The sequence below is a fragment of the Acinetobacter sp. CY17 genome (assembly GCF_059515825.1).
Genome location: NZ_JCAKMX010000015.1, coordinates 57,672 through 99,915 on the forward strand (window position 1 = coordinate 57,672; position 42,244 = coordinate 99,915).

The window sequence follows — 42,244 nt, forward strand, 5'->3', positions numbered from 1 at the left end:
TGGATCTCTATGGATGATTTAGAACGTACAAAAAAAATCATTTCTCGCGCCCAATTACCGATTGTTTGTCCTAAAATTCCACTAGATGAATTCTTAGGATTTATGGCGCATGATAAAAAAGTGCTCAATGGTCAACTGCGTTTGGTGTTAATGCAGCAGCTGGGTCAAGCCATCATCACGAAAGAATTTGATGTAGAATTAATGCAACAGGCAATTTTAGCCAATCAAGAATAAGGTTATCCATGGCAGCAATCCGTACTTCTAAGCAAAACATGCACAATACTATATGGTTAGTATGCGGATTGCTGTGCTTACTCTTGGGCTTGGTGGCTTGGGCAATAACCGACAAAGATCAATTACAGGTGGTAGAAACCAAAGCCGAAACCGAAGTGGCTGTACAAATTCAACCTGAAAAAGTTGCAGCAACGACGCATTTAGGCGGGTTGTTAGAGGAAGTACGCCCTTTAGAAATGACTACACGAGTGGTGGCAACGGGCCAGCATGAAGCTGAATTCCGTGGTAATAAATTTATTGAAGACAATAAAAACAAATATGTTGTTGAGTTATTCCGGGTCTCGGAAGAACAGATCATTAATACTTTTTTAAAGAAGCAAGAGTCACGTAAAGATTATCGCTATATTCGTTTAAGCGGTGAGAATCAAGCCGAACAATATGTATTGTTATACGGTTTATATGACAATGAAACGGAAGCTAAAAATGCGTTGGCTACCTTAGCTATCAGTTTGCCTAAATCTGTAGCGCCACATGTTGCACAGGTCAACAGCTACAAAGATTTTGTCAATGATATGGGTTCAGATGAGCTTGGCTTAAATCAAAAACTGTATGCAGTCAAATTGCGTCCTGTTGCAGTGCCTATCGTTGATGAAACAGTATTGGCAGAAGCCAAGCGCAGAGCCTTACTCAATCAACAACGTCTAGCTGCGCAGGCAAAAAACAATATGAGCACCAATCCAAGAGCTCAAAGTAATACTCAAGCGCGTGAGCCGGCACGTCCACGTCCAGCACCAAATCCAGAAGCTCCTGCGATAAGTCCAGATAAAGCCACTACATCAACGACTGTGGTACGCCGAGATCAACATGGCAATGTAGTGGATGTCGAGCAAAGTCACAGTCAAAGCCAACAATAATGCATGAACTACGTCACAATAGAGTGCAAATTTGAGTTGAAAATTTGTTCTAAAATGGCGCAGAGTCAGTTATAACTAGAATTAAGTGCCCATCTATGGTGCAAAAAGAAGCATAAATCCAATCTTGCTAACGAAGTAAAAAACAAATATTTCGAGATATAAACGTATTAACAGCAAAATAAAAACATTGGCATTCTTTTTGCTTAATTGGTGCATGAATTGAGTAAATGTCCCCGTTTTGGCGCGACAGACTGCAAAAACTGTGCACTGCACTGCTTTAAAAAAGTGCTTTGATCCAATCCTCAGTTATGTCAGTCAAACAAGGACCACACCCAACAAAAAATGAACTGTTAATTGCCCATTTATGGGCCCTGCAAGAAGGGTACGCTATGCACATGCCATCGCCTCACAATGTAGCTCCCACTCAAGGTTTGTATCAACCCGATGAGTTTAAAGATAACTGTGGTTTCGGCTTAATCGCTCATATGCAGGGTGATGCTAGCCATGACTTAGTCAAAACCGCCATGCATAGTTTAAGTTGTATGACCCACCGTGGTGGTATTGCCGCAGATGGCAAAACAGGTGATGGTTGTGGCTTATTATTGGCTATGCCAAAAGCTTTCTTCCGTGAAGAAGCAAAAAAAATTAGTGATATCACCTTAAGCGAAGTCTTTGCTGTAGGTACAGTGTTCTTAAATTTAGATCCTGCACTGGCTGCACATGCCAAACAAATTCTAAGCAAAGAAATTGAAGCAGAAGGTTGTCGTGTGATTGGTTGGCGTGTTGTCCCAACCAACAACGATGCTTTAGGCTCAATTGCCATGCAGTCTTTACCTGCATTTGAACAAATCTTTGTTAACTGCCCAATGGGTGTCACTGAAGTTGAGTTTAACCGTAAGTTGGTTATGGCGCGTCGTCGTGCTGAACAGCAAATCAATGATCCATACTTCTATGTCACTACTTTATGCTCAACTGTAATTAGCTATAAAGGTTTGATGATGCCGGTGTATATTGCCGACTTCTATTTAGACCTTGCTGATCCACGTTTAGCTTCACATATTGTGGTCTTCCACCAACGTTTCTCAACCAACACTTTACCGCGTTGGCCATTGGCGCAGCCATTTCGTTATTTAGCACATAATGGTGAAATTAACACCATTACCGCCAACCGTAACTGGGCCGTGGCGCGTACCCCAAAATTTGAAAACTCACTATTACCGGGCATCACCGATTTAAATCCAATTGTAAACCGTACTGGTTCAGATTCTTCAAGCTTAGATAACATGCTTGAATTATTGGTGGGTGGTGGTATGGATTTATTCCGTGCCTTACGTATGCTAGTGCCACCAGCATGGCAAAACGTAGAAACCCTAGATGCCGACTTACGTGCCTTCTATGAGTTTAACTCGAAACACATGGAGGCATGGGATGGTCCTGCGGGTCTGGTGATTCAAGATGGCCGTCACGCGATTTGTATGCTGGATCGTAACGGTTTACGTCCTGCGCGTTGGGTGATTACTAAAAATGGCTATATCACACTTGCCTCAGAGATTGGCGTTTGGGGCTATGAACCTGAAGATGTGATCTCTAAAGGTCGTGTTGGGCCGGGTCAAATCCTCGTGATTGATACCTTAACCGGTAAAATGTTGGATACCCAAGACGTCAACAATCATCTGAAAAACATGCGTCCTTACCGTGAATGGTTACGCGAAAATTCAGTGCGTCTACAAGGTAGCCCAGAACTCGAAGAACACTTATGTGATCAAGGCTTAAAAGGCGAACAGCTCAAAGCTTCACAAAAAATGTTTATGGTAACCTTTGAAGAACGTGATCAATTGCTACGTCCAATCGCAGAAAGCGGTCAAGAAGCTGTAGGTTCAATGGGTGATGATACGCCAATGGCCGTGTTGTCGCGTCAAGTACGTCATGTGTCGGATTATTTCCGTCAACAGTTTGCTCAAGTCACCAATCCACCGATTGATCCACTTCGTGAATCGATTGTGATGTCGCTTGAAACCTGTTTTGGTCGTGAGCAAAATGTCTTTGAGCAAAGCCCTGAACATGCAGATCGTTTAATTGTCTCAAGTCCTGTACTTTCAAATTCAAAAATGCATCAGATTCGTACTATCGGTCGTAAAGGCTATGAGATTGCCGATATTGATCTGAACTATGCAGAAACTGAAGGTTTACAAGCAGCAATTGCGCGTATTTGTGAAGAGTCAGCACAAGCGATTCGTGACGGTAAAACTTTACTTGTACTATCAGACAAGAAAATCCGTGAGGGCTATTTACCTGCTAACGCGATGATGGTGACAGGTGCGGTGCATCACTACTTAATTAATAGCGGTTTACGTACCGATGCCAACTTGATTGTTGAAACTGGCTTTGCTCGTGATCCGCATCAATTTGCCGTGTTACTTGGTTTTGGTGCCACAGCGATTTATCCATATCTTGCTTATGATGTGATTAATGACTTGATTGCTAAAGGTGAGTTATTGGGCGATCCAGTCTATGCACAAAATAACTTCCGTAAAGGCATTGAAAAGGGCTTACTCAAAGTTCTCTCTAAAATGGGCATTTCAACAGTTGCCTCATATCGTGGCGGTCAGCTATTTGAAGCTGTGGGTTTATCGAATGAAGTTGTCGACACATGCTTTACAGGTGTGCCAAGCCGTATTCAAGGGGCGACTTTTGTTGATTTAGAAAATGATCAGAAAAAATTAGCAAGTTTGGCGTGGAAAGCACGTAAGCCGATTGAACAAGGTGGTTTACTCAAATTTGTGTTTGATAAGGAATATCATGCCTTTAACCCAGACGTGATTAATGCCTTACATAAAGCCGTGCGCTCAGGCAACTATGCAGATTTTAAAGAATATGCACAGTTGGTGAACACACGTCCTGTTGCCACCATTCGAGACTTATTAAAGCTTAAAACAGACAACTCGATTCCAGTAGAACAAGTGGAATCCGTAGAAGAAATTTTACCGCGCTTTGACTCAGCTGGGATGTCCTTAGGTGCATTGTCACCAGAGGCACATGAAGCGATTGCCATTGCCATGAATACCATTGGCGGTCGTTCCAACTCAGGTGAGGGCGGTGAAGATCCAGCGCGTTACGGCACGATTCGTAACTCGAAAATCAAACAAATTGCATCGGGTCGCTTTGGTGTAACACCTGCTTATTTAACCTCAGCAGAAGTATTACAGATTAAAGTGGCACAAGGTGCAAAACCAGGTGAAGGTGGTCAGCTGCCGGGCGGTAAGGTAAATGGCTTAATTGCACGTTTACGTTATTCTGTACCAGGCGTTACCCTCATTTCGCCACCACCGCATCACGACATCTACTCAATTGAAGATTTATCACAGTTGATCTTTGATTTAAAACAAGTTAACCCACAGGCGATGGTGTCGGTGAAACTTGTTTCTGAGCCAGGTGTCGGTACGATTGCGGCAGGTGTGGCGAAAGCCTATGCCGATTTCATTACCATTTCAGGTTATGACGGCGGTACAGCGGCATCTCCACTTTCCTCAATTCACCATGCCGGTTCGCCATGGGAATTAGGACTTTCTGAAGCGCATCAAGCGCTTCGTGTTAACGACCTACGTGGCAAAGTACGCGTACAAACTGACGGTGGTTTAAAAACTGGCCTTGATGTAGTGAAAGCTGCCATTTTGGGTGCAGAAAGCTTTGGTTTTGGCTCAACCCCAATGATTGCACTGGGTTGTAAATACCTACGTATTTGCCACTTAAACAACTGTGCAACTGGTGTGGCAACCCAACAAGACCATTTACGCCAAGAACATTATATTGGCGAGCCACAAATGCTGATTAATTTCTTCACCTTTATTGCGGAAGAAACCCGTGAATGGTTGGCGGCACTGGGTGTTGCAAGCTTAAAAGACTTAATTGGCCGTACCGATTTACTAGAAATGTTACCGGGTGAAACCGATAAACATGCCCATTTAGATTTAAGTGCTTTACTTGAATCGCATCCTGCGGCAGAAGGCAAAGCACAATACTGCCAAGTACAAGGCAACGAACCATTTGATAAAGGCGTGTTAGCTGAACAAATGATTGCTGAAATGCTGCCTGCGATTGAAGCAGGTACAGGCGGCCAATACAGTTTTACGATTGGTAACTGTGACCGTTCAATTGGCGCACGGATTTCAGGTGAAATCGCGCGTCGTTATGGCAACTTAAGTATGGAAGCGCATCCAGTCAAAGTGAACTTAACTGGTACTGCGGGTCAATCACTGGGTGTATGGAACGCAGGCGGCTTACATATTAGCTTAGAAGGCGATGCCAACGATTACGTAGGTAAAGGTATGGCCGGTGGTCGGATCTCAATCTTCCCACCAAAAGGTTCACCATTCCAAAGCCAAGAAACCGCGATTATTGGTAACACCTGTCTATATGGTGCAACAGGCGGTAAATTGTTTGCAGCAGGGACTGCGGGCGAGCGTTTTGCAGTACGTAACTCAGGTGCCTTTGCGGTGATTGAAGGTGCAGGCGACCACTGCTGTGAATATATGACCGGTGGTATTGTCACAGTGCTGGGTAAAGTGGGGCATAACTTTGGTGCGGGTATGACTGGTGGTTTTGCTTATGTACTTGATCTCGATAACGACTTTGTCGATCACTATAACCATGAGCTGATTGAACTTAACCGTATTTCTACAGAAGCGATGGAAGAACACAAAGCCTTCTTACTGCGCATCTTAGATGAACATATTCAAGAAACAGGTAGTGCTTGGGCGTACAAGATCCGCCATGAGTTTGATTACTATAGTCGTAAGTTCTGGTTGGTAAAACCAAAAGCTGCTAACTTACTGACTTTACTAAAAACAACTCAAGCAGATCCACAATAATTCCACGAGCAAGACAAAGGCAGATGTCAGCCTTAACCTAAAAAAAGCTGACATCCACCGACGGAGACAGATATGGCAAAGCGCCTAAATAATGACTTTCAGTTTTTGGATGTAGCACGCCAAGATCCTGAGAAAAAAGATATCGATGTCCGCAAAGCTGAGTTTGTGGAAATTTATAAACCCTTTACAGCAGAGGTGGCAAAAAACCAAACCCATCGCTGTTTAGGTTGTGGTAACCCATATTGCGAATGGAAATGCCCAGTGCATAACTACATTCCAAACTGGCTGAAACTGATTGCAGAAGGTCGTATTTTTCAAGCAGCTGAATTGTGTCATCAAACCAACACCTTACCTGAGGTGTGTGGTCGTGTGTGTCCACAAGACCGTTTATGTGAAGGTGCATGTACTTTAAATGATGGTTTTGGTGCGGTGACCATTGGTAATGCGGAAAAATATATCAACGACACCGCTTTTGCTTTGGGCTGGCGTCCAGATATGTCGCATGTGAAATGGACCGACAAAAAAGTGGCCATCATTGGTGCAGGGCCTGCGGGTCTGGGCTGCGCAGATATTTTAGTACGTGCTGGCGTACGCCCTGTAGTATTTGATAAACGTCCTGAAATTGGTGGTCTACTCACGTTTGGTATTCCAGAATTTAAAATGGAAAAAGACGTGATGAAACGTCGCCGTGAGATTTTCACTGGCATGGGCGTTGAATTCCGTCTAAATACTGAAATTGGCACCGATGTGACCATTGAGCAGTTGCTTGCCGATTACGATGCTGTCTTCATGGGCATGGGCACTTATACCTATATGAAAGGCGGTTTTGCTGGTGAAGATTTAGAAGGCGTACATGACGCTTTAGATTTCTTGATTGCCAATGTAAATCGTACTCAAGGTTGGGAAAAAGATCCTGCTGAATATATTTCAGTCGAAGGCAAAAAAGTTGTGGTACTTGGCGGTGGTGATACCGCGATGGATTGTAACCGTACTTCAATCCGTCAAGGTGCAGAGTCAGTGACTTGTGCTTATCGTCGTGATGAAGCCAACATGCCGGGTTCACGTCGTGAAGTGAAAAACGCGCGTGAAGAAGGTGTTAACTTTGCCTTTAACCGTCAGCCTATCGAAATTGTCGGTGAAAATGGCAAAGTCACTGGGGTAAAAGTGGTGACTACTCAGCTCGGCGAGCCAGATAGCCGTGGTCGTCGTAGTCCAGAGCCTGTACCGGGTTCAGAAGAAATTCTAGCTGCCGATGCTGTGCTTCTAGCTTTTGGTTTCCGTACCTCACCTGCTGATTGGTTTAATGATGTAGCTATTAATCTAGATGGTTCAGGTCGTGTGGTTGCACCAGAACAGCAAGAGTTTAAGTTCCAAACCTCAAATCCAAAAATCTTTGCTGGTGGTGATATGGTGCGTGGTTCGGATCTTGTGGTGACGGCCATTTGGGAAGGTCGTCAGGCAGCTGAAGGAATTTTAGATTATCTAGAAATCTAACAATTTAAATTCATTCAAGAAAAACCCGCGCTCAGCGGGTTTTTTGATGCCTTTCATTGCCTTGAAAAATTTAAATTCAAAGCGCTAATCGGTCAGCATTAGGCAATTCAAAAGGCCAATTAAATAAAAACAACAATTCCTAGAAATGTTTATGTCTACAATGCTTATAATTTCTACAACTACAAAAAAAGCATAGGATAAAGCAGCATGAACTTTATGAAAAAATCAGCTTTAGTCATTGCCTTAGCAAGTACTTTAACTTTATCGGGCTGTGGCTATAACACCTTACAAGTCAAAGATGAAGCAGTCACTGCATCTTGGGCAGAAGTACAAAACCAATATCAACGTCGTTCCGATTTAGTGCCTAACTTGGTCAATGTAGTGAAAGGTTATGCCAAACACGAACAGCAAGTTCTAACTGAAGTCACCCAAGCACGTGCCAATGTTGCGGGTTTAAAAGTCGATAAAGAAGTTTTAGAAGACCCAGCATTATTTGAAAAATATCAACAAGCCCAAGCACAAATGACCAGTGCTTTATCACGTTTATTGGCTGTGACTGAAAACTATCCTGATCTAAAAGCCAATGAGCAGTTCCGTGATTTACAAGTGCAATTAGAAGGAACCGAAAACCGCATTGCCGTGGCACGTAATCGTTATATTAGCAGCGTACAAGATTTTAACAGTTATTCACGCCAGTTCCCGCAAGTGATGACGGCAAAAGTGATTGGTATGAAAACCAAAGAAAACTTTAGCGCTGATGCTAATGCACAAAATGCACCACAGGTTTCATTTGACTAATACTTTCAACCTGTAGGAGACCAAGATGCTCATCAAAAGGTTGATTCATTTGATAGTACTGCTGCTGGTATTGTGCAGCGGTCAAGTTTATAGCAATGAAGCCACCGCAGTCGATTCAGGCGCAGATGCTGTGGTATTGGGTAAAATCATTCAGCCCCAAACAACAGCACCTGCCTCTGAACAAACTGCGACAGCAAGTCCAACTCGTACAGTTGAAAACGATTTAAAAGAGGGCGAAACCCGTGGTTTACCTACGTTAAATCAACCGATTATTGATCAGGCCAATCTATTAACTGCTGCAGAGAAGCAGCAGATTAGTCAAAGCATTATCCAGTTAAATAATGAGGGTAAGGCACAAATTGGCGTGATTATTGTACCAACGACAGGGCAAGAAGATATTTTTGGCTTTGCTATGCGGGTGGCTGAAGCATGGCAATTGGGTAGTGCTAAACGTGATAATGGTTTGTTGATGGCCATTGCCGTCAATGACCGTCGTATACAAATTTTAACCGGTTATGGTTTAGAGGGTGTTATGCCTGACATCATTACCAGTCGCATTATTAATCAACAGATTACGCCGTATTTTAAGCAGAATCGTTATGCCGAAGGGATTGCCTCAGGCATTGGACAAATTCAAGCGATTTTAAATCAAGACCCAGAAATTGCCGCCCAAGCGGCACAAGAGTTACAAGAGCGTCAGCAACAAGCTTTACATGAGCAACAAGCCCGTGAAAGCACTATGATGACTGCCTTATTTATTTTAGTGGCAGGTGTCATTGCTTCTTATATTGTGGGCCGACGTTTAAGTGCATCGACCGCAGCTGTGGCAGGATTAGTCGCAGGATTAGTCAATGGCGCAGGTTTAATCACCAGCTTATTGCTCGCAGGTGGTATTTTCGTATTGTTAATTAGTTCAATTGCCCAGTTGGTATTACAGATGTTTTTATCAGGGGGCGGCCGCGGTGGCGGCGGTGGATTTGGCGGCGGCGGTTATCGTGGCGGTGGCGGCGGCTTTGGTGGGGGAGGAGCTTCAGGATCATGGTAATCACAACAGAAACAACCAATATTATTACACAGCCTAAAACTGAACATTTAGCTCAGCCCAGCTTTAAACGTTGGCTTAAGCATTTTTTATTTATGCCAGCAACAAAGCGCTATTTTAATCAGCAAGACCAACAAGCGATTACCAATGCTGTCGAACAAGCTGAACACGGTCATGTGGGTGAAATTCAAGTGGTGATTGAAGGTCATATTCCATGTTCGCAAGCTTATCGCCAAGATGTGAAATTACGTGCCCGAGAATTGTTTGCTGAACTTGGCGTATGGGATACCGAGTTTAATAGTGGCGTTTTACTCTATATTAATTTATGTGAGAAAAGCGTGGAAATCGTGATTGATCGCGGTATTAAACACGGGACACAACAAGTGCTATGGGACAAAATTTGTCAGCAGTTATTAAATCAAATGCGCGAGCAGCAGTATAGAGAAGCTGTTGTTGAGGCGGTTTTAGCCATTGGTGAAGTATTAAACCAATTTTATGATCAAAAAGTTGTAGATTTGGATGATGAACTGGGCAATGCACCGATTTTGTTAGGTTAAAAATAAGTAAACAACTGACATTTTTTGTCAGTTGTTTACATAAAAGATACATGAATAAGGTTAATAAAATTTCAAAGAAATAAATAAAAATTATTTTTTATATAAAAATCAATGTTTTAATATTAATATAAACTAAATATTTAATTTTGGCACAATATTTGCTTAACATTACACAATATAAATAAACAAAAAACATTTGTGGAGAATGTTATGAACGCTCAAAAAGGTTTTACCCTGATTGAATTAATGATCGTTGTGGCGATTATCGGTATTTTGGCTGCAATTGCGATTCCTGCTTATCAAAATTATATCGCTCGTTCGCAAGTATCTGAAGCAATGACGCTAGCGACAGGTCTAAAAACAGCAATCCAAACTAATTTACAAAACAATTCATGTTTTGCAAATGGTGCAGAAACGGCTGGGGATACTGATGAGATCTCTGGTAAGTATGGTACAGCAACAATTGTTAAATCTACAGCAGCAGGTTCAGGATGTGGTATCAATTACGTATTTAAAGAGAAAGGTGTATCAAGCAAAATTGCTGGCGGTAAGATTGTACTTGATGTAGATGATAATGGTGTGATTTCAAAAGCTACTGGTACTGATGTGACAGACGAGTTCTTACCACAAACTCTAACTTCAGCTGCTAAAGTGGAAGAGAAGAAATAAAACTATTATTTCTTTGAGAGGCTGCAAATTTGCAGCCTTTTTTATTTGTCTAAAAACAATACATAAAAAAGTTAAAATTTCTTATCATAAGCCTAAATTTTCCTCATTCTTCGCTTATGAAATTCTATCTCCTTTTAATCGCAGCAGTGCTCATGGCATTGGCATGGCTACTACCTGTGCATTACCGGCCTTGGGTCACTTATACAGGCGAACTATATGCCTTCCTCGCTTTAATTACTGTAAGTGCCATTTATCTTAAGCAAAAGCTGATTATTCCTAAAATTAGCTTGCCTTTATTAGGTCTAAGCTTAGTGCCTTTAATTCAATATGGTTTTGGGCAAGTTTTTTTCTTTGATAAAGCCTTACTATGCAGCATTTTCGTATTTGGTTTTTGGCTGAGTATCACTTTGGGCTTTAATCTAGCTTCTGAATCTAAACAAGCCCGAGAAACACTATTCACCAATCTTTGTTATTTGCTCACCGCAGTCGGTGCGGCAACGGCATTTATTGCAGTATGCCAATGGGTCAATTTAGATGCCCATTTACCTGGTATGCACAATATTAAAAGCTTTGGTGGACGACCATACGCCAACTTTGCTCAGCCCAATAATATGGCGACTTTTTTACTAATGGCTTTATTGGCCTGTTGGTATTTATACGAAAAACAAAAACTCGATAGTAAAATTCTAAGTTTTATTGCCGCACTGATTGTCACAGGTGTTGTCCTTGGTCAATCACGTACTTCATGGGTGGCATGTCTATGTATCTTATTCTATGGTGCTTATCAATATTACAAAGGCGTACTCAGCCTAAAATGGTATTACGTCACGGCATGGAGCACTTTATTTGTGGTTATGCTGATTTGGGCATTACCGCTAAGCGTCACCATTTTATCGCCATTTGCAGATAGCGCAGTAGCCAGTAGTGCAGGGGCAGTCGAATTATCAAAACGTGCTACGGGCGATATGTCGCGACTTGCCATTTGGCAGCAAATGTTACATGCGATTATGGAGCAGCCGCTATGGGGATATGGCTGGCATCAAACCAGTGTAGCCTACACGTTAATTAGTGATTATTTTCAAGGTCCTGTTTGGATTCGTAGTGCGCATAACTTTGTCTTAGATTTTCTAATTTGGAATGGCTTAGTTATTGGCTTAGCGTATTTGGCTTATTTTGCCTATTGGGGTCTGCAACTACTGCGCCGCGTCAACTCAGTAGAGTCTGTCATTGCCTTGCTGATGGTTACAGTATTTGTTGTGCATGCTATGTTGGAATTTCCGCAAAACTATGCCTATTTCTTGCTACCGATTGGTTTTATTATTGGGATTTTACAAGCACAATCCACGCCACACATTTTCAGTCTTAGTCCGCGTTTTATGCAGGTGACTATTGTGCTTGGTGTGGCAATTACAGCCTTAATCTATCGAGATTATGCAACGGTGGTGCCTAAGCTTAATCAATCCATGCGTTATGAAAAGACGCCTGAAAAGATCACCAATGATGATCGGGTGTATATGTTGGAAGAGTTTAATCGCCGTATTGAGTGGATTCGAATGAATCCTTATACGGCCTTAAATCAGGATGAGATCACCAAGATCAGTGAAATTGTACTGAACTACCCAACCACCTATGACTTATTCAAATACGCTAAATTATTGGCATTTAATGGCTATGAAGAAGAAGCTAAGCATCAACTCTGGTTATTACGTGAATTACGTGATTTAGATATTAGTTATCAAGAATTGACTGAGATACAACCCCAGTCTTAATTAAAAAAGCCCGCAATTGCGGGCTTTTTATTTTTCTTAGAGCTGGCTTTGAATATAGTTTGGTGTACCTACTTGTTCAGCAATATCTAACTGTGTTGTGGTCCAATCTAAATATTCTTCTTCTTTCTCTAAAATTTCCTGGACTAAATCACGTGTGACATAATCCATTGAGGTCTCCGCTAAGGCCACAGCTTGTTGTAGCGCTTCAATATTTTCTTTCACTTTGCGTACATCACAATTGAGTACTTCTAGCGTATGTTGACCAATATAGAGTTTGCCTAAATGTTGTAAATTTGGCAGACCCTCTAAAAATAAAATGCGTTCAATAATCTTATCAGCATGTTTCATCTGACGAATCGATTCTTTATATTCTGCTGAACCGAGTTGCTCAATACCCCAATCATTAAACATACGTGAATGTAAGAAATATTGGTTAATTGCGGTAAGGTGATGATATAGAACCTGATTTAATTGATGAATAACGTCACGATTGCCTTTCATTGCACCCACTCCAATCTATATGCCCTAAGGCTTTAATTTTAAATTAGAATAATGTTAAACAACAAATGATCGAATGGCGAGTAATTTATAGAACAGCAAATGAAAATCGCAATCAAAAACAACTGCTCGGTACATTTAGGCAATAAAAACCCGCCTAGAGTCATAAGCGGGGGAGGAGTTAATTTGCCTATAGGCTTATTGTTCTAATTATAAACATTAAGCTGCGACAGAGATTCTGGCAGCAATTTGTGCAACTTCTTCACTAATAATTGAACGTGCTTCTGGTGCACAGCGTCCACAGCAAGTACCAAGGTCAAGCAAATCACGAACTTCACGGTAATTTCCTGCACCATTCGCAACAGCATCTTTAATATCCTGATCGGTAATACCGCGACATAAGCATACGTACATCAGTCATCACATACAATGAAATAAGATAACTAGTATTATTGATAATTATTATCAATTGTCAATTTATTTCATCTTATTATTGGATAATGTTTGATTGAGTTTTTGAATTAAAAAACGCCACTCAATCGGTGGCGTTTATGCAGATTTTTTAAGTTATTGATTGATAATAACAACACCATCCATTTCGACCAAAGCGCCTTTAGGTAAGCTTGCTACACCTAAAGCTGCACGGGCTGGATACGGTTGAGCAAAGTATTCACCCATAATTTGATTGACAAGTTGGAAGTGTGAAAGATCAGTTAAGAAAATATTCAGTTTTGCGATATCTGCCAACGAGCCGCCAGCTGCTTCACATACAGCTTTTAAGTTATCAAATACACGGCGAATTTGCGCTTCAATGCCTTCAACCAATTCCATACTGTATGGATCTAAGCCAATTTGACCTGAAAGATATAAAGTATCATTCACTAAAATAGCTTGTGAATAAGTACCAATCGCAGCAGGTGCATTTTCGGTATGGATTACTTGGCGGGACATCAATTTCTCCTTATATCGTATATATATACATCATAGTCGATCAGCTCAGCTTGCAGAAGCATTATCGTTTAATTTGATTAACTTGCAACTCTATTAGACTCATTAATCGTGACAGGTTGAAACAAACGCCCAATACGTGGGAAGCCAAATTGCATACGTAACTCACGGATAATTTTTGCGATATGTTGGCGATTATTTACAACAATATTCACGTAAGTTTTGCCTTCATGCGGACGTACCATTTCAACGCCTGTATGTTCTTTACGACATTGATAAATTAAGTCAGAAATTTGCTCATCATTTAAGCTTATATCAATAGCTAAATAGGCTGTAAAGCTGACATCTTCGACCACATCATGATTTTTATTCCACTGTAATGGCATGATGTTTTCAGGGTGTAAATGTTGCTCATGTAATAGATTACGGCAACGCGCACGATGCACAATTAAACCGCGACGTGATAAATGGCCTTGAATTGGATCACCAAGCACAGGATTACAGCAATGTGCATATTTGACATCAACGCCTTCGGTGCCTTGAATGAGACGCTGGGATTCTTCACTATGATGATCTTGTGAGAATAAATGGTTGGCCACCAATTGAGGTAATAAATCACCTACCGCAATTTGCTCAAATAAACGCTCTTTGGATTCTAAGTGACGCCATTCAAGTAAATCGGTCCAATCATCGAGTGTAAGATCTTTAGTCGAGCGGTTAAATAATTTTAAAGCACGATCGAGGGCTTGTTGACCGACCAAACGCTGCTCTTCAATATCTTGTTCACGCAAAATGTTTTGTAAAGCACGGCGCGCTTTTTGGGTATTAATAAAACTCAACCAATCTGGGTTAGGTGAGGCTAAAACATCAGTAATAATTTCAATTACTTGACCATTAGATAACGCAGTCGAAAGTGATTTGATCTCACCGTCAATTTTAGCACCTACCGCATGGTTACCTAAAAATAGGCTGGCTGAATAAGCAAAGTCGACCACCGTGGCACCTTGTGGTAACTCATGCAAGTGACCTTGCGGTGTATACACCCAAATTTTTTCTTGGTGTAAATAATCGAGCAATTCATTAAACGTGGTTTTAGCACAATCACCATCGACCAAAACATTTAAGTTTTGCATAGATGCTTGAATCGCAGAACGACAAGCTTGCGGTGCATTTTCACCAAGTACCACACCAAAACGTGCTGCTTTACGCATCAGCTCAGTTTGAATGGTGAGCGAAAGCGTAGTTTTTTCACCTTTTAAGGTCATTAATAAAGATTGGTTGCCACCGGGTAATGGACGACGAATATGATCGGAATATTTTAGAACTTTGAAGTTTTCACGTAGCACTTCAGCCAAACGGTCACAATCGGCAATACTTTGTAAAATAATTTCAAAAGCATGACTATGGGTCAGCTCTTGTAGATTAATATCGTTTTTAACAAAGTGGCGCAGTAACTCAATATTATTATTTTTCTTTTTAATTCGGCCAATTAAATTCTGTTGTTCAAGTAAACTGCTCAGCTTACTTTCCCAAATCGCTTGATATTCACAACGCTTAGGCTTGGTTTGTAACAACACTTCTTGGATGTTGTTATACATATCTAAATCAAGATTCTGATAACACAGATGTTCTAAGTTATCTGCCATCTCATTCATACCCACAATGCGTGCCATCGGCACAAATACATCAAAGGTTTCTTGAGCGATACGTGCGCGTTTATCTGGACGCAGCGCATCTAGGGTGGTCATATTATGGTAGCGGTCAGAGAGCTTAATAATAATGACACGTGGGTCTTGTAAGGTAGCTTGCAAGATTTTACGGAAAGAGGCAGCTTTATTAAATTCTTTGTCACTAGAATGACTGAGTTTGGTGACACCATCGACCAATTCAGCAACTTTTTTACCAAATTTTTCAGTGATATCTTCTTTACTAAATTCAGTATCTTCAATCACATCGTGCAGCAATGCTGCCATGAGGGTTTCTGGATCAAGACGCATATGCGCTAAGATGCAGCTCACCGCGATAGGGTGTAAAACATAGGGCTCGCCACTTTTACGGGTCACACCATCATGTGCCATATCGGCATAATCACAAGCGTCTAGCACGCGCTCGACATCACGTTCACTTAAATAAGCGTCGATAATAGTTTTGAGCTGTTGCTTTGCTTGATTGACATCTGCACCTGGCATAGAACACCTTTACGATACACGTTTTGCGATAAGTGAATGGGTTAATCCTCTAATGAAATGTATTCTGCGACTGTTGTCAATTTTTTCAGGCAAAAAATACAAAAAATCTTCATAAGAGAGAAAAGGGTATAACTGATGTTATAGCGTTTCTTGGACAAATAGAAAAGTAGGGAGAATAAAAAAGCCTAGTATAAAACTAGGCTTTAGTTAGAAAGTTAATCTTATTGGAAAGAAAAACCATCTAAATTTAAGTTATTTGCAGAAAGTGCAAGATCAAGGCTTGAGGTTTGGTAGTCTTGCTCACGTTGTTTCAAAATGTCTTTTGAAACGTGACCCGCTGCAATCTCACGTAATGCAACAACTGTAGGTTTATCGTTGTCCCATTCTACGGTAGGTTCAATACCTTGACGTGCCAATTGACGCGCGCGTTTGCTTGCCACTAGTACAAGCTCAAAGCGGTTGTCTACATGGTCTAAACAATCTTCAACGGTTACGCGTGCCATAAGAATTCTCGGTTGAATAGTAAATTTAAACAGACTAAGCAGTATAAAAGTCTTTACTTAAATACTCAAGTTTTAATCACTCGCTTGCAGGCGTAATCAGCTTTTGAATTAGCTCACGGTGGCGAGTGGCTTGTTGTTGTAACACCAAGCGATTTGCGGTAATCACTGATTCTAGATCATGTAAGGCTTTGTTAAAGTCATCGTTAATAATGACATAATCAAAGTTACTGTATTGCTGCATATCTTCAACCGCACAGCTTAAGCGATGTTCAATCACTTCAACTGAGTCTGTGCCACGGTTTGATAGACGTTGGCGTAGATCAAATTGGCTAGGCGGTAAAATAAAGATTTGTTTTGATTCAGGAAAAAGTTTGCGTACTTGTTGCGCACCTTGCCAATCAATCTCAAGCAATACGTCATGACCTTTGGCAAGTTGCTCTTTTACAGTCGCTTGCGCTGTACCATAATAGTTACCAAATACTTCGGCATACTCAATAAAACCGCCTTCTTCAACCAGTTTTAAAAAGTCTTCTTTTTTTGCAAAGTGGTAATGTACACCGTCAAGTTCGCCAACGCGTTGACCGCGTGTGGTGTGGGAGACAGAAACGTGTAAATTATTCACACGCTCAAGCAATGCTTTAACAAGGGACGTTTTGCCCGTTCCTGATGCAGCAGAAACGACAAACAAGAGACCCGACATGATATTTTTCCTGATATGATAAAATATCTTCTCTATTTTAAAGTAGACAGCCACTAAACTAAATAGTCCAAGTGACTTTGTTTACATTTATTTCAAATCATTCATCCGAAACTAAAATGGGTATTGAGGATTCTATGGAAATTGTCTTGGCCAATCCACGTGGTTTTTGTGCAGGTGTAGACCGTGCAATTGCAATTGTAAATCGTGCCTTGGAATGCTTTAACCCACCCATTTATGTGCGCCATGAAGTGGTACACAATAAATTTGTGGTGGATGATTTACGTCAGCGTGGTGCGATCTTTGTTGATGAACTCGACGAGGTGCCAGATGACAATATTGTGATTTTTAGCGCACATGGTGTTTCTAAAGCAGTACAGCAAGAAGCTGAACGCCGTGGTTTAAAAGTCTTTGATGCCACTTGTCCTTTGGTGACTAAAGTACATATTGAAGTGACCAAATATGCCCGTGAAGGTATTGAAGCGATTTTAATTGGTCATGAAGGTCATCCAGAAGTGGAAGGCACGATGGGTCAATATGACAAAAAAAATGGCGGTCATATTTATTTGGTCGAGGATGAAGAGGATGTCGCCAACTTGGTGGTGAATAATCCTGAGCAAGTGGCGTTTGTGACTCAAACCACTTTATCTATTGATGATACTGCTAAAGTGATTGATGCCTTACGTCAAAAATTCCCAAATATTCAAGGCCCACGTAAAGATGATATTTGCTATGCCACACAAAATCGTCAAGACGCAGTACGTGATCTAGCTGCACAATGTGATGTGGTTTTAGTGGTGGGTTCACCAAACTCATCTAACTCTAATCGTTTACGTGAATTGGCAGAGCGTATGGGTAAACATGCTTATTTGGTTGATAATGCCGATGAACTACAACAAGCATGGTTTGCGACAGGGGCTAAAGTCGGTGTAACTGCTGGGGCATCAGCACCTGAAATTTTAATTAAACAGGTAATTCAGCGTTTACGTGATTGGGGTGCAACTCTACCGCAAGAGCTTGCAGGACGTGAAGAGAATATTACCTTTAGTTTGCCTAAGGAATTACGTATTCCTGTTACTCAAGCTTAAATTACAGCAATAACACTAAGCCAATGTGACTCCATTGGCTTTTTGCAGTTCAAATTGAGTTTTTAAGTGAAAATTGCCTGAAATAGCTATTAGCTAAAACAATAAGTTAAGTTAGAATAAACTGAAAAAGTTGACCAAACTGATTGGTTTTTATTGATTATATAAGTTTCGCTAAATGACAGAAACGAATAGGGGTTGTTATTGCATGTTGCGCAATAATGAAATTGTAATTTTAGGGTAGTTCTGTTTGATTACCTTTTGAGCCTCATCTGCTTTTTTCTGCCATTTATCTGTGACAGGTTTGTATTTTTTGTACCTTATTTGATAATTATCACAACATAAGGTGCTGAATTTTGTGGGATGAGAGGATGCGTAAGTTACAAGGATTTACCTTAATCGAGTTGATGATCACCATAGGTATTTTAGCGATTCTGGCAACCCTTGCAGTGCCATCTTTTGCCAGTATGGTACGTAAATATAATTTAGAAAGTAGTGCCATGGAACTCAATATGTTGCTTAGTCAGGCACGTACTACCGCAGTCAGTACTCGTCAAGACATCACCGTTCATCTCAATCAAACTGCCTTAAACACTAAAAACACTAAACAAGAAAAATATTGGATGCCTAAAGGACAGGTTAGCTACCGTAGTATTAAGGTAACTGAGATTACTTTTAAAGCTTCTGGTCAAGTACACGCACAAGACCAAAATTTTGATTTGGCATTACAGCTATGTGATCGCTCCAATGCATCTGATCTGTCAATGACTTTGCACCTGTCACGTTTTGGTACCGTACAACACATTGAAAAGGGGACATGCGCATCATGAGTGCCCAATCACAACGCGGTGTTGGTTTAATGGAAGTGATGGTTGCAGCATTGATCTTAGCCGTAGCAGTACTTGGATTTATTAGCTTGCAATACCGTTCTTTAGAAGCAGCCAATGAGGCTTATTACCGTACGCAAGCCATGAGTGTGGCGCGGGATTTGGCAGAACGTATTCGTGCGAATCAATTGGAACAAGAGACCTATTTAAAACAATTAACCTACTCTCAACCCTCTGATACAGCGACTGAAAAAGCCTCAGAAGAAGGCGTGACAACACCCAGCACATGTATGAGCAATCAATGTACAGACGAGCAGTTTGCGATTGCTGATGTTGAAGAAATTAAAGCCAAAGCACAAGCAGTAGGGATGCAAGTGGCTATGCAAAAATGCAGTGGTGTAGAACAACGTAATTGTATTTATATTGCTTGGGATAAAACCTTGCCAAAGGATGGAACAGCAGCAGATGAAAGTTGCACCAGTGGTGGTACATATATTGATGGCTCGCGTTGCATTGTGATGGAGGCCTATTAATAATGAAAAAACGCTATCAACACGGGATTAGCTTACTTGAGCTTATGATTGCACTGGCACTAGGTTTGATTTTAGTGGCTGTGGCAGTACAAATGTTTATCTCCTCTCAAGCCAATTTAGCTCTGCAACGTGGTTTAGGTGACTTACAAGATAATGGCCTATTTGGTATTGATTTTATTGCCAAAGATTTACGTAAAACCAACTTGGGTGCTTCGCTGCCTATTTTAGATTCAAATATTGCACAAGGCGGTATCATTTTATCTCAATACAATATTATTGGCGGGGATGCTCAAGCAAATAATCAAATCAATGTGCTTGGATTGGGAGCCAATGAAATGTCTGGTACGGCTTTATTACCAGGCACATCTAATTTTACGGGTCAAAAAAGCGATCAGCTCACCATTCAATATAAAACAGTACAAAATATATATGACGATGCGACCTTTTTAAAAAAAATAAACAATGGTTTAACCGCTGACGAAAAAACACTGGTAGTGGGCTATGACTGTGAAGGGGGTAAAATTGTTTTAGAGGATGTAGCCAATCAAGTCTATATCGTACAGCGTTATTTGGTTAAACCCATTGGTGACGTTACGAGTAGCAGCAATAATCCGAACTTAGCTTTATATTGTGATGCAGGCCGTTATCAGTTAACAGATGTAGAAAGTGCCTATGCAGCCACAGACCCAGCAAAGCGTACTGTTAATATCACAGGTTTAAATCATAACAATCAAATCGTATTACGCCGTGTTGATCATTTTCGTGTGTTGTTGGGTGTGGCGACTGGAGATTATGGTAAAAGTGAAAATTTTCGCTACATGACTTTAAATGATTATAAAGCTTTGAGTAGTGATCCTTTACCAAAAATCCGTAGTGTTAAGTTAGGCTTAGTGATTCGTTCTCAAGATCGTATTCCAGCAGCAAGTGTGACAAAGCAAACTGCTTTTAATATTTTAGATCTCAGCTCAGCCCAATTGGTTGGCGGAAAAGACAACTATATGCGTCAAGTCCTGACACAAACCATTGCTTTACGTAATGCACTTGGGGAGGATTTACGATGATAGATTCTCACAATCAAAAAGGCTCTACCTTAATTGTTGTGTTGATCATGTTAGTGGTCATTACCATTATTGGTGTAGTGGGGGTAAGACACAGCATGACTTCACTCAATATTGCCACCAATAGCCAAATCAATGAGTTATTAAGACAAAGTTCAGATTCAGCTATGCTTGCTTTAGAAGAAGTCAATGATTTAGCTCAGCTTTCGACAGCTAACGGTATATTAGGTTTTATTAGTCGACCTGAAAACCTTAATAAAGAATTAGTTTTTTGTTTTAAAAAATCAGGTGGGATTGCTTTTGATATTAGTCAAGCGAGTATGCTAGAAATTGAAAATAATAAAGTAAAAAAGAGTGCTTTAGGTGATAGAGGCTTTTGTAAACCAGATGATGCGGATTTTTATACTAGTCAAAGAAATGTTGTTTTAACACAAGTCGCAGTTAAACGCTCAACTGCAGGGGTATTGGAACCTGCTTTTTCTAACTATACCATTGGTACTGATTTTGTTTCATCAAAAACGCAGAATAATGAAAGATTTACTGTTTATTCAACTTCACTTTTACCTTCTATAGGTGGTGCCAAAAAGGAAGAGGTTTTTGCATGTTTATCTGAACATATGAACAGTAACTTACAGATTTCAGGTGCTGGTACCTCTAATGCGACAGCAGTTACAGTATCTAAATGCTTAGAAAATTTAGGTGTGCCATATATTACACAAGTGGCCGATTATAGTTATATGGTGGGGTTTAACCAGATATCAGGAAAGAACTGATAGCATGGGGGTATTAGCGATGAAAAAGACAATAATCAGTAGTGCTATTGCTGCAATGTTAGCAGCCACTAGCTTGATAACACATTCAACATGGGCTAGTGACCGTGACATTTATCAACGTGGTGGTGAAGGGTCAACGGCTATTATGCTGACATTAGATATTACTGAAACGATGCGTGGTATTCGAGGCGAACTCAATGATGGTTTTAGTGATTACTATATGTGTAATCAAGCCACAAATAGAAGTAATCATGTTATTAGCGTTGGTAATGAATCTTTTAATGTTAGATTTTGTCGCTATAGAACCTCAGGCTATGGAATTTTAGAATTAGGTGATAAGTTAAAAGATTTTATTATCCCAGGTCGTTATAAAAGTTATACCGATTATATTAATCAGACCTGTACTTACCGTGAAGATTCTTCAATTGAGTATATTTGCTATGACCGTTTGTCTAAGGCAAAGATAGCATTACTTAGCTTGTTAGTTGGTAATCCAGATTTAGGGATTGCAAAATTAACAGATGATAAAGTGATGGGTTTAACGACTTTTTCTGCTTATCATCAAACTTCTGATAAATATGGATCTTTTGCAGGGAAGGTCAATATTAAACCGCGTCGTTTGGATGATATAGTGACCATGTCAGATGGAACTAAAGTTACACAGAGGAAATTGTTAATTGAAACAATAAAAATAATTGATGATATTAATGAAAGTTTATTGGATGAAATAGCCAGTGCTCTAGATAATAATCGTGACAGTAATTCACCTATTGCCTCTGCTTATGCTGAAGCTGCTGCAGCATTAATGGGTACAACAACAAAAGGTGCGGGTCTTAAGGTTATTGGTCGTAAAGACATGTTGGTACAGCATTATTATTATCAATGTAAAGGTTATGATAATAATACGGCAACATGGAACGAACAAGGTGAGTGTACATCAGGGTGGAAATTAAAAGAGTCAACCTGGGGTCTATCATTATCAACAAAAAACTTCCCTGATTGGATTAGAAAGAATTATCCTTATGATGGAAGTTATCTACGTAATGATTATCCTGTAGGGGATGGGTATCATAAAGATGAGAATAGTAGTAGTTTTTTAGGAGCGCGTTTCTATTATATTAATGATCCTGATAGAAGCGTTCCTTATAGTGGATTTAACTATGCTACTGAAGGCAGTTTTGCTGAAAGGAATAATACCCACTATAATCGTGCATCAATTATTCAAGCACAGTTAGATGACCCAGCTAAAAAATCTTGCCATGCACAAGGTATTTATATGCTGACAGGAGGGACACCGTATATCAAAAATAGTGACGGTAGCACCTATTCTCCAAGCATTGGTGTTGAAAGAGTTATGCAGAGGGCTTTAGCATCACCTACAACTACATTAAATAAAAATTTTAGTTGTGTGTCTAAAGAAGATACTGAGACAGAAAGTGATGTAGCTTCTACTTTAGTAGATTATAAAAATACAGGTGTTGGTTTGCTTAAAGACAATACCATGTGGGCATGTTTGTCAAACTTTACCCAAGCTTTAAAAGATCCGAATAAAAATCCTGTGAATTTAGAAGTTAAAACCGCTATTGCAGGTATGGGGCGCTATTTCTCTGATCTACCAGATACTAAAGGTATTGATCTAGATAATGAAAGCTCTATTAAGTCATATTTTACTCAAGTGAATAATGCAAACTTTTCTAAGCGTTTCTTAGAATTTAAAGATGAATCGGAAAAACATAATATTCGTAATACGGCAAAATTAGGAGCGCTTGGTGGTGGTGGTTTTTATTCAGCTTTATCTGTGGAAGAGATTGCAGAAAGTGTAAATCACTTTATTAACTACATGGCAAAAGACATCCCATCTGCTTCTGTCAATAAAGCTGTGATTCCTGTGGATATTCTTAATCCATATGAATTACAACCTTATGCATATTTAACGATGTATGAACCTACTGTGCAAAAAGGAACATCTGCATGGGCGGGTAATTTAAAACGCTATAACATTGGTAACCAAGGTTTAGTTGTAGATGGTAGTGGTAATAACGTCTTTGCTGCTAATGGTATTGTAAAAGACAATGTTAAGGACTTATGGGAAAATAGTAGCTTAGGCGATAGAGAAAAACTAAAAGCCCGCATTTTTCAAGGTGGTGCGTTAAATAAAATCCAATTAAGGCATCATGATGTAGGAGGGGAGCGCACTTATCAACGTACAGTTTATACGACACGTAAATGTATAACAAAAGAAAATAATGTTGCTTGTGAACAAGACCCTCATGTTAAATTAACTCAATTGAATAGAGATTATTTTACAGATAAGTTATCTGGTAAAGATAGCTTACGGGGCTACTTACTTGGCTTGCTGGGTTATGATGTCTTAAACCCAAAAAATATTAATGATGAAGAAATTTTAAAATTTTGGGAGGATCGTCCGGAACTACGTCAAATGGGTGCAGTGTTACACTCAGATCCAATTGTTCTAACGCAAGAAGCTACTTTTGATAATAACGATAATAAACAAGTAGTATCAAGAAAAGACTATGTCCTATTTGGTACCACCCAAGGTTTGTTACACGTTATAGACGCAGAAAAAGGCGATGAAAAATTTGCGTTTGTACCTAATGAAATGGTGGAGAATAATTATCACTCTTTCTTAGATCCAAATTTTTCTAGTACAGGTAATGATTTTAAGTACGGTATTGATGGTCCATGGACGGTTCATACTGAATATGTGACTAATCAAGATGAATCAGGTGAGTTAACTACCTTAACAGTAGGCAAGGTGGTGGGACAGGATAAAACAGCTGTTCAGGGAAAACAGTGGGTATATGGTGGTTTACGTATGGGTGGGCGTAGCTATTATGCGCTTGATCTTAGTGATTTAAAGATACCTAAAGTAAAATTCCATATTGATCCTGAAAACAAAAGAGTCGTTACTCCTGAAGGACCTTACCATTATCCTGAATTAGAGTATATGGGGCAAAGTTGGTCTAAACCTGTGATTACATATGTTGATTGGCAGGGTGAGCGCAAATTAGTAATGTTTGTTGGTGGTGGTTACGATTCTGACCCACAAGGTATGAACCAAGGTTATGAACATCTAACCTATCAGCAAGAAAATGGTCAGGGCGCGGGCGTTTATATGTTTGATGCTGACACTGGAAAGCTATTGTGGTGGGCAAGCAGTAATGTAGGTAAAGTTGATTACGAAGACCAAACTACTAGTGACACGAATTTAGTACCAGGACTCTACACTGAGAAAATGGCTTATAGTGTAGTAAGTGCGATTAAAACGGTTGACCGTGATGGTGATAGTCTAACCGATCATTTGTATTTTGGTGATTTAGGGGGACAAGTTTGGCGTATTGATATTGATAACTTTAGAAAATCGGGTGACGCCTTTGCTAAGCGGGCAGTACGCTTATTGAATCACGAAGAAGCACGCCAGCAAGGAAGGCAGCCACGTTTTTATGTAGAGCCAACTTTTGGTATTTATCGCTTACCAACTTCTGGTCGAGTGATTGCAAGTTTAAGTATTGGTTCTGGCAATGCAAGTAGTCCCCTGCATAATCCGGATAATGCAGTAAATTGGGTAAAAAATGCGATATTTACAATATATGATAAAGATGTAACACGTACTGGTCTATATAAACTACAAGACGAGGACTTGAATAAAGATTTATCGCTACCTTTGTTGACTAAAGAGGCACGTGATGCAGAGACCAAATTTACGCCTGAAAAATATGAAGAAGAATATCAAAAAAATAGTGGCTGGCAATATGTATTCTCTGACAATTCAGCAACAGTGGCGGGTCAAGATTTTTATACAACCCCGATGGGGCCAAAAGTAATTTCAGATCCAGTGCTGATGAATAATCAACTCTTCGTTAGTGTATTTGATAGTGAAAGAAAAGGTACAGTACAAGGCTGTGATGCAGGTATTCGCGGTGAAAGTGTAATTGAACGCTTCTGTATGCCATTTGGTTCTTGTGGTAGTAACAGTGGTATGCAAAATAGTTTATATGCAGGTGTAGGTATTGCACCAATCAATATTAGCTCGGCAGGGCAGGGGGCGAATAACTCACGTAAGATTATTAATAGTCAGTGCGAAGGAGATAGTTGTTCCATTACTGGTATTGCCAATAATGCTGTAGCTAGTGACAACAAACTTAATCGTAAATTGAGTCCAATGCGCTGGTTTGAACGCGAGTGAGGCCAGTTATGAAACAATCTCAAGGCTTTACTTTAATTGAGCTCATGGTGGTGGTGGTGATCATCACCATCCTCACCTTAATCGCAATTCCAAGCTATAAAAACTATATTCGCCGTGCTGATTTAAGTCAGGCACAGCAGGAGATGCAAAAGATTGCCGATCAGCTCGAGCGTTATAAAGGACGAAGTTTTACCTATAATGGTTTTAGTCTAGCTTCTGCCTTTGATGATGCAGCAAAAGTTTCAATAGATGAGAGTACTGGAACGCTATACTTACCAATTGGTAGCAACAGTAGTAATGGGAAATATATACTCACATTACTAGATGGAGACAAAGCAACAGCGTTAAATGCAGTTAAGACTTCAGCAGGCGATGATGGTTTTTTAGGTGATGGCCTTGGACATCGTTGGAAAATGAAAGCGATAAGTCATGATAAAGCCAACTATAGTCTTGTAATGACCAGTGACGGTTTACAATGTAAAACCATCAATCAAGTTGATGCCGCTGCATATCGCTGTGTAGCAGAAAATCAGACAGGGATGGGCGAGGCATGGTAAAACAAAATGGCTTTACCCTAATCGAGATTATGATTGCTGTGGCGATCGTTGCGATTTTAGCTGCAATTGCGATTCCAAGTTATGAACGATATAAGATTAAAGTCAACCGTGTTGCCGCACAAGCTGAAATGATTGAAATTGGCGCACAGTTACAGCAGTACTTAATTACCCATCGTAGTTTATTGGCAGATAGTAGTGCTGAGACTGGCCCATTAAAGTTTGTACCGCAAACTTTACCACGGCATGACACAGCGCTTTATGCGCTTGATCTAGAGATTGTGAGTTCATCTACTTGGTATTTGATCGCAAGGCCACAGGCTGGAACTCGCCAAGCCAATGATGGTATTTTAGTTTTAACATCTAAGGGATATCGTTGTTGGGATAAGGAAAATAAAGGCATTTGTAATAAAGATGAGTCGGGTGAGTATAAGATTACTGCGATAACGAACTGGGATGGCCGTTGATCGGATGAAATTCAAAGGTGTGGATAAATCATTTTTTAATCTTCCTTTCCTAAAAAAGATCGCGTAAAATACTGCCCTCTATGAAAGGGGTTTGAAATGTATCGATGGTCGGTACAGGGATAATCCGTAAAAACTATAAGGTTCTATCATGGTTGTTATTCGTCTTGCACGCGGTGGTGCTAAAAAACGTCCTTTCTATCAAGTTATCGTAACTGATAGCCGTAATGCACGTGACGGTCGTTTCATCGAACGTATTGGTTTCTTCAACCCTACAGCTCAAGGTAAAGCAGAAAAACTTCGTTTAGATACTGAACGTTTTGCTCACTGGATCGCTCAAGGTGCTCAACCTTCTGAACGTGTTGCTTCTTTAGCTGCTCAAGCTAAGAAAGCGGCTGCTACTGCTTAATGTCAGTAGGTAATCCCATGACACCAGCACAGAATGTTCCAGAAGATCGTATTCAGATTGGACAGCTACGTTCAGCATATGGGTTGAATGGGTGGCTCTGGGTCTATTCCAATACAGAACCCATGAGCAACATATTTGACTACCTGCCTTGGTACATTGAGACCAAAGCAGGTTGGCAAATGGTAGATGTAAAACGTTGGAAACCACATGGCAAAGGTCTAGTTGTCAGCTTAAAAGGTGTGAGTGATCGCACAGCAGCAGATGGCTTAGTTGGCGCTAATATTTGGATTTCAAAAGCGCAACTTCCTAAAGCAGGGATGGATGAGTTTTACTGGTCAGATTTAAAAGGCTTAACTGTGTTAGGTCTAGATGAAGATGAACAAGAAGTAAACCTTGGTAAAATCCATGAAATGTTTGAAACAGGTGCCAACGATGTTATGGTGGTACATGCCACACCAGACAGCGTTGATGCTGAAGAGCGTTTGATCCCATGGCATAAAGATGTGGTACAACGCGTTGATCTAGAAGCTGGTCGTATCTACGTAAATTGGGGCGTAGACTACTAAGTCTTATAGGAAATAGAGGAATCTGCGATGTTTTTTGCAGTGATTACGCTTTTTCCTGAGATGTTTGAAGCGATTACAGCCTACGGTATTAGCGGGCGTGCGGCAAAACGCGATTTAATGCAAATTCATTGTATTAATCCACGCGATTTTGCAACGGGTAACTATAAACGAGTGGATGAACGTCCATTTGGTGGTGGTCCGGGCATGGTCATGATGGCTGAGCCTTTGGCTCAAGCGATTCAACATGCCAAACAACTTGCACAACAAGCGGGAAAAACCAATGTCCCAGTGGTGTATATGTCACCACAAGGTCAAACTCTACATGAACATGCGGTACAGCAGTTTGTTGAATACGACGGCTTGATTGTACTTTGCGGGCGTTATGAAGGGGTCGATGAACGTTTAATCCAAAAATATGTTGATCAGGAATGGTCAATTGGTGATTACGTGTTATCGGGTGGTGAACTGCCTGCCATGGTGTTATTGGACAGCATTATTCGCAGACTTCCAGGTGCGATGTCCGATGAGCAATCGCATGTGCAAGATTCTTTTGTGGATGGCCTACTTGACTGCCCACAATATACAAAGCCTGACCATTTTGAAGGTTTGGATGTGCCTGAGGTACTTAAATCGGGTCATCATGCAAATATTGAAAAATGGCGCTTTTTGCAGCGTTATCAGCGTACACTTGAACGTCGACCAGAATTGGTTGAGCAAGTTGAGTTGACCAAGCAGCAAAAAAAATGGCTCAAAGATTCAGGTATCTAAAATTTTTTAGGTGCTTTTAATAGGTTCTTTATATCTTGAAGTGGTCAAGTGTAAAGAGAAATATAATCGGGTTTATGCGCTTTAGCCTCTAAACCCTGCGAAGATCAGACCGCTTCTGACTCGCACATATTGGAGATACCCCATGAGCGGTAAGCATCCTTTAGTTCAAGTTATTGAAAATGCACAGTTAAAAACTGATATCCCTGCTTTTGCACCAGGTGATACAGTTGTTGTTCAAGTTAAAGTAAAAGAAGGCGAGCGTGAACGTCTTCAGGCTTTCGAAGGCGTTGTAATCGCTAAGAAAAACCGTGGCTTAAACTCTGCTTTCACAGTACGTAAAATCTCTAGCGGTTTTGGTGTTGAGCGTGTTTTCCAAACTCACTCTCCAATCGTTGCTGGTATCGAAGTGAAACGTCGTGGTGATGTACGTCGCGCTAAACTTTACTACCTACGCGAATTGTCTGGTAAAGCTGCACGTATCCGTGAAAAATTACCAGCTCGTAAAGCAAAATAATCTGCTTTATACGCTTAAAAAAATGCGCCTTGTGGCGCATTTTTTTGTTTTATAAACCTTGTAGTTTTAAGCGGTTGGCATGTTGACGGTAAACAGAAACAGGATCGGGCGCAAAGACATGCGTTAAACCAAAAAATTGGTTAATAATGTCGAGATGATTCCAGTTGTAGTTATCACGAATAGTTTTACCAAATTTGGCACTACAGCGTGTCACTAAACCATCATTATCGCCTTGAGCATCGGTAATTTTTGCTGTGACTGCCAATAATCCATCAGGATCAAGAGCATTGGTCAGCGTACCTGTGCCTGTAAATGAATAGAAGTAGATCCCTTGTTGTTGTGCAGGGCCATCGCCACAGGTGGATGTTGGCATGCCTAATGGATATTTAGTTTGAAACGCGGCTGAACCAGCCAAACTAAGACTTTTACCAGCACTCAAAGAATCATGTGGAAAGCTATTTGACTCAATGCTTTGTGCCCAGACCAGCATCTTAGATACAAAATTAACCACATCTACCACAGGTGCTTGTAGCTGCGAGCCTTCGACTTGCATAATAAAATCAGCAGTTTTAGAGCCTTTTAATGGACTCGCAATTGCAGTGGCCGAAGCAACTTTGTTTGGGGCTACGTTGGTTACGTAGGCAATACTATGCCCCCCATGACTATGACCCAATAAATTGACTTTAGCCTTGCCTGTAATTGCAATAATTTCATCCACTTGCTGTAACAGTTGTTCACCGCGTACTTCAGATGAATTAAACGGGGAAACTCGTGTAGCCCACACATTTGCACCATTACGAGCTAAGTCGGGTAAAATTTGATACCAATAATCCACACCTAACTCATCTGTACCAGCACGAATCCATCCTCCCATACCATGGGCAAAGACTAGGGGGTATTGAGTTTTGGCATAAGACGAAATAACAAAGTTAGTCTTTATTTGACTACTATTAGAGGCGTAGCTATGACAAGCCATTGCCAGCAACACAGTCGATAAACAGATTTTTAACATAGACATCATCCTCGAAAGTTGAACCTGTTCTGTCCTAAACAGGGGGGTAGGTTATTCTGCAAAGGGTAAAACACCTCCTTGATCATGAATATTTTCAAACGTCTCTAAACGTAATTGTTGTTGTTTTTCAGGAAAATACTGTTGTTGTAATTGTAGAATATTTTGTCGTTTGCTTTGATCACTCAATGCGCTTTGTAAGACTTGATCTCGCGCAGCTAAATACTGTTGTACATTATTTTTCCATGTTTGCCGCTGTTGATCGAGTTGTTCAAGACGAACGGTGGCCTCTGCACCCACTAGATTTAAACGTAACTGTTTAAGCTCCGCAGCACTGCCTCCACGGGCTTTGAGTTGCTGGCTTAAACTACGTAAATCTTCAAGTTGCGATAAGCTCTTTAAATTGTCCTGCCAATCTGTGGGTAAGTTTTGAAATAAAGCATTAAGTGCCTGTGCTTTGTCTTGTTCAGATAAATTTTGATTTTCTAAAATGCTCAGCCGAGACAAGGTGTAATCTTGATAGAGATCTTCTTGACCAAATAAACCATTTATTTCTTCGTTATTAAAAAAGCGTTGGCGTAAATTTTTTGTAGCAGTAAAAATGGCAGCAAAATAAGCTGCATTTTCTTCACCTACGGGTTTATTAATGCTGGCTAAGGCCTGACGATAGCCCAAATAACGTTGCCATAAATCTAAAATTTGTTCACGGCTTGGGCTGTGATAAGCGGTTTTAATATAGCTACTAAAATCGCGTTCAATTTGCGTTAAATCTTTTTCACCATATTGACTAATAAAGTACTCAAAACACTGTTTGGTTTGCTCATTAACCATTAATTGTGCGGCTGCATCTAAGCGTAATTGACAATTAATTTGCGTATCTTGCTGACTTAAGCTTTGTACCGTAGTATTTGATGCATGAGGAGTGTGTAAGGCTCTTGGCTGAGCCAATGGCACAGATTGCGGCACACTTTGTGGTGGTGTTGATGAATGGGGACGTAACCACAATAACAATGTGCCTAGTCCAAGTAAAACCAACAACAAGATCCCAATCCATTTTGGCATACAGACATCCTTTTTATACAGCAGTGTAATGCAAAAACAGCTCCTTTGAATAGCTATACAGCTCACAATCAGATTGTTACCATGAGCCAATTTTTTTGGCTTTAATTGTTATGAAATCTTCTCCAAATAAAGTGCAGCGTCGCCATTTGAGTGGTGTTTTTTTACTTAATAAACCTCTAGGGATTAGCTCTAATGCAGCGTTACAAAAAGTGCGCTGGTTGTATCGCGCGCAAAAGGGTGGGCATACAGGCGCACTTGATCCTTTGGCTTCTGGTTTATTACCGATTTGTTTGGGTGAAGCAACCAAGTTTTCACATTATTTACTCGATTCTACCAAGCGTTATCAAACCACGGTGTTTTTAGGACACAGCACTACTACAGGTGATGTCGAGGGTGATGTGCTGTTAGAAAAAGCAGTGCCTGAATTGACGCAAGAGAAAATTCAAGCCGTATTGCAACAGTTTATCGGTGATATTCAGCAAGTCCCACCGATGTATTCAGCCTTAAAAAAAGAAGGCCGTCCTTTATATGAGTTGGCGCGTAAAGGTATTGAAATTGAGCGTGAAGCACGTCCAATTACGATTTATGCATTAGAGCTTATCTCTTTTAATGAAAACAGCATTACTTTAGATGTGACCTGCTCTAAAGGTACCTATATTCGTGTATTAGGTGAAGATGTGGCTAAAGCATTGGGCACATATGGTCACTTAACTTATTTACACCGTATTCAGACCGGGCACTTCGATTTAATTCCAAGTTATACTATTGAACATCTTGAAAGCCTCACCGAACAACAACGCGATGCGTTATTGTTACCTGCTTTTGCGCCTGTGCAACACTTCCCTCATATCCAAGTGCCTGAAGGTCGCGCTGAGTATTTCTGCCGTGGTATGGAAAGTAATATTGAGCATGCTGCTGAAGCACAGGTCTTGGTCTTTGATGGCGAAAAATGCTTAGGTCTGGCACAAATTAGCGATAAAAAACGTTTAATCCCCAAACGCGTTTTAAATCTCGACTAGGAATTCTCATGGAATTAGACATTATTATTAGCCTGATTATTTTCGCATTTTTTGCTGGTGCAATTGATGCGGCAGTTGGCGGTGGTGGTCTAATTCAAATTCCCGCGCTGATGGGTGCAATGCCACAGCTTGCACCCGCAACCGTATTTGGAACCAATAAATTATCTTCAATTTGTGGTACAGCTTCAGCTGCATGGTCATATTTACGTAAAGTCACTTTGCCATGGCAGCTTTTATGGGTGATTGGAAGTTGTGCTTTTCTTAGCTCATTTGTAGGGGCAGCCTGTGTCACTTTAATTCCAACAGATATTTTGCGTCCATTGGTGTTAATGATGCTGATTGTAATTGCAGTTTATACACTACTTAAAAAGCAATTTGGCCAGCAACATATACAGTTTGCAATCACCAAAAAGTTTTTGGTTTTAGCTGCTGTGGGCAGTTTAATCATTGGGTTTTATGACGGTATTTTTGGTCCCGGTACCGGTAGCTTCTTTATCTTTTATTTTATTCGCTATTTAAAAGTCGACTTTTTACATGCTTCGGCATTGTCTAAGGTTGCCAATCTCACCACCAATTTAGCAGCATTAAGTTTCTTTGCCCCTACAGGGCATGTGCTACTGGGAATTGGTCTAATGATGGCTGTAGCGAATGTACTAGGTTCTGTGGTTGGGGTTAAAATGGCGCTTAAATATGGCAGTGGTTTTATTCGTATCCTATTTTTAATTTTAGTTAGTGTATTAATTTTACGTTTAAGCTATCAAATTTTTGTAGGTTAATGCGCTTAAGTTACAGCTTTACTATATTCAAGCGATAGGGTTTTTAAGTATAAAAAATATTCAACCGATCATCAGCTATCGCCAAGGATCATTTATGAATATTTTTGAAGCATTAAGAGAAAGTCATCAAAAACAACGTGAATTAGGGGAAGCTTTACTAAACACCTCAGGTGATAGTCCTGAACGTAAAGCATTATTTGAGCGCTATAAAAATGAATTATTCGCACATGCTGTTGGGGAAGATCGTTATTTTTATATTCCATTAATGATGAGTGATTCAGGTCTGAACATTACCCGCCATGCCTTAGCCGAACATCATAAAATGGATGAGTTGCTCGAAGAGCTAACAGAACTCGAAATGAGTAACCCAGGCTGGCTCAATAAAGCCAAGAAACTGGTAGACACTGTGCTGCATCATTTAGATGAAGAAGAGCACGGTTTTTTCCAGCAAGCAGGAAAAATTTTAGCGGACAAAGCAAAAACCAGTTTAGCCAAACAGTATTTAGCTGAATATCAAAAATATAAAAAGTCTGATAAAGATGCCTTAGTTTAAGTGAGTGATTGAGCTCAACGTGGCAAGCGTTTAGCTGGATTTACTTCGCATGCTAACCCCAATTGAAGCTAACATCACGCAGCCCAGAGCGATCCATTGCCAAAAGGCGATGGTTTCGCCCAATAATACCCAACCTGTCAGTGCAGCCAAAGCTGGCGAGAGACTTGATAAAGTACCGTAGCTTAATTTACTTAAACGCTTTAAGGCTTGTAAATCTAAGGCATAAGGAATGGCAGTCGCCAGTATCGCGATGGCTAGCGCCTGCGGCCAATATTCGATATTAAGTAAGGCTTGGGCATTTTGATATAAACCAATCGGTAATAAACTCAGTGCAGATAACGTAATAGCAATGGTCAGCGCATGCATGCCAATGTTTTGCTGTACCACTTTTTGCCCAAAGTAAATATAAAATGCCCAACATAAACCTGCGCTTAAAGCACAAATCGCACCAAAAACTGAGAAATTACCTGCTAGTGCTTGCTGCCATGGCACCATTAAGCCAATCCCTAAAATTGCCAATCCAACCCAAATATAGTCACTACCTTTTTGAATAGAAAGTAAGGCAAGCCCTAAAGGCCCAATAAACTCTAAACCCACCGCAATCCCTTGGGGTAGTTCGCCAAGCGACAGATAAAACAGCACGTTCATTAAACATAGTGCTGCGCTATAGCAGATTAAATCACGCCATTTTAAAAAGCTCAGCCGCTTTAAAATATGCCATGAACGGAACATCACAAAAACAATTATTGATGCAAAACATAATCTTAGAATCGTGACACTTAAAGGATCAATCTGCAAAAACAGCTGTTTAGCAAATGAGGCGCTAATTTGATACGAGATCATAGAAAGCACCATAAACAATACTGCAAGCAATTGCGGACGAGCCATAAGTTAAAATTCGAATAGGAGTTGGCGTTTATTATAGCTTTAAATAATACCGGCAAAAATGTAATCAAATGCTTATATTTGCTTGAAAAATGAACAATATAATTGCAAGCTATAGTTGAAGCATTATTAAACAAAACTTTATAACCATTATAAGGAAAAAACACATGCAATCTCCATGGAAGCAAGTGCTATTGGCCAGTATGATTGGTCTGAGTTTAATTGGTTGTGGTGGATCGAGTTCAAATGATCCAGTGACACCACCGACAGAAAATACAATTCAAAAACAAGTTTCAGCCTTAATCTTAACAGCCACGGGCAACACGATTAACAATGCCAAAATTAAAATAGCAGGGCAAACTTTTACTACAGATGCCGCAGGTCAAGCCAATTTTAATGTGAATATTCCACAAGCTGCTCAGGATGTTGTGGTGCAGATCGAAAAAGCAGGTTTTGTTAATCAAGCGCTACGCATTAAAGCCTCAGAGCTTGAAAATATGAATGCAAGTTTGTTAATGGTAAAAAACCTAATTGAAGTGGCTACAATTGAACAAGCACAAGTTATTGAAAGCTCAGAACTAAATGCCAGTATCACTATTCCTGCGAACGCATTTGTACGTCCAAATGGTCAACTTGCCACAGGTAAAGTCATCATCGAATTTACCCCTTGGGATATTCAAAGTACTGATTTAAATGCAATGCCTGCCAATGGTGTAGCACAAAATAATCAAAACAATATTGTGGATTTAATTAGTGCAGGGATGATATCGGCAACTTTTAAAAATGAACAAGGTGAAACCTTACAGTTGGCTCGCGGTAAAAGCGCAGATTTGATGATGGATTTACCCATTGAAAATATTGCCAATCAAGAAATGACAGTCGGTACAGAAATTCCAATGTGGTATTTTGATGAAGCCAAAGGCTTATGGCGAGAAGAAGGTATAGGCCATGTAGTCGAATCCGCTCAGTCCTCGACAGGTTTGGCAGTGCATGCCACTGTATCGCATTTTTCGACATGGAACTGGGATTTAGAGTTTGAAAATGACGGTACTTTATTGGTGCAATGTATGGCTGAAGGACAAGCTTTACCTTGTCATGCAATGGCTGAGATTCGCTTAAATGATGGCTCTCGAGTAACTAAGTACTCACATATTCCAGTCAGTGGTCTAGAAGTTGTTAACATACCCACCCAAGCAAGTATTGCTTGGAAAGCCTATGGAGTGGGAAATGGTTTCATTGGTCAAGCGCAAAGTTCAACGGACTCACCAGTCATCATTCAATTGCAACTGCCAACCACCAAAAATAATGTCAGTTGTGAATTAGCAGATGGAACAGCGACGTCTTGTCAGGGTGTGTTAAATAACCAAATTCCTTTTAGCATTGGTCTGTCAAGTAGTCAGGTAGTCAGTACCTTAGCCAATCATCAAAATTTACAATGGCAGGCAAAGACCCCCTTAATGTGGAAAAATAATCAATGGGTACGTTACCGTGGTACGCAGATTTCAGATGCGTCTGAAAATGTGGTGATTAAACTGACAGAGCTAGAAACTTTAGCTGATACGTTGGGGCTTGATTTCTACGCAGAATGTAAAGCCTATAATGTAGATGAAGATTTAACAGGTCAGCCATGTGAGTTAACAGTAGAAATAGAGAACACCAATCGAGAGTGGAACACACTGGTTTATCAAATTCCATTTGGTGTACGTACTCATATTGCATTACCAGCACCTTATACAGGTTTTGAGGTCTATGATCAGGGGCCTATCCACTCTATCAATCTATTTGCTTCGGTGTTAAATGGTCGCTATTGTGACACCATGTTTGGTTCATATGGATTTGAACGTAACTCTGGAATGTCTTTTATTATGGAGTTAACGCCATCTAGAATTGATGGGGGTGTAGATAGTGATGAGGGATGTGTCACCACACCAACTTAATAGAATAAAACCACGCTATGGCGTGGTTTTTTCTTGTTTAAGCTGAGCTTGAGTTTTTTGTTTAGCCTGCTGTGTGGTAACAGTACAACCGATAGAGGCCAAAATAATCACACTTAAAGCCAACCACTGCGTCCATAACAGTTGTTCACTTAAAAAAATAAACCCCGATAATGCAGCAATGGCAGGTTCTAAACTGGTCAGGGTACCAAAAGCCAAGGGTGTCATATGACGTAGGGCATACATTTCTAAGCAAAAGGGTAAGGCACTGGCCAATAGGGCTAAAGTTGCAAAGAGCATCAGATAATGAGGTTGCCACACCGCACTGGGCATGCCCATGTATAAAGCCACTGGCATTAAACACAGCATGCCCACACACATGCCTAAACATACCGTATGATTACCCGAAACCCCAGATGGTTTTTGCCCAGCCACAATATACAACGCCCAACATGCACCTGCGCTTAAAGCAAAGAAAATGCCCAGCGGGTCAAGTGAGGCTGTGTGATTAAAGGGAAACAGTAGCACCAACCCTAAAATGGCCAGACCCACCCAAACAAAGTCAAACTTTTGCCGTGCGTAATACAGTGCTACGCTTAACGGGCCAATAAACTCAAATGACACCGCAATACCCAAAGGTAAGCGTGCAATAGACAAGTAAAACAATATATTCATACCCGCTAAGGCGATGCCATAGCTGATGATTGCCGAATAATGAATATGTTTAAAATTGACCTGCCAAATTCGAAACACAATGGCCAACATAGTTGCTCCCAAAAATAAGCGCATAGCGGAAACACTTAAAATCGGGAAATCGGCAAATAAAACCTTGGCCAAGGAGCCACTACTTTGGATAGAGATCATGGCAATGATCAACAAAATAATAGCGTGCAGCTGTGGTAGGCGAAAAAGAGTGTGCATAACAATAAAAAAACCACAGCCTTAAAGACTGTGGCTTTTATTTAAATTGAATTAGAACAATACGCGAACGCGGATTGTGCCTTCAACTTCATGTAATGTATCAAGTGCTTCTTTAGATGCCGTCGCATCTACGTCCATGACTAAATAACCTACATCGCCTTTAGTCATTAAAGACTGACCAGAGATGTTGATGCCATGTTCAGCAAACAAGTTGTTGATTTTAGACAACACACCTGGAACGTTTTTATGGATGTGAAGTAAACGGTGTTTACCTTCAGTCAATGGTAACGCGATTTCTGGGAAGTTCACCGCAGATAAAGTCATACCTTTATCTGAGTAAGCGACAAATTTCTCACCTACTTCTAAACCGATGTTTGCTTGAGCTTCCATGGTTGAACCACCAACGTGCGGTGTTAAGATCACGTTTGGCAAGTTACGAAGTGGAGAAACAAATTCTTCACCGTTGGCTTTAGGCTCTTTCGGGAATACGTCAACCGCAGCACCTGCAAGGTGACCAGATTTTAAAGCATCAGCCAAGTCTTCAATCACGACACATGTACCGCGTGCCGCGTTAATGAAGATTGAACCTTCTTTCATTTGTGCAAACTGGTCTTTGGTCATGAAGTTACGTGTAGACGGAACATCAGGAACGTGTAAAGACACCACGTCAGCATTGGCAAGCAGCTCGCCTAAAGAACCGACTTGACGTGCATTACCAAGTGGTAATTTCGTCACTGTATCAAAGTAAATCACTTTCATACCCATGCTTTCAGCAAGCACAGACAATTGTGAACCAATTGAACCGTAACCGACGATACCTAAAGTCTTACCACGAGTTTCGTATGAACCTACCGCAGATTTGTTCCAACCGCCAGCGTGTGTATCTGTTGATTTTTCAGGTACACGGCGTAGAAGAAGAATCGCTTCAGCAAGTACCAGTTCAGCAACCGAACGCGTATTTGAATATGGTGCGTTAAATACTGGAATACCACGGCGCATTGCTGCGTCTAAGTTCACTTGGTTCGTCCCAATACAGAAACAACCTACCGCGATAAGTTTGTTCGCAGCTTCAAAGATTTCTTCAGTCAACTGAGTACGTGAACGAATACCAATGAAATGCGCATCTTTAATCGCTTCTTTCAGTGCTTCACCCTCAAGCGCTGTTTTACGATAGTCGATGTTGGTGTATCCCGCTGCGTTTAATGTGTCGATTGCGTTTTGGTGCACGCCTTCTAACAATAAGAAACGGATTTTATCTTTAGGTAGAGAAAGATGTTGGCTCATTACGGCTCCGCTACAAAGGCCAAATTTAGTGGCAATATGATAGCATAGGAAAATACACTATAAACATTTGCTTTATGACCCATGGATTTTCTTGCATGTTGAAAATATCGCCTAATTTTAAAATTTTGGTCTAACTAAGCCTGTAATTTGTAAGCGACATTAGCAAAAATGCCATTTTCTGCGAGTCTTGGGCAAAAATGATTTATAATAGTGTCCCGCAAAAACCACCTCCAAAAAATGGAACGATTTTTGTGCATGATGAGATGAAAAATATTCATTTTAAATGTTTGTTTTTTGCTCATATTCTTGTGAATAAACTTCTTGCTAGGTCTGCAAACGATGAATGCTCCAGTCGCTTTAACACCTGAGTTATTGGCTCAATTAACAGCTATCGTCGGTGAAAACCGTATTAAAACTGATGCTGACAGCCTCGAAAATTGGGGACGTGACCACACCAAACACTTCGACCCAAATCCATCGGTCATCGTTTTTCCTTCCAGCACAGAGCAAGTCCAACAGATTGTTAAACTTGCCAACCAATTTAATGTTGCAGTAACACCATCAGGTGGTCGTACTGGTTTATCAGCGGGTGCTGTAGCGGCCAACGGTGAAATCGTGATCAGTATGGACAAGATGAACCAAATCTTGGAATTCTTCCCAGCTGACCGTATGGTACGTGTACAAGCAGGTGTAGTGACTGAACAGTTGCAAAACTATGCTGAAGAACAGGGCATGTATTACCCAGTCGATTTTGCTTCTGCGGGCTCAAGTCAAATTGGCGGTAACATCGGTACCAACGCGGGTGGTATTAAAGTTATTAAATACGGCATGACACGTAACTGGGTACTAGGCTTAACAGTTGTGACTGGTAAAGGTGATGTACTGCGTTTAAACAAAGGCATGATTAAAAATGCCACAGGTTATGCGCTACAACACTTATTTATTGGTGGTGAAGGGACTTTAGGTTTAGTCACAGAAGCTGAAATTAAGCTAGAGCGTCAACCACAAGACTTACAAGTGATGGTACTGGGTGTACCTGACTTTGAAGCGGTGATGCCTGTACTTCATGCATTCCAAGCGAAAATTGATTTAACAGCATTTGAGTTCTTTGGTGAACTTGCGATGCAAAAAGTACTTGATCATGGTCATGTACAACGTCCATTTGCAACCGAATGCCCATTCTATGTCTTACTTGAGTTTGAAGCGCCATTTGAGCCAATTATGGACAAGGCGATGGAAATCTTTGAGCACTGTATGGAACAAGGTTGGGTATGGGATGGCGTGTTAAGCCAAAGCCTAGACCAAGTGGAGAGCTTATGGCGTTTACGTGAAGATATTTCTGAGTCGATTGCGCCATTTACACCATACAAAAATGATATTTCAGTACTAATTACCTATGTTCCTGCATTTATTAAAGAAATTGATGCAATTGTGTCTGACAACTACCCAGACTTTGAAATCTGCTGGTTTGGTCATATTGGTGACGGTAACTTACACTTAAATATTTTAAAACCTGCCGATTTAAGCAAAGACGACTTCTTTGCGAAATGCCAAGTTGTAAATAAATATGTGTTTGATACTGTGAAGAAATATGACGGTTCTATTTCTGCGGAACACGGTGTAGGTATGACCAAAAAGCCATATCTTGAATACAGCCGTTCAGCAGAAGAAATTGAATACATGAAAGCGTTAAAGCAAGTATTCGATCCAAACGGTATTATGAACCCTGGTAAATTATTTGATCTTTAATATGATCAATTAAGCAAAAAAGCCTCAACAGTTGTTGGGGCTTTTTTTATACAGTCTTGCCATAGAATTTTTTTTTTAGGCGCGGCATGATCAAATTTTATAAACACAATTAAGGATAATTATATGTTACGTTTTTTCGCTTTAACTGCTGTATTGGCATCACTTACTGCGTGTGCCACCACGGAAAATTTATTTAATAAAGCCAAAGGGGTGGTGCATTCGTCTTATACGCCACTTGAGCAGGTGTTAAAGGCGCAGCCAAATTTAGAATCAGAATTAAATGCAGTCGAGATTCGTCAGGTATTTAACCGTGTGGAAGCGCCAACTGCCGCGCAAGTGACGGTTTTAGAGTCAGGTTTAATGGATGATTCTGTGAGTGCAATTCGTACCACCTATCAATTTAAGTTAGTGGATGAGCAATGGAATTTAGTGGATAAGAAAGCGGCTTATAAATGTAGCCGTGGCAGTAATACCAAGTCTTTCCAAACGGCTGTATGCCCCTAAAGTTAGGTTGCTTTTTTAAGCCATTCTTCTATGTTAGGCGTATCAATTGATACGCTTTTTTATTGGGGGATAGGGTGGCTGAAAATATTTTAATTGTGGGCAATGGTTTTGACTTATCACATTATTTGCCGACTAAATACGATCACTTTATGATTGTAATGAAAAGTATAGAAGATTGGAATTTAGAAAAGGGAGATATGAGATTTGATAACCTGTTTTCTCATTTGTTAGCCAAAAAGGATGTTTTTATCACTCATACAAAGCTCTTTTATGATATTTCAAATGCTAACTTGAGTGCAGATGATTTGTCTGATCTAAAAGATAAATTAGGAAAAAATACTTGGTACAGATATTTTGAAAAGCATACAAAAGATATAGGTTCTTGGATTGATTTCGAAAATAAAATTGAAGAGGTTTTGTTAGCTTGTGGGAATGTACTTCCTTATATTTCTGACTTAAATGAATCTGCTAAGACAGTTGATGCGTTAGAGAGTACTACTGAATCAGGAAATAAGTTTAGCCAACGAAATCTTCAAATTCTTAAGAGTTTTGATTTTGTGCAAGAACGTAAGTCGATGAAAAATGGCGGAGAATTTTCAACCTTTTATCTTAATAAGGAGTTTTCTCCCAATAAGCATTTGAAAAATGGTTTCGATATTTCATTATTCTTAAGTCATTTGTTAAATGGGCTAAATGAATTTGTTGGAATTTTTAATGTCTACCTTAACAAATTGATAAAAACGCTGATTCCTTTAGCTCATCAAATAAATATTGATGCAGAAGATTGGGTAAGACCTAGTAAGATTTTTTCCTTCAATTATACAGATACTTACTCTCGAATTTATAGGGATACAGAAGTCAAAATAGATTACCTACATGGTGTACACGGAGCTAGCCAGAATATTGTTTTAGGAGTTTCAGATCTGGAAGCCCCTGAACTGATAAGGTTAAAAGCTTTTGGTTTTACTAAGTATCACCAAAAATTATTTAAAGAAACAGATTATTTATTCTTAGATTCGTATAAGGAGGAAATTTTATTTCAAGAAGAGCAAATTGCGGAACAATTAATCTCAACTAATCCTGTGACTAGGCGAAATTTACGTGCAGCAAATGAGAAAAATAGAAAGTTAGATATTAATATCAGTATATGGGGACATTCTTTGGATTTATCAGATCAAGAATACATTAAGGATATTTTTAGTTTAAATGTAAGCATCCGCTGAACCCCATACCTATTTTTTAATTTTGGTCGGGTTGCGTAAGCATCCGCTGAACCCCATACCTATTTTTTAATTTTGGTCGGGTTGCCACCGGTGTGGCAGTAATTCTTCAATTTGGGTCACTTTGTGTGTCGGTAGCCTTTTCAGCACATCACTTAAATAGGCATACGGATCCAAGCCATTGAGCTTTGCTGACTGGATTAAAGTCATGATATTGGCAGCTCGTTGGCCACTGCGCAGCGAGCCAGCAAACAGCCAGTTCTTGCGTCCTAAGGCCCAAGGTCGCATCTGATTCTCTACCCAATTATTGCAAATCGGTAGATTGCCATCATCCAGATAGCGGCTTAAAGCTGGCCAACGCTTCAGCGTGTAATTGATGGCCTTGGCGGT

Annotated in this window: 40 protein-coding genes (1 of these 40 running past the window's edge); 28 read left to right on the forward strand and 12 right to left on the reverse strand. The window is 40.3% G+C overall.

All coding sequences use genetic code 11. The features are described 5' to 3' along the window. The 9 genes from aroB to AC5YCI_RS11070 all read left to right on the forward strand — a co-directional run. Positions 1 to 234: the 3' portion of a 3-dehydroquinate synthase gene (gene aroB / locus AC5YCI_RS11030; RefSeq protein ID WP_496129954.1), read on the forward strand. The gene continues 846 nt to the left of window position 1, outside the view; 234 of the gene's 1,080 nt are visible here — the last part of the coding sequence; its start codon lies off the left edge, out of view; it ends in the stop codon at positions 232 to 234. An 8-nt stretch (positions 235 to 242) separates the two neighbouring features. Next, positions 243 to 1,148, forward strand: coding sequence for a hypothetical protein (locus tag AC5YCI_RS11035; protein WP_496129953.1), 906 nt, complete (start codon positions 243 to 245; stop codon positions 1,146 to 1,148). Between the two features lie 395 nt (positions 1,149 to 1,543). Then, positions 1,544 to 6,016 carry a glutamate synthase large subunit gene (gene gltB / locus AC5YCI_RS11040; protein ID WP_496175527.1) on the forward strand — a complete coding sequence of 1,491 codons (4,473 nt, stop codon included), beginning with the start codon at positions 1,544 to 1,546 and terminating at the stop codon, positions 6,014 to 6,016. 72 nt (positions 6,017 to 6,088) lie between these two features. Continuing rightward, positions 6,089 to 7,510: a glutamate synthase subunit beta gene (locus AC5YCI_RS11045; protein ID WP_496175528.1), complete on the forward strand. Its 1,422-nt coding sequence runs from the start codon at positions 6,089 to 6,091 to the stop codon at positions 7,508 to 7,510. Between the two features lie 207 nt (positions 7,511 to 7,717). After that, the gene (locus tag AC5YCI_RS11050) at positions 7,718 to 8,308 is read left to right on the forward strand and encodes a LemA family protein (RefSeq protein ID WP_496175529.1); all 591 of its coding nucleotides are present in this window, start codon (positions 7,718 to 7,720) and stop codon (positions 8,306 to 8,308) included. Positions 8,309 to 8,333: 25 nt separating this feature from the next. Then, a complete protein-coding gene (locus AC5YCI_RS11055; RefSeq protein ID WP_496175530.1) occupies positions 8,334 to 9,353 on the forward strand; it encodes a TPM domain-containing protein in 1,020 nt (339 codons plus the stop codon). Further along, a complete protein-coding gene (locus AC5YCI_RS11060) occupies positions 9,347 to 9,907 on the forward strand; it encodes a TPM domain-containing protein (protein WP_496175531.1) in 561 nt (186 codons plus the stop codon). The genes AC5YCI_RS11055 and AC5YCI_RS11060 overlap by 7 nt, the downstream gene beginning before the upstream one ends. 210 nt (positions 9,908 to 10,117) lie before the next feature. Further along, positions 10,118 to 10,576 carry a pilin gene (locus AC5YCI_RS11065; RefSeq protein ID WP_496175532.1) on the forward strand — a complete coding sequence of 153 codons (459 nt, stop codon included), beginning with the start codon at positions 10,118 to 10,120 and terminating at the stop codon, positions 10,574 to 10,576. 116 nt (positions 10,577 to 10,692) lie between these two features. Further along, positions 10,693 to 12,345 carry a PglL family O-oligosaccharyltransferase gene (locus AC5YCI_RS11070; RefSeq protein WP_496175533.1) on the forward strand — a complete coding sequence of 551 codons (1,653 nt, stop codon included), beginning with the start codon at positions 10,693 to 10,695 and terminating at the stop codon, positions 12,343 to 12,345. Positions 12,346 to 12,381: 36 nt separating this feature from the next. On the opposite strand, the gene bfr is transcribed toward AC5YCI_RS11070, so the two are convergent. From bfr to gmk, 6 genes are all read right to left on the reverse strand, one after another. Then, entirely contained in the window at positions 12,382 to 12,846 is a 465-nt protein-coding gene (bfr, locus tag AC5YCI_RS11075; protein ID WP_496129946.1) for a heteropolymeric bacterioferritin subunit Bfr, read from the reverse strand. A gap of 216 nt (positions 12,847 to 13,062) precedes the next feature. Continuing rightward, entirely contained in the window at positions 13,063 to 13,257 is a 195-nt protein-coding gene (locus tag AC5YCI_RS11080; RefSeq protein ID WP_496129944.1) for a bacterioferritin-associated ferredoxin, read from the reverse strand. A 153-nt stretch (positions 13,258 to 13,410) separates the two neighbouring features. Further along, positions 13,411 to 13,794 (reverse strand): RidA family protein, encoded by a 384-nt coding sequence (locus AC5YCI_RS11085; RefSeq protein ID WP_122900069.1) that lies wholly within the window; start codon positions 13,792 to 13,794, stop codon positions 13,411 to 13,413. A 77-nt stretch (positions 13,795 to 13,871) separates the two neighbouring features. After that, positions 13,872 to 15,980, reverse strand: a complete 2,109-nt coding sequence (locus AC5YCI_RS11090) for a RelA/SpoT family protein (protein WP_496129943.1) — start codon at positions 15,978 to 15,980, stop codon at positions 13,872 to 13,874. Between the two features lie 221 nt (positions 15,981 to 16,201). Then, on the reverse strand, positions 16,202 to 16,483 hold the full coding sequence (rpoZ, locus tag AC5YCI_RS11095) for a DNA-directed RNA polymerase subunit omega (RefSeq protein WP_067762989.1): 282 nt from the start codon (positions 16,481 to 16,483) through the stop codon (positions 16,202 to 16,204). A 76-nt stretch (positions 16,484 to 16,559) separates the two neighbouring features. Further along, a complete protein-coding gene (gene gmk, locus AC5YCI_RS11100) occupies positions 16,560 to 17,183 on the reverse strand; it encodes a guanylate kinase (protein WP_496129942.1) in 624 nt (207 codons plus the stop codon). 134 nt (positions 17,184 to 17,317) lie between these two features. Between gmk and ispH the strand changes: the two genes are divergently transcribed. The 12 genes from ispH (at position 17,318) to rplS (ending at position 28,938) form a co-directional block, all read left to right on the forward strand. Further along, positions 17,318 to 18,268 carry a 4-hydroxy-3-methylbut-2-enyl diphosphate reductase gene (ispH, locus tag AC5YCI_RS11105; RefSeq protein ID WP_496129941.1) on the forward strand — a complete coding sequence of 317 codons (951 nt, stop codon included), beginning with the start codon at positions 17,318 to 17,320 and terminating at the stop codon, positions 18,266 to 18,268. Positions 18,269 to 18,636: 368 nt separating this feature from the next. Then, a complete protein-coding gene (locus AC5YCI_RS11110; protein WP_496175534.1) occupies positions 18,637 to 19,095 on the forward strand; it encodes a pilus assembly FimT family protein in 459 nt (152 codons plus the stop codon). Further along, positions 19,092 to 19,625, forward strand: a complete 534-nt coding sequence (pilV, locus tag AC5YCI_RS11115) for a type IV pilus modification protein PilV (protein ID WP_496129939.1) — start codon at positions 19,092 to 19,094, stop codon at positions 19,623 to 19,625. Before AC5YCI_RS11110 ends, pilV begins: the two co-directional genes overlap by 4 nt. Positions 19,626 to 19,627: 2 nt before the next feature. Beyond that, positions 19,628 to 20,686 carry a PilW family protein gene (locus tag AC5YCI_RS11120; RefSeq protein WP_496175535.1) on the forward strand — a complete coding sequence of 353 codons (1,059 nt, stop codon included), beginning with the start codon at positions 19,628 to 19,630 and terminating at the stop codon, positions 20,684 to 20,686. Then, the gene (locus AC5YCI_RS11125) at positions 20,683 to 21,456 is read left to right on the forward strand and encodes a pilus assembly PilX family protein (protein WP_496175536.1); all 774 of its coding nucleotides are present in this window, start codon (positions 20,683 to 20,685) and stop codon (positions 21,454 to 21,456) included. The genes AC5YCI_RS11120 and AC5YCI_RS11125 overlap by 4 nt, the downstream gene beginning before the upstream one ends. 19 nt (positions 21,457 to 21,475) lie before the next feature. Next, positions 21,476 to 25,663, forward strand: coding sequence for a pilus assembly protein (locus AC5YCI_RS11130; RefSeq protein ID WP_496175537.1), 4,188 nt, complete (start codon positions 21,476 to 21,478; stop codon positions 25,661 to 25,663). An 8-nt stretch (positions 25,664 to 25,671) separates the two neighbouring features. Then, entirely contained in the window at positions 25,672 to 26,220 is a 549-nt protein-coding gene (locus AC5YCI_RS11135) for a type IV pilin protein (RefSeq protein ID WP_496175538.1), read from the forward strand. Beyond that, positions 26,214 to 26,684, forward strand: a complete 471-nt coding sequence (locus tag AC5YCI_RS11140; RefSeq protein WP_496175539.1) for a type IV pilin protein — start codon at positions 26,214 to 26,216, stop codon at positions 26,682 to 26,684. The genes AC5YCI_RS11135 and AC5YCI_RS11140 overlap by 7 nt, the downstream gene beginning before the upstream one ends. A gap of 148 nt (positions 26,685 to 26,832) precedes the next feature. Continuing rightward, on the forward strand, positions 26,833 to 27,090 hold the full coding sequence (gene rpsP, locus AC5YCI_RS11145) for a 30S ribosomal protein S16 (protein WP_122900046.1): 258 nt from the start codon (positions 26,833 to 26,835) through the stop codon (positions 27,088 to 27,090). 17 nt (positions 27,091 to 27,107) lie between these two features. After that, positions 27,108 to 27,656: a ribosome maturation factor RimM gene (gene rimM / locus AC5YCI_RS11150; RefSeq protein WP_496129933.1), complete on the forward strand. Its 549-nt coding sequence runs from the start codon at positions 27,108 to 27,110 to the stop codon at positions 27,654 to 27,656. A gap of 27 nt (positions 27,657 to 27,683) precedes the next feature. Next, positions 27,684 to 28,424: a tRNA (guanosine(37)-N1)-methyltransferase TrmD gene (gene trmD, locus AC5YCI_RS11155; RefSeq protein WP_496129932.1), complete on the forward strand. Its 741-nt coding sequence runs from the start codon at positions 27,684 to 27,686 to the stop codon at positions 28,422 to 28,424. Between the two features lie 142 nt (positions 28,425 to 28,566). After that, positions 28,567 to 28,938 carry a 50S ribosomal protein L19 gene (gene rplS / locus AC5YCI_RS11160; RefSeq protein ID WP_122900042.1) on the forward strand — a complete coding sequence of 124 codons (372 nt, stop codon included), beginning with the start codon at positions 28,567 to 28,569 and terminating at the stop codon, positions 28,936 to 28,938. Positions 28,939 to 28,987: 49 nt separating this feature from the next. On the opposite strand, the gene AC5YCI_RS11165 is transcribed toward rplS, so the two are convergent. Beyond that, positions 28,988 to 29,959 (reverse strand): lipase family alpha/beta hydrolase, encoded by a 972-nt coding sequence (locus AC5YCI_RS11165; protein ID WP_496129931.1) that lies wholly within the window; start codon positions 29,957 to 29,959, stop codon positions 28,988 to 28,990. Positions 29,960 to 30,001: 42 nt separating this feature from the next. Continuing rightward, the gene (locus tag AC5YCI_RS11170) at positions 30,002 to 31,009 is read right to left on the reverse strand and encodes a lipase secretion chaperone (RefSeq protein WP_496175540.1); all 1,008 of its coding nucleotides are present in this window, start codon (positions 31,007 to 31,009) and stop codon (positions 30,002 to 30,004) included. A gap of 110 nt (positions 31,010 to 31,119) precedes the next feature. Between AC5YCI_RS11170 and truB the strand changes: the two genes are divergently transcribed. From truB to AC5YCI_RS11185, 3 genes are all read left to right on the forward strand, one after another. Then, the gene (gene truB / locus AC5YCI_RS11175; protein WP_496129929.1) at positions 31,120 to 32,028 is read left to right on the forward strand and encodes a tRNA pseudouridine(55) synthase TruB; all 909 of its coding nucleotides are present in this window, start codon (positions 31,120 to 31,122) and stop codon (positions 32,026 to 32,028) included. A gap of 8 nt (positions 32,029 to 32,036) precedes the next feature. After that, on the forward strand, positions 32,037 to 32,804 hold the full coding sequence (locus AC5YCI_RS11180) for a sulfite exporter TauE/SafE family protein (RefSeq protein ID WP_496129928.1): 768 nt from the start codon (positions 32,037 to 32,039) through the stop codon (positions 32,802 to 32,804). Positions 32,805 to 32,898: 94 nt separating this feature from the next. Continuing rightward, positions 32,899 to 33,357, forward strand: a complete 459-nt coding sequence (locus tag AC5YCI_RS11185) for a hemerythrin domain-containing protein (RefSeq protein WP_496175541.1) — start codon at positions 32,899 to 32,901, stop codon at positions 33,355 to 33,357. Positions 33,358 to 33,387: 30 nt separating this feature from the next. Here AC5YCI_RS11185 and AC5YCI_RS11190 read toward each other — a convergent pair whose 3' ends face one another. After that, positions 33,388 to 34,245, reverse strand: coding sequence for an EamA family transporter (locus AC5YCI_RS11190; RefSeq protein ID WP_496129926.1), 858 nt, complete (start codon positions 34,243 to 34,245; stop codon positions 33,388 to 33,390). Between the two features lie 164 nt (positions 34,246 to 34,409). Between AC5YCI_RS11190 and AC5YCI_RS11195 the strand changes: the two genes are divergently transcribed. Beyond that, entirely contained in the window at positions 34,410 to 36,179 is a 1,770-nt protein-coding gene (locus AC5YCI_RS11195) for a hypothetical protein (protein WP_496175542.1), read from the forward strand. Positions 36,180 to 36,194: 15 nt separating this feature from the next. On the opposite strand, the gene AC5YCI_RS11200 is transcribed toward AC5YCI_RS11195, so the two are convergent. Together AC5YCI_RS11200 and serA are read right to left on the reverse strand one after the other, a co-directional pair. Continuing rightward, the gene (locus tag AC5YCI_RS11200; RefSeq protein ID WP_496129924.1) at positions 36,195 to 37,097 is read right to left on the reverse strand and encodes an EamA family transporter; all 903 of its coding nucleotides are present in this window, start codon (positions 37,095 to 37,097) and stop codon (positions 36,195 to 36,197) included. Positions 37,098 to 37,148: 51 nt separating this feature from the next. After that, positions 37,149 to 38,381, reverse strand: coding sequence for a phosphoglycerate dehydrogenase (serA, locus tag AC5YCI_RS11205; protein ID WP_496129923.1), 1,233 nt, complete (start codon positions 38,379 to 38,381; stop codon positions 37,149 to 37,151). Positions 38,382 to 38,720: 339 nt separating this feature from the next. On the opposite strand from serA, the gene AC5YCI_RS11210 reads away from it, so the two are divergent. The 3 genes from AC5YCI_RS11210 to AC5YCI_RS11220 all read left to right on the forward strand — a co-directional run bounded on the left by AC5YCI_RS11210 (position 38,721) and on the right by AC5YCI_RS11220 (position 41,857). Next, on the forward strand, positions 38,721 to 40,130 hold the full coding sequence (locus AC5YCI_RS11210; RefSeq protein WP_496129922.1) for a D-2-hydroxyglutarate dehydrogenase: 1,410 nt from the start codon (positions 38,721 to 38,723) through the stop codon (positions 40,128 to 40,130). A gap of 123 nt (positions 40,131 to 40,253) precedes the next feature. Beyond that, positions 40,254 to 40,634: a hypothetical protein gene (locus AC5YCI_RS11215; RefSeq protein ID WP_496129921.1), complete on the forward strand. Its 381-nt coding sequence runs from the start codon at positions 40,254 to 40,256 to the stop codon at positions 40,632 to 40,634. A gap of 74 nt (positions 40,635 to 40,708) precedes the next feature. After that, the gene (locus AC5YCI_RS11220; RefSeq protein ID WP_496175543.1) at positions 40,709 to 41,857 is read left to right on the forward strand and encodes an AbiH family protein; all 1,149 of its coding nucleotides are present in this window, start codon (positions 40,709 to 40,711) and stop codon (positions 41,855 to 41,857) included. A gap of 66 nt (positions 41,858 to 41,923) precedes the next feature. On the opposite strand, the gene AC5YCI_RS11225 is transcribed toward AC5YCI_RS11220, so the two are convergent. Beyond that, the coding region (locus AC5YCI_RS11225; RefSeq protein ID WP_496175544.1) for an IS66 family transposase at positions 41,924 to 42,244 on the reverse strand (321 nt) is incomplete at its 5' end.

Coding starts and splice junctions, on each gene's coding strand:
- AC5YCI_RS11035 (WP_496129953.1), top strand. CDS start 243: ATGGCAGCAATCCGTACTTCTAAGCAAAACATGCACAATACTATATGG.
- gltB (WP_496175527.1), top strand. CDS start 1,544: ATGCCATCGCCTCACAATGTAGCTCCCACTCAAGGTTTGTATCAACCC.
- AC5YCI_RS11045 (WP_496175528.1), top strand. CDS start 6,089: ATGGCAAAGCGCCTAAATAATGACTTTCAGTTTTTGGATGTAGCACGC.
- AC5YCI_RS11050 (WP_496175529.1), top strand. CDS start 7,718: ATGAACTTTATGAAAAAATCAGCTTTAGTCATTGCCTTAGCAAGTACT.
- AC5YCI_RS11055 (WP_496175530.1), top strand. CDS start 8,334: ATGCTCATCAAAAGGTTGATTCATTTGATAGTACTGCTGCTGGTATTG.
- AC5YCI_RS11060 (WP_496175531.1), top strand. CDS start 9,347: ATGGTAATCACAACAGAAACAACCAATATTATTACACAGCCTAAAACT.
- AC5YCI_RS11065 (WP_496175532.1), top strand. CDS start 10,118: ATGAACGCTCAAAAAGGTTTTACCCTGATTGAATTAATGATCGTTGTG.
- AC5YCI_RS11070 (WP_496175533.1), top strand. CDS start 10,693: ATGAAATTCTATCTCCTTTTAATCGCAGCAGTGCTCATGGCATTGGCA.
- bfr (WP_496129946.1), bottom strand. CDS start 12,846: ATGAAAGGCAATCGTGACGTTATTCATCAATTAAATCAGGTTCTATAT.
- AC5YCI_RS11080 (WP_496129944.1), bottom strand. CDS start 13,257: ATGTACGTATGCTTATGTCGCGGTATTACCGATCAGGATATTAAAGAT.
- AC5YCI_RS11085 (WP_122900069.1), bottom strand. CDS start 13,794: ATGTCCCGCCAAGTAATCCATACCGAAAATGCACCTGCTGCGATTGGT.
- AC5YCI_RS11090 (WP_496129943.1), bottom strand. CDS start 15,980: ATGCCAGGTGCAGATGTCAATCAAGCAAAGCAACAGCTCAAAACTATT.
- rpoZ (WP_067762989.1), bottom strand. CDS start 16,483: ATGGCACGCGTAACCGTTGAAGATTGTTTAGACCATGTAGACAACCGC.
- gmk (WP_496129942.1), bottom strand. CDS start 17,183: ATGTCGGGTCTCTTGTTTGTCGTTTCTGCTGCATCAGGAACGGGCAAA.
- ispH (WP_496129941.1), top strand. CDS start 17,318: ATGGAAATTGTCTTGGCCAATCCACGTGGTTTTTGTGCAGGTGTAGAC.
- AC5YCI_RS11110 (WP_496175534.1), top strand. CDS start 18,637: ATGCGTAAGTTACAAGGATTTACCTTAATCGAGTTGATGATCACCATA.
- pilV (WP_496129939.1), top strand. CDS start 19,092: ATGAGTGCCCAATCACAACGCGGTGTTGGTTTAATGGAAGTGATGGTT.
- AC5YCI_RS11120 (WP_496175535.1), top strand. CDS start 19,628: ATGAAAAAACGCTATCAACACGGGATTAGCTTACTTGAGCTTATGATT.
- AC5YCI_RS11125 (WP_496175536.1), top strand. CDS start 20,683: ATGATAGATTCTCACAATCAAAAAGGCTCTACCTTAATTGTTGTGTTG.
- AC5YCI_RS11130 (WP_496175537.1), top strand. CDS start 21,476: ATGAAAAAGACAATAATCAGTAGTGCTATTGCTGCAATGTTAGCAGCC.
- AC5YCI_RS11135 (WP_496175538.1), top strand. CDS start 25,672: ATGAAACAATCTCAAGGCTTTACTTTAATTGAGCTCATGGTGGTGGTG.
- AC5YCI_RS11140 (WP_496175539.1), top strand. CDS start 26,214: ATGGTAAAACAAAATGGCTTTACCCTAATCGAGATTATGATTGCTGTG.
- rpsP (WP_122900046.1), top strand. CDS start 26,833: ATGGTTGTTATTCGTCTTGCACGCGGTGGTGCTAAAAAACGTCCTTTC.
- rimM (WP_496129933.1), top strand. CDS start 27,108: ATGACACCAGCACAGAATGTTCCAGAAGATCGTATTCAGATTGGACAG.
- trmD (WP_496129932.1), top strand. CDS start 27,684: ATGTTTTTTGCAGTGATTACGCTTTTTCCTGAGATGTTTGAAGCGATT.
- rplS (WP_122900042.1), top strand. CDS start 28,567: ATGAGCGGTAAGCATCCTTTAGTTCAAGTTATTGAAAATGCACAGTTA.
- AC5YCI_RS11165 (WP_496129931.1), bottom strand. CDS start 29,959: ATGATGTCTATGTTAAAAATCTGTTTATCGACTGTGTTGCTGGCAATG.
- AC5YCI_RS11170 (WP_496175540.1), bottom strand. CDS start 31,009: ATGCCAAAATGGATTGGGATCTTGTTGTTGGTTTTACTTGGACTAGGC.
- truB (WP_496129929.1), top strand. CDS start 31,120: ATGAAATCTTCTCCAAATAAAGTGCAGCGTCGCCATTTGAGTGGTGTT.
- AC5YCI_RS11180 (WP_496129928.1), top strand. CDS start 32,037: ATGGAATTAGACATTATTATTAGCCTGATTATTTTCGCATTTTTTGCT.
- AC5YCI_RS11185 (WP_496175541.1), top strand. CDS start 32,899: ATGAATATTTTTGAAGCATTAAGAGAAAGTCATCAAAAACAACGTGAA.
- AC5YCI_RS11190 (WP_496129926.1), bottom strand. CDS start 34,245: ATGGCTCGTCCGCAATTGCTTGCAGTATTGTTTATGGTGCTTTCTATG.
- AC5YCI_RS11195 (WP_496175542.1), top strand. CDS start 34,410: ATGCAATCTCCATGGAAGCAAGTGCTATTGGCCAGTATGATTGGTCTG.
- AC5YCI_RS11200 (WP_496129924.1), bottom strand. CDS start 37,097: ATGCACACTCTTTTTCGCCTACCACAGCTGCACGCTATTATTTTGTTG.
- serA (WP_496129923.1), bottom strand. CDS start 38,381: ATGAGCCAACATCTTTCTCTACCTAAAGATAAAATCCGTTTCTTATTG.
- AC5YCI_RS11210 (WP_496129922.1), top strand. CDS start 38,721: ATGAATGCTCCAGTCGCTTTAACACCTGAGTTATTGGCTCAATTAACA.
- AC5YCI_RS11215 (WP_496129921.1), top strand. CDS start 40,254: ATGTTACGTTTTTTCGCTTTAACTGCTGTATTGGCATCACTTACTGCG.